Here is a 55,489-nt window from a genome sequence, read left to right as displayed (position 1 = left end):
TCTCGCGTGAACTCTTGATCGGCCGCATCCATGCGATGTCGAACGTGGTGACGCTGCTCAGCGAAAGCCAGTGGCAGGGCGTCAAGCTCCGCGGCCTGTTCGAATCGCGTGCCATCCCGCATGCCGACCGCATCGTGGTGAACGGCCCCGATATCGCGGTGAGCGCCCGCGCGGCACAATCGCTGTCGCTGCTGTTTTTCGAGCTGGCCTCGCATTCCGACGAGGGCCTGTCGCTGGTTGGCAAACACCCGCACATCGTCGCGAACTGGGAAGTCACCGGCGAGGAGCCGGACACGATCTTTCATTTCCGCTGGGAAGAGTTCAACACCAGCTCGGCGACGCGGCGGGAGGACAGTGATTTCGGCCTCATCTTGCTCGATCGCGTCGCACCGGAAGCGCTCGGCGGCACCGCCAAGCGCTACTTCACCGACGTCAGCTACGTCTACGAGCTCACCGCGCCGATGGTCACTGTCGTCGACATGACCGAGCGCGACCGCACCGAGCAGATTTCCGCGCCGGTGCGGCCGCTACGGTGACGCTTTTTCAACCTCTCCCCTCCTGCGCGGGGTGAGGTCGCCGCGCCCTTGCGCTGCGGGTGAGGGGGGGTACAGGTCTAATTTCGTTCGGAACTCCTGGAGAGAGCCCCTCAACCCGACCCTCACCCCGTAAAGAACGGGGAGAGGGAGAGGACTCGCCGGAACGCGCCACCTCTCCATGCATTAACGCCCCATTAATGGACGATGGAGGAAATCATGGGACGTTATCTCTTGTTGTGGTTGATCGGTGTGCCGATTCCGATTTTGATTCTGATCTCTGCTTTCGGCGGCTTGCACTGACGAGCTATACATCAAAACGAAAAAGGGCGGCCGTACTGGCCGCCCTTTCGTTTCACTTTGATGACGTCATCAGCCGCCATTGCCGCCGATCACGGCGCGCACGGTCTCGTCGGGCCCGAAATCCTCGGCGCCTTCGACATAGAGCAGCGCTGACAATTTCGAGCGCGCGCGGTTGACGCGGCTCTTGATGGTGCCGACCGCGCAGCCGCAGATGGCGGCGGCGTCCTCATAGGAGAAGCCGGAGGCGCCGACCAGGATAAGCGCTTCGCGCTGGTCCTGCGGCAGCTTGTCGAGGGCGGCGCGAAACTCCTCGAACTCCAGATGCGCGCCTTGCGACGGCTGGGTCTTCAGGGTCTTCGCATAATTGCCCTCGGCGTCCTCCACCTCGCGCCGCCGCTTCCGATAGTCGGAGCGAAACAGGTTGCGCAAAATGGTGAACAGCCACGCCGGCAGGTTCGAACCAGGCTGGAACGAGTCGATGTTGGCAATGGCGCGCAGCAAGGTCTCCTGAACGAGGTCGTCTGCACGATCACCATTGCCCGAGAGCGAGATCGCGAACGCGCGCAGGCTAGGCACCGACGCCAAAATGTCGTCGCGAAGAGAGTCTGTGAGAGGCATTAGTCCCTCCCGTCAGTTTTTGCTGTTTCGTCGATCTGGGCCGCCGCCGCTTCCGGCCCGTCGAGCTTTCGGATCAGTTCTGCAAAGCGGTCCGGCACGCCCTGTCGGACCACATCGTCGTACATGGCGCGGAGCTGGTGGCCGATCCTGGACTGAATCTCGGCGTTGAGCCCGCCCTGCTTCTTTACTTCCTTCATGGTCTGATCCACGCTTCCCCGAGAGTTAATTCTCTGTGGTTTCAAGAGGTTACCTCGAAATTGGGCCTTGGCCGCCGAGTTGTTAGGTCAAGGCTAATGCGAATAGTTGCGGAAGGTTCCGAATTCCTGGAACTATTTTGGAACTTTTTTGACCCCCGGGAGTAGTCGGGGGCACAGGGGAACCAGGGTCCCCCCAGCGCAACTGAAATTGACGCCCGATGCGGGCGTATCTGGTTACGTCCGCCCGGCTGAGACCCTAAGTATGGCCAAGGATACGGCCTAAGATAAGGATGGTATGGGGATGTCCCGATCACAGCTCGTTGCTGAACATCTGCCGCTGTTGCGGCGCTATGCCCGTGCGCTGACCGGAAACCAAGCCTCGGGCGACGCTTATGTGGCCGCCATGCTGGAGGCCCTGCTGCAGGATGCCTCGCTGCTGGATGAACGGCACGGCCCGCGCGCCGGGCTGTTCAAGCTGTTCACCCAGATCTGGAATTCGGTCTCGCTCAACGATAATCCCGACGTGGCAACGCTGGCGCTGCCGCCGGAGCGGAGATTGTCGAACATCACGCCGCTGCCGCGTCAGGCCTTCCTGCTGCTCTCGCTCGAAGGCTTCTCCGAGGAGGAGGTGGCGTTCATTCTCAATACCGATATCGCCGAGACGCGCCGCCTGACCGATCTGGCGGGCCGCGAAATGGCGGCGGAAATCGCGACCGACGTCCTGATCATCGAGGACGAGACCTTCATCGCGATGGACCTCGAAAGCCTCGTGAAGAATCTCGGCCACAACGTGATCGGCGTCGCGCGCACCCATGCCGATGCGGTGGCGCTGGCCAAGAACAAGAAGCCGGGCCTGATCCTCGCCGACATCCAGCTTGCCGACGGCTCGTCGGGCCTCGACGCCGTCAACGAGTTGCTGCGCGTGTTCGAGGTGCCGGTGGTGTTCATCACCGCTTACCCCGAGCGCTTCCTGACCGGCGAGCGGCCGGAGCCGGCGTTCCTGATCTCAAAACCGTTCCAGCCCGCAATGGTCTCGGCGGTGGCGAGCCAGGCGCTGTTCTTCCAGCGCAACTCGCGCAACCGCGCACCGCGCGCGGCCACCGGCTAACGAGGTCCGTAGCGTAGCCTAGCAAAATCCGGCGCGCCCCACTGCGCGCCGGATTTTTCTTGGACTTCTTCCTCGAAATTTTTCTCGAAATTTTTTTGGAATTTTGTTGGGATGAGCATCGGGCTGATCGGCCTTCTCGATGATATCGCGGCTATCGCCAAAGTCGCCGCAGCCTCCCTCGATGACGTGGCAAGCCAGGCGGCCAAGGCTGGCGCGAAGGCGGCAGGCGTCGTCATCGACGATACCGCCGTTACGCCCGGCTATGTGATTGGGCTCGAGCCGAAGCGCGAGCTTCCCATCGTAGGAAAAATTGCGGCGGGGTCGCTGCGCAACAAGCTGATGATCCTGCTGCCGGCCGCGCTGGTGCTGAGCTACTTCCTGCCAGGTGCAATTACACCGCTATTGATGCTGGGCGGCGCCTATCTCTGTTATGAAGGCGTGGAGAAAGTCTTCCACGCGTTAATGCCGCATAGCGCCCAGCAGCACGAAGCCCAGCTCGGCACTGTGGCGTTGAGCGCGCAGTCGGTCGAAGACGAGAAGGTCGCGAGCGCGATCAAGACCGATTTTATCCTGTCCGCCGAAATCATGGCGATCACCCTGGCTGCGCTACCCGCAGGGAGCCTCTGGAAGCAGGCCCTGGTGCTGGCGCTCGTCGGGATCGGGATCACGGTGGCAGTTTACGGCGTGGTGGCCCTGATCGTGAAAGCTGACGATGCCGGCGTGGCGCTGGCGCGCGGCAGCGCCACGCGCGTGAGCCGCGCGGTTGGGCGCGGCATGGTTCGCGGCATGCCCGTGCTGTTGAAAATTCTCAGCGTGATCGGCACGGCCGCGATGATCTGGGTCGGCGGAGGCATCATCCTGCACGGGTTAGAGGTCTACGGGCCGCCCGCGATCCACCACGCCATCCACGCCGTTGCCGAAGCGGTTGCTCATGCAGTTCCGTCGCTGGCCGCGGTCCTCGAATGGGCGGTTGAGGCGGCGATATCCGGCGTCGTCGGCCTTGTGGTCGGCGCCGCGTCGATTCCGGTCGTCGGATTTATCTTCGCACCTTTGTGGAAATTGCTGAAGCGCCTGCTGTAACGCCGTCGCTATGGCCTGGCGTAAACCTTCGTATAGCCCAGCCGATCCGTTTCGATACCGGCGATTTACTTCCGTACAATTGAGCACGACGCCCAGGGATCGTAGGGTCGGCCTGTCGCGGCAGGCGGCGTATTGCCCAATTGCTCGGCGCATCGTCGGTTCCTACTCCCGGTAGCCGGCGCCGCCTGCCGCGGCACTTCGGTTATTTTGGCATTACACCTGTCTATGGGCAAAAATCTGTAGGCGGCCTGCATATTCTTCATGAGAGGACAGTCTCGGATGTTGCCCTCTGCCAGAATTGCGCTCTTCATTGATGGTGCCAATTTGTACTCGACCGCCAGAGCGCTCGGTTTCGATGTCGACTACAAGCGTCTGCTCAGAGAATTCCAGGAGCGGGGCGTGCTATTGCGGGCCTTCTACTACACGACCCTCATCGAGGATCAGGAATTTGTATCGCTTCGTCCTCTGATCGACTGGCTCGACTATAACGGGTATACGGCCGTCACCAAGCTCAGCAAGGAGTTCGTCGAAGCCGGCGGCCGCCGCAGGGTGAAGGGCAGCATGAATATCGAGCTTGCCGTCCATGCGATGGAACTCGCCGATCATGTGGATGCGATCTTTCTGTTCTCGGGCGACGGCGATTTCCGGCCGCTGCTGGAGGCCGTGCAGCGCCGCGGCGTGCACGTCACCGTCGTCTCCACTTTGGCCAGTCAGCCCCCGATGGTGGCCGACGAATTGCGGCGTCAAGCCGACGCTTTCCTCGATCTTGCCGAACTGAAGCCGAAGATCGGGCGCGATCCGTCGGAGCGGCCTGCCTCACGCGACATCCGCCAGCAGTCGCCGCAATTCCTGCGCGCAACGGCCAATGCAAACGGCATTGCGAAATGACGCAGACCGATCCGTCGTCGCGCGGATGTGCGCATTGTGTGATCCAGTTCACGTCGTGTTCACGGAGACCGCGGTATTATCGTCGTGACCCTAGACGTCGCCTCGGGACGGGCGATCTGAGTTCGCGGCCAGGACCTCCCCCTGGCTCGGGCCACCAGCCTTGATTTGAAAGCTGGTTGGACTTATCCGGCGCGTCCCACCTAGCGCGCCGGATTTTTTTGTGAAAAAGGCCCGACACTGGCTGCGCTCGCCGGCCGCATCAACTCCAAACTCGTTGTGGGGATAAGCCCGCCTGAGATGCGTCGCAGTGCCGGTTGAACTGCGCTTCCCGCCCGCATAGGCTCGTGGGAACAATAACAGCCGGAAACGCCCGTTACCCGATGCAGCCCGCCGAGCGGCCTTTCCCCTACCGCCGGGGCCTGATCATCGTTGCGACCATGGCGACCGCCTATGTCGCGAGCCACTTCTTCCGTGCCTCCAACGTCACCATCGGCCTCGACGTGATGCGCGATCTTTCGATCGGGCCGGAGGCGCTGGGGGCGTTAACGGGGGCCTTCTTTTTCGGCTTTGCCGCGATGCAGATTCCCTGCGGCTTCTTCTTCGACCGGTTTGGGCCGCGCTACACCGTAACAGGCATGCTGATCGTCGCCAGCCTCGGCGGCGCGCTGTTCACGCTGGCGCCGGGCTGGGCGGTGCTGCTGACGGGACGGATGCTGATGGGCGCCGGCTGCGGCGTGATGCTGATCGGCAGCATGGTGGTGATCTCGCGATGGTTTCCGCCGGACCGCTTCTCGACGCTGACCGCCATCGTGCTGTCGATCGGCCTGCTCGGCAATCTCGCCGCCACCACGCCGTTGGCCTGGGCCGCGCAGGCGGTCGGCTGGCGACCGGTATTCGGCGCCGTCGTCCTTTTCACGGCGCTGGCGACGGTCGCGATCTTCCTCGTGGTGCGTGACGCGCCGGCCGGCCATCCTTTCCTGTCCCGCAAGGCCGAGCCGGCCGGCGAAATGTTCCGCGGCCTGATCGAGGTGCTGCGCAACCCGCTTCTCAAGCCGATCCTGGCGCTGAACTTCTGCAACTATGCCTGCACCTTCACCGTGCAAGGCCTGTGGGGCGGCCCGTTCCTGCGCGAGGTGCTTGGGCTCAGTCCGTTCGCGGCGGGCAATGTGCTGTTCTTCGCGGTGATCGCCTATCAATGCGGCATGCTCGCCTTCGGCCCGCTCGACCGCCGGCTCGACACCCGCAAGGGCATCGCGATCGGCGGCACGCTGGTGATAACGGTTTTGCTGGCGATCCTCGCGCTGTTCTCCCATCCGCCGGCGTGGCTGCCGATATCGGTCATCATCGCGATGGGTTTCTTCTCGGCCTCCAGCACCATGGTGATGACGCATGGCCGCGGCATCTTCCCCGACCGCTTGATCGGCCGCGGCATCTCACAATGAACACGTCAGTGATGCTCGGCGTCGCCTGCATGCAGACGCTCTCCGGCATCATCGTCGGCGCGTTCGAACCGCTTGCCAGCGGCGCGCGCAGCGAAGAGGCCTACCGCGCGCTGTTCGGCACGCTGACGCTGGTGCTGCTGGTGGCGGTCGCGATCTACAGCCGCTCGCAGGATGTCAGGCCGAGCGAGGAGATGAAGGCGCGGCAAATGACGTAGCGGTGCCGAGAACTGGAACACCACAACGGATGGTGCGTTGCCCGACATGTCCGCATTGAACATTGCAAAGCCGCTTGCGCGCGCGATCAACATCTATCGTTCCATGACCAGGCATGACCTGGACAGGCAGACGCAGCGCGACCTCGCGCGGCATATCAAGAAGATTGCCGAGCAGGGAACGCAGGATCCCGGCCGCCTGACCGTGCACGGCCTCAGCTATCTGCGGGCGCGCGAGCGGAACGCAAAAGAGCGGAAAGAGTAAAGGCTCAAACGCCACATTGATTACCTCTTCACCCTGGCGGCCGTGGCGCCATTTAAACGTGCTCGCAACGAGAACTGTCTGGCGCGATCGATAAAAAAGCCCCGGCCGAGCCGGGGCTTGAAGTGCGCTGGAGATTAGCTTCGCCCCGTCAGTAGCGTGCCGCCACCGGCGGCGAATAGCCGCCAAAGCGGTAGTTGATGCGCAACGTCACCATGTCGACATCCTGCGAGATGCGGTTGAGCGCAGCGGCGACGACCGGATTGACCACCGAGAACGAATTGTTCGCATCGCCCATGAACAGATGATCGTATTCGATGCCGATCGACCAGTTCGGTGTGAAGCCGTACTCGAATCCGACGCCTACCGCAGCGCCCCAACGCGTTGCGCTGGCTGATGCCAGGTTGACGCCGCCGACCGTGGTGAGGATATCGAAGTTGTTGTTCGTCACCGCAGCGCCGCCCTTGACGTAAAACAGCGCGGCGTTCCAGGCGTAGCCGATCTGGCCGGTGAAGAGGCCGATCGCGTCGGTGCGCACCCGGGTCGAGAATGTCGGATCGAACACGCTGACGCGCGTGCTGCTGAGATCGGCCCAATCGCCTCGCGCTTCGAGACCAAATACCCAACCGCCGGTTTGCCAGCGATAGCCGAGTTGACCACCAACCAGACCTCCGGAGCGGTCCGCGCAGCCGTCGGCGATGACCGCTCCTGCAGCCGTGACAAAATCCCAACAATTGCGGCTCGATCCCCAGCCGCCGTTGATGCCGAGGTAGAAGCCGCTCCAGTTGTAGATCACCGGCAACGGAGCTGGAGGCGGTGCCTTGACGGCCATGTCGGCGGCAGATGCAGGAGCGGCGGCCAAGGCAATTGCTGCGAAACCGATAGCGGCGGCTAAAAACTTTCTCATCCTTCGGGTCCCCTTTTTTAGTTCACGCGCGCAACGATGTGTGAGCGCGCTTGCGTGCAAATCACTTGCATTACCGGTGCTGAGCGTAGGTTCGCTTCGCGCGAGACCCCGTAACAGAAAGCGGATTAGAGTTATGCGGATGCTGCTTGTCGCGGCCGCTGGCCTGCGGATTCGGCTCATTTGAATGGTCGCAGGACCGCGTTCTTGCCCTATCCGTTCAAAGCGCCGAGGCGAGGGTGGGGCGGCCGGCAACACCGGCCAGCGTTGCTGGCGTCGCGCGGCGCACGACCCGGCGGGCGGTCGTCGGCGGCGCGGCGGTGGGGGCGGCGGCTGCCGGAACGGCATGCGTCCGCGTGCTGGTGAACGGCTCATACGTCTGTCGTTGAGGCACTCCTCGGCAGGATGATGAGGTCGCGGTCGTGAGGCGGCTGGTGCTGCCTGGCGCAGCCGCTCACGGGCGCTGAAAGGCGGAACAGCAATGGCGTGCCTGTTCCGTAGCTTGAAGCTCTCGTTGATTCAGATCAACGCGCGTCGTCGGCCAAATGCTTTCATAACAAAACGTGCGCAGGTGAGGCCTGCGCCAATCGACGTGAGGTCGGGTTCGAGACGCGGCCATGGGGATCAACGGCCGCGGCTACGGTTCACCGGTCTCGCCCATGCTCCTGGTTGCGCGAAGGCTTGCGGGAGAGGCCATTGCATACACGGGCGAGGGGGCGGAGCGTTTTGAATGCCCCTGGCGCGCTACTTCCTCCTTGTGGGCGGAGCATTGCTTCTGGTGTTGCTCATTGCCGGCGCGTGGCTGCCGTCGCCGCCCATCATTGAGCGAGTCGAAGCGCAACGCACGGCTATCCGCATTCAATCCGAGCTGAAGCTGCCGGAGCGCGTGGTCTTCGATACCAGCGCCTCTCCGGCTACTCATTCCGGGGCGCCTGTGCTTGCCGAGATCGGCACGGCAATCCCATCATCTGCTGATAATTCGAGCAACGCGCGCAAGGCATTCGCGCAGATGCAGCCGAGCGAGGTGAGCAGGACGAGAGTGGCCGAACTGAAGCGGCCGGAGCCTAAACCTTCGCTGTCGCGAAAGAGTGAAACAAGGAAGCGCGCGGCCGCACCGCGCAAGGTCCGGCTTGCGCGCCAACCTCAGTTCGATTGGTTTGGCGGCAGGATGTGGTGGTGAATTTACTTGGACGACCAATCGACAAATTGATTTTTCAGGGCTTGCCGATTGGAGGATTACTCCGGACGGAATTTCCTTAAATGCGCGCCCGGTACGATGACGATGCTGGACGATGGCCGGTTGTATTGCTGTCACTAGACGATGCAAGAATTTTCCGGAAGGCGGCTCATGGACTGCCTTCCATGACAGTCGCGGTCGTGGCGGACAACCTCACCGATCCGCGCGGGGTCAGCCTGCAAGCCGCGACAAGCCTTCCCAATCGAACGCAATGCCATGTCCGGGCCGCGGCGGCGCAAGCGCCATGCCCTGATCGAGCACCAGCGGATGGGCGATATAGCGATCGAGCCCAAAGCCGTGCGCTTCCAGATAGGAGCGGTTTGGGCACGCCGCGAGCAGATGCACCGTCACGTCATGCGCGCCGTGGCTGGTCACCGGCAGATTGAACGCTTCGGCCAGCCGCGCGATCTTCATGAAAACCGTCACACCGCCGCAATTGGTGACGTCGGGCTCCGGATAGGACACCGCGCCGGCGGCGATGTAGTTCTTGAATTCCCACAGCGAGCGCAGGTTTTCGCCCGCCGCGATCGGCACGCCGCCGGCGGCCATGATGCGGGCGTGGCCGGTGACATCGTCGGGGATGATGGGCTCTTCGAGCCAGGTGAGATCATAGGGCTGGAAAGCGCGGGCGGCGCGGATGGCTTCCTCCACCGTCCATTTCATGTTGGCGTCGACCATCAGCGGAAAGCCGTCGCCGAGGTGTTTTCGCATCGCCTGCACCCGCGCGACGTCGGAGGCGAGGTCGGGCCGGCCGGCCTTCATCTTGATCGCGCGAAAACCCTTGGCGAGATTGCCGTCCGTCTGCTTCAGCAGATCGGCGATGGATAGATCGAGGTCGATGCCGCCGGCATAACAGGGCACGCGCGCATCGTACCCGCCGAGCAGGCGGTAGAGCGGCAATTTGGCGCGTTGCGCCTTCAGGTCCCACAGCGCGATGTCGAGCGCCGATTGCGCCAGCACCGGCGGCCCACCGCGCCCACCGTAATGCAGCCCCCACCAGACGTGATGCCAGATCGCTTCGGTATCGTCAGCCTCGCGGCCCTCGATCATGTCAGGAATTTCCCGTCGCAGAATGTCGGCTACCGCGCCGCCGTTGCGGCCGACCGTATAGGTGTAGCCGACACCCTCGGCGCCGTCGGCATCGTGGATGCGGACGGTGATCAGTTCGAACGCGGTGATCTCGCCATGCGTGCTGTCGGAGAGGGTGACGGTGAGGGGGATCCGGTACAGTCCGGTCTCGATTTTCTTAATAAGGGACATTGTGCTTCCACCCGGTGTTTTGCCGGGAGGTTAGGTCGATCTTGCCGGCAGGGCAAATCGCGGCGCGGCCTTATTTGGGCGGAACCAGACTCCCCTGCATGGCGGTGGCCGGGTCGACCGCAGCATAGTCAGCCGCACGATGCTGGTCGAGGGCGAGGTAGGCGATGAAGCCGGCGAGCAGACATCCATAACGCCGATCGAGATCCAGCCATCGGCTAATGGAGCGGCGATCTTCGCCGCTGAGAAAAACCGGGGCGCTCTTGCATGTGCAACTCTTCATCGCTCGCATTGCACGAGCGGAGTTTGGATGGTCGCACAAGGGTGCCGCATCGCTCGAACGAATGAGACCACGAGGATGTGAGGCGACCGGATTGCCGCTTTTCCAAGCGTTTTCTATTTCGTGGCCGCGCCGGACGGGGCTGGCTGGCACCGGGATTTTGGACTAAAACTGTGCCCTGAAGTCATTTTCCGATTTTCGAGACACTTCGAAGCAAGTATCAGATCGACAATTGATCCGCTGCAGTTCGCTGTCTGGAGGCGGTCGTGCTGTTTGAGCCGTTTCAAATTAAAGGCGTCACTTTCTCAAATCGTATATTGCGTTCGTCGATGGGTGGAAGAACCGCGTATTACGACGGCACGGTTTCCCCGGCCTGGGTTCATTTCGAGAAGCGATTTGCCGCCGGCGGCGTTGCCGGTCTGATTTCTCCGACCATCAGCGTCAATGAAGCGCGGCAGTCGCCGCTGGAATATCCGTCGCTGCATGACAATCGCTTCATCGGCCCGCTGCGCGATGCGGTACGGGAAATCAAGGCCGCCGGCCGCGGCAAGCATGGGTGCCGGTATATCGTTCAGATCGGCGACACCGGCGGGCACACCCATACCAGCTTGAAGCCGCAGGACAAGGATCGCGTTTCGGCCTCGCCATTCTTTGATGCGCAGTACGGTTACCCGAACACCGCCCGCGCCATGAGCCTCGATGAAATCGGGGAGACGATCGACGATTTTTCGAATGCCGCGCGCCGCGTCGTCGCGGCCGAATGCGACGGCATCGAAATCACCGCCTCCAAGGGATATCTGATCCACCAGTTCTTGAACCCGCTCACCAATCGTCGAACCGATGATTACGGTGGATCGCTCGACAAGCGGTTCAAGCTGCTGGAAGACATCGTCAAGGCGGTGCGCAAGGCGGTCGGCGCCGATTTCCTGTTCGGCGTCAGGCTCTCGGCCAAGGATTTCAAATCGTCCCGCTTTGCGCGCTTTCCGCTGACCTGGCCGCCGCCCCCCAAGCAAGTCTGGATCGGCAATGATCTGGCGGAGACCACGCTCTACGCAAAAAAGCTCGAGGCGCTTGGGGTCGACTACCTGCATATCGACAGCGGCTTCGGTTTTCCCAATCCGCATGGAAGCCCGGGCGGCTTTCCCTTTGAGGCCGTTCTCAACACGTTCAACGCCTACCGCTTTCTCAGCCGCAAGGCGCGGCTGCGCGCAACCCTTTTCAACATCGCCAAACTCGTGCCGATGGGGCTTGGCAAGAAATTCCTCGGCAGAGGCTGGCGGTTCACGCCGGCGGCGAACCTCGATTTCGCAGCGGCCATTCGCGAGGTCGTCAGCATTCCCGTGATCGCCAACGGTGGCTTCCAGGATCGCGACATCATCGACGGCGCCTTGACCTCGAACAAGTGCGACATGATCGCGATCGCGCGCCCGCTGCTCGCCAATCCGGATCTTCTGGATCAGTTCGACAAGGGGGCGAACAGGCCGAGCAACCCGTGTTCGTTCTGCTCGCTCTGCTGCGCATCGACCGCGATCTTCCCGCTTGGATGCTACGATCAGAACCGGTTTGAAACGCCGGAAGCCATGACGAACCAGATTCTGGCCTGGTGTTCGCCGAATGCGCCGTTCAACGTCAAAGACGGCAAGATCGACAAAAGCGTGCAGCGGCAGGAATTGTCGCAATGAGCACCATTCCCTTCCGCTCGGCAACGGCGCTTGCGGCTCTCATCAGGCAGAAGAAGATCGGGGCGCAGGAGCTGCTCGATCTCTATCTGGCGCGGATCGACAAATATAATCCGCGCGTCAACGCCATCGTTGCGATGGATATCGCGGGCGCGCGGCAGCGCGCCAGGGCGGCCGATGCGGCGCTTGCCAAGGGTCAGGTGTGGGGCCCGCTGCACGGCGTGCCCGTAACCATCAAGGACAGCTTCGACGTTGCCGGGCTGCCTTCGACCTGGGGGGTGCCCGAGCTGAAGGACCGGCGGCCGGTCAGCAATGCGCAGGCGGTGCAACGCTATATCGACGCCGGCGCCGTCGTGTTCGGCAAAACCAATGTCGCGGCCTATTTGATCGGCTGGGCCACCGTCAATGACGTCTACGGCACGACCAGCAATCCCTTCGATCTCGAAAGGTCTCCCGGCGGATCGTCGGGCGGTGCAGCGGCCGCATTGGCTGCGGGGTTGACCGGGCTGGAGCTGGGCGTCGACTTCGGCGGCGGCGTGCGGTGCGTCGCGCATTATTGCGGAATTTACGGCCACAAGCCGACCTACGGCATCACCAATTCCGACGGCCATGTGATGCCCGGCCTCGCCAACAAGCCGGACCTCGCCGTCACCGGCCCGCTCGCCCGTTCATCTGACGACCTCGAACTGGCGCTGTCCTTGATCAGCGGTCCCGAGCCGGAGGATGCCCCGGCATGGCATCTGAGGCTGCCGCCCCCGCGCACGACCAAGACCGGCGATTTGCGCGTCGCCGTAATGCGGGAAGACGCCAGCTTTCCCGTCGATACCGAGGTCCAGGATCGCATCCAGGCGGCGGCGGACTTCTTCGCCAGGAAGGGCGCCAGGGTGTCGGACAAGGCAAGGCCCGCATTCGACAACGCAGCGGCTTTCCGGATTTTTGGCGGCCTGCTGATGGCGGGCCTGACCCGGCGAAAGAACGACGAGGCGTTCTGGAGCAGGCTGAGCCATCTGCGCGCGCGCTTCATGACCACCGATGATCATGGCAAGGCCGTTGAAAGGGTGTTCACCCATGCCGACTGGCTCGAGATGGACGCGGCGCGCGAAGCCCTGCGACGGGCATGGAAGGCGTTCTTCGCGGATTGGGACATTCTGCTGTGTCCCGCAGCTCCCACGGTCGCCGTCCCGCACGACCCCAAGCACGCCTGGCATGAGCGGAAGGTCGTGGTGAAGGGACGCCCGACCTCGCCGGCCGATCCCACCTTCTGGGGCGCCTTCACCACGGTCGCCTACCTGCCGTCGACTGTTGCGCCGGCCGGCCTTACGAAGTCGGGTCTGCCGGTCGGGGTTCAGATCGTCGGCCCGCATTATGGTGACTTGACCTGCATCGAGGTTGCGCGCCAGCTCGAGCGTGATTTCGGCGGCTTCGTGCCGCCGAGAGGCTGGGGTTGACGATGCGGCCCGAGAGATTGTCCGACATCATCGGATCGGTTTACGACTGCGTGCTCGAGCCGCAGGAGTGGTCACGCACACTGCCGCTGATCTCCGCCTTTGGCGAAAGCGCGGCGAGCTCGATCGTGGTGCAGGGCCGGCTCAACAATAGCGGCGCCCGGATCTTCGAGGATGGCGATCGCCAATCATTCCTTCGGCTCTACTTCGAAAAGCTCGCAGCCTCGCGAATGCCTGCGATGAAGCAGGTCGCGTTCGACCATCTTGGCGAAGTCGCGACCATGACGATGCTGGCCGGCGAACGCGAGCCGCTCAACAGCGATTTCTACCTCAAATGGGTGAGGCCGCTCGGTTTTCGCGACGTGATCGGCGTGCTGGTGCTGAAGTCGGGCAAGCGGGTCGCCTGGTTTTCGGTGGCGAGGTCCGACGTCCAGTCCCGCTTCACGGAGAGCGATCTGCGGCAGATGGAGCTGTTATCGCCGCATATTTGTCGCGCGCTGCTGATCTCGGATGCCCTTGACCTGCAATCGATCGTGGCGACGCGGCTGGCCGAAACGGTGGATCATCTCTCCACCGGCGTCCTGTTGACCGAGGAGAAGGGGCGCATCGCCTACATGAACGGCTCGGCGGAAGCCATCCTGAAGGATAGCGGCGCATTGAAATCGAAAGACGGCCATCTCGTCGCCACGAGGCCACATGCCCGCGATGCGCTGTCGCGGGCCCTGGAAGAGAGCAGCGCCGGAAGGGCGCCGTCGACCAGCGGCCAACATGCCATTCCGCTGCCCGACGAAGAAGGATCGGGCCTGATCGCCAATGTCCTGCCGCTGCAGTGGCGCGACGGCCGCAATCCGCTGGCAGCATTGCCCGGCGCCGCGGCCGTGATCATTCAAAATCCCGCCGAAGGTGCACCGGCGCCGATCGAAGCCATCGGGCTGCTCTACGGCCTGACCGCGGCGGAACGCAACGTGCTGGAGCACGTGGCCGCCAGCCACTCGCCGCAGGAAACCGCCGACCGTCTCGGTGTCAGCGTGAACACGGTCAAGACGCACCTGCAAAAGATATTTGCGAAGACCAACACCGCCCGGCAGGCCGATCTCGTCAGCCTGGTCGCCCGTTCGACCGCGCCGTTGAAGTCAAAGCGCTAGCAACAGCGGCCGACAGTCATCTCGCAGGCGCAGGCGCCGGCGCCAAAAAAAACCTCTTCCGATCACCCGGATGAATGATGTCCGCCCGGCGCGGCGGCCCATACTGGGCACCGTTTCATCACCTGTCCTGTTGGCAAGCGACGGAGACGCCCAAGGAGACGCTCATGGCAATCCTGGCACCCGAACTATCGATCGGCGGCCTGACGGCCCTGTTGTGCGCGATCAGCGCGATGCTGGTCCCGCTGACGATCTGGGTCTTTTACAGCCTTGAACGTCAGAAATCCGACCGCTGGCTCAGGCGTGCGCAGAAGCCGTCAGGAAGGTGCTCCACCCGAGCATGATCCGGAGAAGCGGGAACCGATTGTCCGAGAAGATCATGCTGAACCGGTCCAGGGAGTTGGTCACATGCGAACGCCGTTTGCTTCCCGGCCAGCCTGCAAAACGCCGTTGAATCCGAATTTGTATGGCGGGCGTCTTTCCATCGCCAGGGTCGTCGTTTCGATCGCGCTGGTTCTGCTCACGTTGGTGATTGCACTCGCGCAAAACGGCAGTTCGCTTGGGCGGAAATCAGCCGCGCCAACGATCTGCGCCTTGCGCATGCTCCAGCCATAGCGGCCTCGCGTCTGAAATTCCGGATGGTTTCACCAGCTGTCTGCGTATCGCGGGAGTGACGTGGATGAGCAACATTATCCTGCTGTTCGTCTGCATGCTGATCGGAATGGCGCTCAGGCGCTACGGCCGCGTTCCTGAAAATGCGCACACGGCCATTCAACGGCTTCATCGTCAACGTCTCGCTGTCTGCGCTCACATTGTGCTGCAGATCCACGCATCGAGCTTCATGCGGCACTTGCCTATGCGGTGGCGATGCCGTGGCTGCTGTTCATTAGGTGGCTCAGGCGAAGGTGCAGCTGCGCGTCGCTCTCGCCGGCCAGATCGAGCAGGCCGAGATAAGGATCGCCTGATATTCCGAGGACGGTCGCAAATGCCGGCTCCGTCTTGATCCCCTGCGATCTTTGCCGGGCGACGGCATTCCTCAGGCGTCCGTCGTCGAGCGCCAGCAGTCGCCTTTCGATCTCGAAATGCAGCCAGCCCCGCTGTTGATCGACCGGCCGCCGGTCCCCGAACACTTCGAAAGGCCAGCCGCCCCATTGGAAGCGCGCGACCAGCGGTCGTTCCAGGGCGCGCCATTGGTAGAGCACGAAGCCATCGCAGGATCGGTAGTGCGCCCAGATTGCCTCCGCCAAAATGGTCGGCTCGGAGGCGTGGCAAACGATGTCGACGTCGCTTCCGGGCACGGCAAGCCCGAGCGGCAGCGTTCCGACCACCCGCGGATCGAACGCGCGCAGGATGTCCAGCACAGCAGAGCTGATGATCGCCGCTTGGTAATCCATGAAGGTGTGACGATGCTGCCGGGGCAAAAGAACGTCGGGCGAGATCTGCCGATTGGAGATCTTCGATGACCTCGCACAAAAAAAGCAGGGCGCGACCGGCATCACCACGGTCGCGCCCTACGTCGCCGGTCAATGGGGCAGGGGGAATAACCGGCTGCCGGGATGACTCCGAGGCCCCCGATTTCGTTCCGGTGGTTTCGAAATATTTTTCGTACACGGTTAAGTGATCGCGAAGTCCCGGACCCCCTGTGGCTCGGATCGGGTTGTGTTCTCGTCGCCATTGGGGCGCGGGACAGAAGGTCATGTCACAGATTTTCAAAGTGTTTTTTGCTTTTCTCGCCGGTTCCGCAACGTTTGGCGCCGTCCAACTCGCCTCAGGTCATGATCTCGCCGGCCTTCGGCAACTCGCCGCACCCGCGCCCGGATCGGACGTCAACCGCTCGGGCAAGGCCGATCGTGGGACGCTGAAGGCTGCGGAAAGCGACACCCAAACCATCACCGTTCGGGCGGTGGGTCTTGAGGATACGTCGGTGGTCGTCCGTGTTCCCGTGATCAAGGAAGAGGCGCGGAACCGTGCCGCGCCGCCGGCCAAGCCCGAGGGATCGAAGCCCGGTCCATCGAAGACGACGATCGCCTGCGAGCCCCCGGTCAGCGTACTCACGGAAGTCGCCAAGCTGCTTCAGCCCGGCCGCTGTGTGACATGATCTGGGCCACCGTAGTGACTGGGCGCTGTTAGTGACATGCCCGCCATCTCTGACACCAATACAAGCCATCCGTCATTGCGAGGAGCGTAGCGACGAAGCGATCCATATACCCCCGTGTAGAGGTGTGGATTGCTTTCGCTCCGCCCTGCGCCCTCTGATTGGCGAGGGCAAACGAGATGCAAGCCTCGGACAATTCATGCCGCGAGAATGCGGCGTCATATTCAGTTGTCATTCCCGCGCAGGCGGGGATCCAGTATTCCAGAGACGTCAATGCAATGATTGAACCGATAAGCCGCGGCGTACTGCATCCCCGCCGGAGCCTCTTATCGGGCGCGCATTCGCGCGACCCGGTGGCGGGGATGACAGTAGTGTGCATCGCTATTTCCAGCTACTCCGCCGGGGCTTGGTTGCTACTCGCATTGGTGCGGCTGGCGAGAAAGCCGAGCGCGATGCCACCGACGGCGAGGATCGGGATCAGCCGTTTGACGCCGACGGCGCGGATCACCTGGAGGCCGACTGCAACCATCGCCGGGTCGGACAGCAGCGTCTGCGCGGTGGATTTCGCGGCCTTTGCCGCTTGTTCGGCGCGGGCCTCGATTTGCCGCTTGCGCATCATGTAACAGCCGGCGGCGATCATCGCGACGATGAAGAAGATCGCAGCGCCAGTAAGACAGGCCTGAACGGGACCGTAATTCTGCAGCACGAAGACAAACGCCGCCGCGCAGAGAAACGCGATCGTGACCAGCAACGCCATCGCCGCCGCGGCGGCCAGCGAGGTCAGCCGCAGCGCGCTGCCTGCCGAATCCTTGAAATCATCAATGAATCGCTGAAGCATGGCCAAGCCTCAATCCGTACGCCTCGATCCGAAAATGACATCGAAACAAGATTGCGCGCGCGCCGCGACCTTGCCGGCGCGCGTCACGAAAGATTCTCAGCGCCAAGCTTACCTGCGCCAAGCCACGCCGATCAGAAAGCCGAGGCCGAGCGCAAGGCCGACAGTCGCCAGCGGACGCTGCGTGATGACATCCTCCAGGGTCTCCTCGATCGAGGAGGCCGCATTTTGCGCCGCATCCATCATCGCGCTGCCGCGCTCCGACATGTCCTCGACCGCCGCTTCCGCATTGGCTCGGGCCTCGTTGTAGCCGCGCCGTGCCTGCTTGCCGGCGGTGCCGGCAAAGCTGTTCAGCGCATCGGTGATCTGTTCGGTCAGGGCTGCAATATCGTTTTTCACGGCGGTGACTTCCTTTTGCAGACGCTCAGAGGTCGCTTTGTCCGTCAGATTCTTGAAGGCGGCGTCAGACATCGAAAGCTCCCGGGTATTGAATTTGGCTCTGGAACCAACGCCTCGCGGAACGGGAAGTTCCCCGAACTAGCCCTCCGGCAGTTGCGGCGCATCGGGAGGCATCAGGTGCTCCTTCACGATCAGCGCGACGATCAGAAGCGGCGAAGACAGGAACGCGCCCATCGGCCCCCACAGCCAGGTCCAGAACGCCAGCGCCAGGAACACGGCGAGCGCGTTCAAGGCGAGCCGGCGTCCGACAATCGTCGGCGTCAGGAAATGGCCTTCCATGAAGGTCATGAACGCAAAGATGGCCGATGCCAGAAGGCCGCCGCTCAGGGTCGGGAACGAGACGAGGCCGACCACCACCAGCACCGCGAACATCGCGACGGGCCCGATGATCGGAATGAAGTTGAGGATCGCGGCCAGTGCCCCGAGGCCTGCTGGATTGGGCATGCCGGTGACGGCGCAGATCAGGCCCGTGACGATACCGACGCCGACATTGATCATGGTCACGATCAGGAGATAGTTGCCGAGATGGTCCTCGATCTCGTTGAGGATACGCAGTGTCCGCAGCCGCCACTCGCGCTCGCCGAAATTCATGATCATCGCCCGCCGCAGGTCGCGCCAGCTGGCGATGAACAGGATCAGGGTCGCGACAAACAGCAGGAATTCGGCGAAGGTCGGCGACAGGAATTCCAGCGTCGGCTGCACCCAGTCGATCTTCGGCAGATGCAGCGTCGTCAGCGTGTCGGGGCCGCCGATCATGCTCTGAAATTCCTGCCACAGCGCCAGTGGCCGGTCGAACACATGCAGCTTGTCCTTCAGCATGGCGGCGAGCTCGGGGAGCTTGCCGCTCCATTCCACGGCCGGCGAGGCGATCAGGCCGACCATGAAGGCGGCGCCGGCGCCGGCGGCAGCGACGATCAAGACAGCCGCGAGCGCCCGCGGGATGCCCAAGCGCTCCAGAAAGCCAGCCGCCGGCGACAGCATGGTCCCGACTATGAACGCCATCGTGATCGGCAGGAAGAACGCCTTGGCCAGATAGAGACTGATGACAATGCAGATAAGCAGAAGGCCGACGAGGCAGATTGCCACCACTTCCTGGCGGCGGATCACCGGCGGCAGCTCGAGCTTGCTCTCGGTGACCGGCGTGCCTTCGCCTTCATGGGCAAGCTGGCGGTCGTTTGGCAGATGTTTGGGCGGCGGGGATTTGGCGGCCGAAGGTTTGAGCGGCGAAGGCTTGGTGGGAGTGACGCTCACAATAGTTTTCCCTCGCCCGAAGCGGCGATGACACGAAAGCGACGTCGCGAAGCGGACTGCGATCATAACGTCGCGCATCGGCGCAGGTTCCATCGCGCGGGCGCAGCACCGCATCCGTCGCGTGCGGTGTGATGTCGGATGCGCGGAACTGCCGACGTCCAGTCGCGTTTGTTGGGGCAGAGCATCGCACGATGCACACATCCCACGGGGCAATCCCATGACACAGTCCTTTGTTCGCCGGCATTCGTCGCGCGTCGCACGCGCGCTCGTCCTTGTCAGCGCCGCGCTGCTGACGCCGGTAATGATCTCCGGCGCTGCGACCGCACAGACGCTCGGCTATGCTTCCACCCAGCAGAGTGCATATCCCGCCGATGAGGTGATCGGCGCCGACGAGAACGCAACGCCGGAGCGGTTGCGCCGCGCCGTCGTTGCCTTCGGGACCACGGAGGCGCCGGGCACGATCATCATCGATACCGGCAACACCACGCTCTACTACGTGCTCGGCCAGGGCCGGGCCATCCGTTACGGTGTCGGCGTCGGCCGCGAGGGCTTTACCTGGTCCGGCGTGCAGACCGTCAGCCGCAAGGCGGAATGGCCGGACTGGCATCCACCCGCCGAGATGATCGCGCGCCAGCCCTATCTGCCGCGCTTCATGGCCGGCGGTCCCGGCAATCCGCTGGGCGCCCGGGCGATGTATCTCGGTACCAGCCAATACCGCATCCACGGCACCAACGATCCCTCGACGATCGGAAAATTCGTCTCGTCCGGCTGCATCCGCCTGACCAATGAGGACGTCATAGATCTGTTCAACCGGGTCGAGGTCGGCACCAAGGTGGTGGTGCTGCCGAAGAACGCGCCGGTAATGGCGCGCGGCGGGGACGGCAGGCCGGTTCGTCCGGTCGGCATGGCGCCGCGCCCGGCGGTGACCGCCCCCTCCGGCCGCCAGGCGATGAACCTACTGGTGCCGCAAGAGAACTGAACGAGTGAACTGAATGAAAGCGCTCTGTTGCGCGACGGGAGAAGCCTGATGCGATCTGGAAAACTGGCCGCCTGCGGGATCGCCGCGCTGCTCTGCGCATCCGCGCTGGCGCCTGCCGCACAGGCGCAGGACTTCTTCTCGCAACTGTTCGGCGGCTTCAATCGCCCGCGCCAGCAGCCGTATATCCCGATGCCGTTCGCTGACGACGGCCAGGCCGCCGCGCCGCGCGAAGGGCGGGGACGCAGCTACGGCGGCGGAGGCCAGGCCTATTGCGTGCGGACCTGCGATGGCCGCTACTTCCCGGTCACCGCCGCCGACAATGCCAGCCGGGCCGCCTCGTGCAGCAAGCTCTGCCCAGCGAGCGAGACCAAGGTGTACTACGGCGGCAATATCGACGACGCGACCGCCGAGAACGGCAAGGCCTATTCGGAGCTGCCGAACGCGTTCAAATACCGCAATGAACTCGTCAGCGGCTGCACCTGCAACGGCAAGGACCCGGTCGGGCTCGCGCAGGTCAAGGTCGAGGATGATCCGACGCTGAAGAAGGGCGACATCGTCGCCGGCGAGAAGGGCTTGTTGGTGGCCGGCCGCAGCGCCGACAGACGCGGCGCCGAGCTGAATTTCTCACCCGCCTCGGAAAAGATCCGCGCCAAATACGGCCGCGCGCCGGTGGTGGCGCGGGAGTGAACTGCTGTCATGGCTGGGCTTGACCTGGCTTGACCTGCCCATGACGAACCTTATGCCGCGCGGATCTTGCCGAGGAACGTGGTGACCTGATTGCCGAGTTGCTGGCTCTGCGTCTCCAGCGTCTGCGAGGCCTGTTTCACATTCTCGGCGGCGGCCGCGGCGGCGTCCGCATCGGCCTTCACGCCGTTGATGTTTTCGGACACGTTTTTGGTGCCCTGCGCCGCAAACTGCGTCGAGCGCGTGATTTCCTGGGTGGCGGCGCCCTGCTGCTGCACGGCGGCGGCAATCGCGGTCGCGACCTCGTTGACCTCGCCGATGATGCTGCCGATGCCCTTGATGGCGTCGATCGCCTCGCCGGCGACGCGTTGGATGTCGGAGATCTGCTCGGAGATTTCCTCGGTCGCCTTCGCGGTCTGGCTCGCCAGCGATTTGACTTCGGAGGCGACCACCGCAAAGCCGCGGCCGGCCTCGCCGGCGCGCGCGGCCTCGATGGTGGCGTTGAGCGCGAGCAGATTGGTCTGCGCGGCAATGGTGTTGATCAGGCCGACCACTTCGCCGATCCGGCCCGCCGACTGGGCGAGGCCCTGGACAGTGCCGTCGGTGTTGCGGGCCTGGCCGACCGCGCGGCTCGCAATATCGGCTGCGTGCGCCGCCTGCTGGCTGATGTCGTTGATCGAGGCACTGAGCTCCTCGGACGCCGCGGCTACCGTCTCGACGCTCATCGAGGCCTCGCCGGAGGCCTTCTCGGCGATCTGGACGCGCTCGTTGGTCTGGCGCGAGATCGTCGACAGACCGGACGAGGTGGTCCGCATCTGGCCGGACGCATTGCCGAGCTGGCTCAGCGTGTCGCGCACGGTGCCCTCGAACTCGCCGACATAGCTTTCGATCGCCTGCTGGCGCGCCATCGCGGCGGCGTTGCGCTCGCGCTCCTGGGACTCGATTCGGGCCTTGTCGGCGGCCTGCTGCTTGAAGGTCTCGAGCGCACCGGCCAGCGCGCCGATTTCGTCGTGGCGCGCGGCATAGCCGGTATCGACCTGGAGATCGCCGGCGGCGACCCTGAGCATGGCGTCGCGCATGGCGAGCAGCGGCTTGATCGCCCGGCGGGTGACGATCGTCATGGCGCCGAAGGCGAGCGCCAGCGCGCCGGTCAGCAACACGAGCTGCATCATCAGCGAACGCTGGGCGGCGCTGTAGAGATGCGCGGCATGGTCCTTGGCGGCATCAAGCGCGGCTTCGGCCACGTTGACGGCGGCGGACAACCGCCCGACGGTGACCGGGGTCCACTGGTTGGCGGTCAGTTCCGGCTTTTCGCCGTCCGCAATCTGCGTCAGCAGGCGGTCGCGCAGGCTGAGATAGGACGGCTCGAAATAGGCGGTCTTGGTCGCCGTGATCGCGCTCGAAATCGGCGCCGGCAGCTGCATGCCCGACGCGGTGAGCCCGAGTGCGCCCCAGGCAGCGTCGATGCCGCCGACATATTTGGTGTAGGCGAGACGGGCCTCCGGCGTGACCTTGCCGGCGCTGAGCCCGGTCGAGACGATCAGCGAGGCCTCGCCGGCGGTGTTGCGCAACAGCCAGGCGATCTGCTTGATCGCCAGCAACTGGTCGATGGTTGCATCCTGGTGATTGACGGCGGCGGCGAGCGCGCCCGAAAGCTTTTCGAGCAGCTCCAGCATCCCGTTCGCCACGTCCATGTAGTCCTTCGCGAGCGTCGGACGGCGGGAAGCCTTCGGCTTGGCCACGGCCTCCCAGAACTCCTTCTGCAGCGTGATCATCGTCTTGTAGATGCGGTCGAATTCCGGCACCAGCGTCTGCGCTTGCGCGAAGTCAAGGCCATCGAGCAGGCGGAGCGCATTACCCATCGCCGGCATTTCGGTATCGCGGATGTTGCGCAGGTATTTCTCGATATCGGCGTCCATCGGCGCATCGGAGTTCAACAGGCGGTTGGTCGTCGAGCGATCGGTGCGCAGATTGTGCATCGCCTTGAAGATGTTGGCGGAGGCATCGGCGATCACGGCAATGCGGCTTGCCGTCTGCAAGCGGCCCCAGGCATCCCAGGCGTTGAGTGAAAATCCGACTACCACGCAAAAGGACGTGGCGAGAATGACGGTTTTCAGCAGCGCAGATACGGTCAGACGGTTCAACATGATGCTCTCCCCCAAGACGCCCGGCCATTTGGAGGAAAAACCGTAAAAACTTAACGAGTGCGCCTTGGTAGAACTACGAGGGTTTTGAAATGATTGAAATTTTTTCGATCGTGTCGCGTTCCGCGAGATGGAACTGGCGATACACGTTCACGTTAACAAGCTGCCAACGAAACATTTCCCGTTAATGCAGGGGCCTTCCGCATGCTTGTCAGCATACTCATCACGTTTTTGGTCGTTATCCTCGTCCTCTATCTCATCAATCTCCTGCCGCTCGACGGCCGCGCCAAGCAGATCGCGCGGGTCGTGGTGATCATTCTGGGCGTGATCTCGCTGCTGAAATACATCTCGGTATAGAGGCCTGTGGGTGCGGCATCGTCACGCGCAACGGCGAGGTTGAACGACAACGAAAAAGCCCCGGCATCGGGCCGGGGCTTTCGCTTGCTTGTCATTTCAAGGTACTGAACCAGTCGTCCACGTCCTTGCGGATCTGGTCCTTGGCGAAGCCGTAGCGCTGCTGCAGCTTGCCTTCGAGCTGGTCGCGGCGGCCCTCGATGACGTTGAGATCGTCATCGGTGAGCTTGCCCCACTTCTCCTTCGCCGAGCCCTTGAACTGCTTCCAGTTACCTTCAACCCTGTTCCAGTCCATCGTCACCTCCTCAATGTTGGGATGACGATCAACGGACAAAAAGCTCAGGTGTTCCCCGATGAGCGATGCGGCATCGTGACGTTATTGTCTGACGCGTTTTCCTGCGCGAACCGGTACCCACTTCGCTTGAAAACGCTATGTGATCAGCCCGCCGCCTTCGCCTCGCGGCGCCGCGCGGTGAGGATGTATTCGGTGTAACCGTTCGGCTGCTCGCGGCCCTTGAAAACAAGGTCGCAGGCGGCCTGGAACGCAACGCCATTAAACGCGGGCGCCATCGGCTTGTAGAGCGGATCCCCGGCATTCTGCTTGTCGACCACGACCGCCATGCGCTTTAAGGATTCCATCACCTGGTCCCTGCTGACGACGCCGTGCGCCAGCCAGTTCGCCAGATGCTGGCTGGAGATGCGCAAGGTGGCGCGGTCTTCCATCAGGCCGACATCGTGAATATCGGGCACCTTGGAACAGCCGACGCCCTGGTCGATCCAGCGCACGACATAGCCAAGGATGCCCTGACAGTTGTTGTCGATCTCCTGCTTCACATCGTCAGGCGCCCAGTTCGATTGCGACACCGGAATGGTGAGGATATCGGAGAGCTTTGCGCGCTGGCCGCCCTTGGCAAGCTCCTGCTGGCGCGCGATCACGTTGACCTGGTGATAGTGCAGCGCGTGCAGCGTGGCCGCGGTCGGCGACGGTACCCACGCCGTGGTCGCGCCGGCCTGCGGATGGCCGAGCTTCTGGGTCAGCATGTCGACCATTTTGTCCGGCGCGGCCCACATGCCCTTGCCGATCTGGGCATGGCCGGGCAGGCCATCGATCAGGCCCATGTCGACGTTCCAGTCTTCATAGGCCTTGATCCAGGGCTGCGCCTTCATGTCGTTCTTGCGGATCATCGGCCCGGCTTCCATCGAGGTATGGATCTCGTCGCCGGTGCGGTCGAGGAAGCCGGTGTTGATGAAGCAGATGCGCTTCGATGCATTCTGGATGCAGGCCTTGAGGTTCACCGTGGTACGGCGCTCCTCGTCCATGATGCCGATCTTCATGGTGTTCTCGGGCAGGCCGAGCAGATTTTCCACCTCGCCGAACAGTTCGCAGGTCAGCGCGACTTCATCGGGGCCGTGCATCTTCGGCTTGACGATGTAGACCGAGCCGGTGCGGCTGTTCTTCGTCTTCGAATTGCCCTTGAGATCGTGGATCGCGAGCAGGCCGGCGACGGCAGCATCGAGCAGGCCTTCCGGGATCTCTTGGCCCTTGTCGTCGAGCACGGCGTCGGTGAACATGTGATGGCCGACATTGCGCATCAAGAGCAGGCTGCGGCCGTGCAGCGTCAGGTCCTTGCCGTCAGGCGTCGTGTAGACGCGGTCGGCGTTGAGCGAGCGCTTGACGGTCTTGCCGCCCTTCTCGAAATCGGCCGAGAGCGTGCCGTTCATCAGGCCGAGCGTGTTACGATAAACCAGCACCTTGTCCTCGGCATCGACGGCGGCGACCGAGTCTTCCATGTCGAGAATGGTCGAGACCGCAGCTTCGAGGATCATGTCGGCGACGCCCGCTGGATCGTCCTTGCCGATCATGTTGCTGCGGTCGATCTTCACTTCGATGTGCATGCCGTTATTGACCAGCAGGATCGCGCTTGGCGAAGCCTCATCGCCCTGGAAGCCGGCGAACTGCGAAGCCGTCTTCAGCGCAGTGGCGTTGCCGCTCTTCAGCTTCACCGCGAGCTGGCCGGCGATCACGCTGTAGGACGTCACGTCGGTGTGGCTGCCGGTCGCGAGCGGCACGGCGGCGTCGAGGAAGGCCTTGGCCTTCGCGATCACCTTGTCGCCGCGCGCCTTGTTGTAGCCCTTGCCGATCTCGCTCGGATCGTGCGGGATCGCATCCGTGCCGTAGAACGCATCATAGAGCGAGCCCCAGCGCGCATTCGCCGCGTTCAGGGCATAGCGGGCGTTGGTCAGGGGAACGACGAGCTGCGGCCCGCAGATCTTGCCGATTTCCTCATCGACATTGGCCGTCTCGACTTTCTGCGTGGCAGGCTCGGGCAAGAGGTAGCCGATCTCCTTCAGGAACGCGGTATAGGCGTTGACATCGAACGCCTTGCCCTTGTTGGCGCGATGCCAGTCGTCGATCTTGGCCTGCAGCGCGTCGCGGAAGGCGAGCAACTCGCGATTCTTCGGTCCCAGCTTCTTGATGATGGCGCCGACACCGGCCCAGAACGCATCGGGCGCAATCCCGGTTTTGGGGGTCGCCTCCTTGGCGATGAAATCGAACAGGACAGGGGCGATCTTCAATCCGTGGGCATCGACACGCTTCATGATGGGCTTTCTCAAAAGAAATGGCGTTTACAGGCTGCTTTCAGGCCAAAACAGCAAAAAACGCGCCAAAGGGGCGGCGTTGGCCGCCCTTTTAGCCCTAAAGCCGGGTCGATGAGAAGTGCCTAAAAGGCCTAGATATTGGCCGCCAGGTCCACGAGTTCGTCGAACAAAATACCGCTCTCCGCCAGCATCCGCTCGATCTCGTCAGTCGCATCGGAAACCGTGCGGGTCGAAGTGTCGATGCTCAGCTCTGCCTGGGCCGGCGGCTGGTAGTCATTGCCGATCCCGGTGAATGCCTGCAGCGTGCCCGCGCGCGCCTTGGCGTAGTGTCCCTTGGGATCGCGTCTCTCGCAGACCTCGGCCGGCGTTGCGACGTAGATCTCGCGGAACGTGGTATCGGCGATGCGTCGCGCGGCGGCGCGATCATCCGCCGAGGGCGACACCGCGGCAACGACGGCGATGTGTCCGTTGCGCGCCAGATGGGTCGCGACCTCCGCAAGCCTGCGGATATTTTCCGTGCGGTCCTGCGCCGAGAAACCAAGATCGCCATTGAGCCCGGCGCGCAGCGTATCGCCGTCGAGCAAGATCGGCGAGCCGCCGCGCGAGAACAGGCGACGCTCGAGCGCGCGCGCGAGCGTGGATTTTCCGGCTCCCGGCAGACCGGTCAGCCAGACAACCGCGCCATTGTGGCGGTAGCGCGCCGAGCGCTCCTCGGGACGCAACGCGGATTCGACAGGCACGATATCGATCGGAACGGCGCGTGCCCCGGCATCGACCGACAGCACGAGACCACCGCCGGCGATCCGGCCATTGACCTCGATCACCACACGTCCGGTGCGCGGGTTGTCAGAGTAAGGATCGGCCGCGATCGGCTGTGCCAGCGAGATGTCGATTTCGCCGACATGGTTGCGGGCGATCGCCTTGGTCTCCTCGTTGGAGAGCTCGCCGGGATCGACCGCCTTTTCGATCGCGACCACGCTGGCGCGGGTTTCCCGCGTGCCGAGGCGGATCAGGATCTGGTCGCCCTTCGACAGCGGTTTGTCGTGCAGCCAGAAAATCCGGGCGCGCATCCGCCGCGTGTCGCGCGGCGTGGCGCCGGCGTGCGCGATGACATCGCCGCGCTCGATGAACAATTCGCGGTCGAGCGTGATGCCGACCGAACGGCCGGCGCCGTGACCGCCCTTGAGCGGCGTTACCGGCCAGCTCTCCACCGTCTTGATCTTTGCGATCTTGCCGGCCGGCATGATGACGATTTCATCGCCGGCGGCGAGATGGCCGGACTCGATCCGGCCGGCCACGATGCGGCGGTCGTCGAATTTGTAGATCGCCTGCACCGGCAGCCGCAGCGCAAGCTGCTCCAGCGGCCGCGCCGGTTCGAGCGCATCCAGCGCCTCGACCACGGTCGGCCCCTTGTGCCAGCCAATGCGTGCGGTGTGCTCGGCAACGCCATCGCCATCGCGTGCGGAAATCGGAATAACAGCCGACGGCTTGACGCCGAGGCCGATCAGGTGCGCCGAAATCTCGTCGCTGATTTCCTTGAAGCGGTCGGCGCTGAAATCGACCCGGTCCATCTTATTGACGACGATCGCGACCTGCTTGATGCCGAGCAGATGCAAGAGATAGCCATGGCGCCGGGTCTGGTCGCGCACGCCTTCCAGTGCGTCGATGATCAGCACCGCACCGTCGGCCTGCGAGGCGCCAGTGATCATGTTGCGGAGGAACTCGGCGTGACCGGGCGCGTCGATCAAGACGACGTCGCGCGAGCGGGTGCGGAAGCGGATCTGCGTGGTGTCGATGGTGATGCCCTGGTCGCGCTCAGTCTGCAGTGCGTCGAGCAGAAACGACCATTCGAACGGCATGCCGCGCCGTGCGCTGACCGCCTTCAGCATTTCCAGCTTGCCTTCGGGCAGGCTGCCGGTCTCGTGCAAGAGGCGGCCCACCAAAGTGGATTTACCGTGATCAACATGGCCGACGATGACAATGCGGACTTGGGGGCGGGTAGTGCCGTTCGGCGTGGCCGACACGCTGGCGGGAAGGATCATGTTCATGGCGACGCTCACACCCAATGTCCGTCAGAGGTAACCTGCGACACGCAGCCGCTCGAAGGCGTCTTCGGTCTCGTGATCCAGCGCGCGGCCGGCGCGCTCCGGCACCTTGGTGCCGTCGAGTTCGGTCAGGATTTCATCGATGTTGGAGGCGGTCGAAGCCACCGGGAATGTGATGTCGGCATCGCCAAGCGAGCGGTAGCGCTTGCCGTTGTTCGAGAGATACAGCGGGATGATCGGAATGTTCTCGCGCTTGGTGTAGGCCCAGATGTCGGCCTCGGTCCAATGCAGGATCGGGTGAACGCGCAAATGCGCGCCTGGCGGCACCGAGGCGTTGAACTGGTCCCAGAACTCCGGGGGCTGATCGCGCACGTCCCAGCCGCCTTCGAGGCCGCGCGGTGAGAACACGCGCTCCTTGGCGCGGGTCGCTTCCTCATCGCGGCGGATGCCGGCGATCAGCCCGTCAAAACCGTATTTGTTGAGCGCCCATTTGAGCCCTTCGGTCTTGCGCGCAGCCGAACGCGCGGCCGGCGGCAGCGTCGGATCGACCGCGTCGATCGGCGGGCAGGGCTCGACCTTGAGGTCGAGGTCCCATTCCTTGCCGTAGTGATCGCGGAAGGCGTACATCTCCGGAAATTTCTTGCCGGTGTCGACGTGCAGCGCCGGGAACGGCACGCGGCCGAAGAAGGCCTTGCGCGCCAGCCAGATCATCACGTTGGAATCCTTGCCCAGCGACCACAGCATCGCGAGCTTCTTCAGCCGCGCGAACGCCTCCCGCAGGATGTAGATGCTCTGCGCCTCGAGCTCATCGAGGTGGTCCATCGAGGGCGGCGGCAGGGTTCGGCCGTTAAAAATTGTCGGCACAGATGATGCTTCGTGACGGGCTGCAGGCCGCAACCCCTGTCCGTTGGATTCATGGTCGAGAAGATGCATCTCTGAGCCTTGGACTTGGGAGTGGAAAAATTCTAAAGTTGTGCCGCAATAGAGAAGAAATAATTTTCTCTTTGTGGCTCTTGATCGAGACATAAATAGAAAATAATTTCAGTCAACCCCCTACTTGGGGAAAGCGAGTGTCGGATGCGCTATCTGCCTGTCTTCCTGGATTTGCAACGCGGCAAGGTGCTGCTCGTCGGAGCGGGTGACCTCGCTCGCGCGAAGTTGCGCCTGCTCGCCGCGGCCGGCGCCGAGGTGCGTTGGTATGCGACCGACGGCAACCATGAGCTTGCGGGCCTTGCCGCAGCCGACGTTGCGCGGATCGAACCCGTCACGGGCGATCCACTGTCGGCCGATCTCTCCGGCATCATTGCCATCCTCTGCGCCGGCGCCGGCGATATCGGCGTTGCGATGTCGGCGCGTGCGAAGGCGGTCGGACTGCCCGTCAACGTGATGGACGATCTCGCGCATTCCACCTTCATCTTTCCGGCGATCGTGGATCGCGGCGACGTCGTCGTTGCCGTCGGCACCGGCGGCACCTCGCCGGTGGTGGCGCGCCGCATCCGCGAGCGCATCGAGGCGGTGCTGCCCGCACGGATCGGTGATCTCGCCACTTTCATCGGTAGCTGCCGCAAGGCGATCCATGCGCGCATTCCCGAATTCGCGTTGCGCCGCCGCTTCTGGGAGCGTGTGATCGACGGCCCGATCGGCGCGCTGGTGCTGGCCGGACGCAAGGACGACGCCGAAAAGGCACTGAACGAAATCGCCGATCCCTCCGCCTTTGCCGGCGCGACAGAGGACGGCAAGGCCGAGGGTAGGGTGACGCTGGTCGGTGCCGGCCCGGGCGATCCGGATCTGCTCACCATCAAGGCGCTGCGCGCGCTGCAGGATGCCGACATCGTTTTCTACGACGAGCTGGTCTCGCCGGAAATTCTCGATCGCGTGCGCCGCGATGCCTCGCGCATTCCGGTCGGCCGCCGCGTCGGCAAGCCCGGTATCGGCCAGGACGCGATCCACAAACTCCTGATCGACGCGGCGAAGTCCGGACAGCGAGCGGTGCGGCTGAAGGGCGGTGACCCCTTCATCTTCGGCCGCGGCGGCGAGGAGATCGAAGTTTTGCGTGCCGCAGGCGTTGCCTATTCGGTGGTGCCTGGCATCACCGCAGGACTCGGCGCTGCGGCGCATTTCGAGGCACCGCTGACCTATCGACACGAGGCGCTGCGCATCACCTTCCTGACCGCGCACAAGGCCAAGGATGCCGAAGCCGTCGACTGGTCGGTGCTGACAGACAAGAAGATGACCATCGTGGTCTATATGGGCATGACCGCCGCGCCTTCGGTGCGCGCCGGGCTGCTCGCGGCGGGGCGATCGCCGCGCACGCCCGTCGGCATTTTCGCGCGCGTAACGCGGCCGGACGCGCAGGCGGCTGTCGGCACGCTGGAGAATCTTCCGGCGCTGGTCGAAAAAATCGATGGCGGTCCCGCCATCCTGATCATCGGCGACGTCGTGGCGCATTCCGCGCCTTGGCGTCAGTCAAACCTCAATCAAGTCGTCTCCAAACTGCTGGATGCTGCCGAATGACCTCTCCGCTCGAACAGAAGAAAATCAGAATCACCGGTCCGTCGGTGGTGACCGCCAACCGCACCTGGGACGGCGCCGTGGTCTGGCGGACCGCAGAACGGGGCTGGACGACCGCGCTGGCGGACGCCGCGATCGTCAGCACCTCGGATGACGCGCGTGCGTTGCTCGCCGAGAGCGTCGCCGACGACGTCGGTGCGGTCGGCGCCTATATCGCGCCCGTCGAACTCAAGGCCGGCGTGATCAGGCCCGGCAATCTTCGCGAACACATCCGGTCGAAGGGTGTCACCATCGACCTTCTTCCGGCCTGAAGGCTAGTCCATCATGTATGCATATGACGAACTCGACCGCACGCTCATCAACGAGCGTGTTTCGGAATTCCGCGATCAGGTGAAGCGCCGCCTGGCCGGCGAGCTCACCGAGGACGAATTCAAGATCCTGCGGCTGCAGAACGGCGTGTACCTGCAACTGCACGCCTATATGTTCCGCGTCGCGATCCCCTATGGCACGCTGTCGTCGAAGCAGCTGAGGGCGCTGGCCCGTGTCGCGCGGCGCTATGACCGCGGCTACGGCCATTTCACCACGCGGCAGAACATCCAGTACAACTGGATCAAGCTCGCCGAGCTGCCCGATGCGCTGGCCGAGCTCGCTGAAGTGGGCATCCACGCGATGCAGACCTCCGGCAACAACATGCGCAACGTCACCTCGGACCAGTGGGCCGGCGTTGCGCCCGGCGAGGTCGAGGACCCCCGCATCTGGTCGGAGATTCTGCGCCAGCACACCACACTGCATCCGGAATTCTCGTTCCTGCCGCGCAAGTTCAAGATCGCGATCACCGCATCCGAGCACGATCGCGCCGCGATCAAGATCCACGATATCGGCCTGCGGCTGCACAAGAATGCGGACGGCGAGACCGGCTTCGAGGTGTTGGTCGGCGGCGGCCTCGGCCGCACGCCGTTCATCGCCAAGACCATCAAGCCATTTGTGCACGGCCGCGATATCCTGAGCTATGTCGAGGCGATCCTTCGCGTCTACAACCAGTACGGCCGCCGCGACAACATCTACAAGGCCCGCATCAAGATCCTGGTCCATGAGCTCGGCATCGAAAAGTTCGCGCGCGAGGTCGAGGAGGAATGGAAGCAGATGGGCCACAGCGCCCTGACGCTCGATCATTCCGCCATCGAGGAGGTGCGCTCGCGCTTTTCCTATCCGGCTTACGAAAAGCTGCCGCACATGCCGGACGAACTGAAGCAGGCTGCGGCCGATCCGCTGTTCGAGCGCTGGCGCAAGAACTCGGTCGCCCCGCACAAGGTGCAGGGCTATTCGATCGTGACGCTGTCGCTGAAGCCGGTCGGCGGCCCGCCCGGCGATGCCACCGCCGACCAGATGGACGCGGTCGCCGATCTCGCCGACAAATATTCATTCGGCGAAATCCGCGTCGGCCACGAGCAGAACCTGGCGCTGCCGCATGTCGCCAAGCGCGACCTGCCGCAGCTCTGGAGGGCGCTCGACCGTCTCGGGCTCGCGACGCCGAACGTCAATCTGGTCACCGACATCATCGCCTGCCCGGGGCTGGACTATTGCTCGCTCGCCAATGCGCGCTCTATCCCGATCGCGCAGGAATTGACGCGGCGGTTCGCCAACCACGACACATCAGACATGATCGGCCGTCTCCATATCAACATCTCCGGCTGCATCAATGCCTGCGGCCATCACCATGTCGGCCATATCGGCATTCTCGGTGTCGAGAAGAACGGCGAGGAATTTTATCAGATCACGATCGGCGGCCGCGCCGACGAAAACGCCCAGATGGGCGTGCTGATCGGTCCGGCCGTTCCCTATGCCGAAGTTGCCGACGTGATCGAAGACATTGTCGAAGCTTATCTGGCGCTGCGCGACCGTCCCGAGGAATTGTTCGTCGACACGGTGAAGCGTCTGGGCGTCGAGCCTTTCAAGGAGCGGGTCTATGCCACTCGTTAAGAACGGAAGAATTGCCACCGATCTGTTCGTCCACGTCGCCGACGGCGCCGAACTGCCGGGCGACGGCGCGGTCCTCATTACCGGGGCGCGCTTCCTCGACAATCCGGAAGCCATTCTCAAGCGCGGCAAGACCGGCGTGATCTGGCCGAACAGTCGCGCGATCGACGACCTCGTGCCCTATCTCGACCGCCTGGCCGCCGTCGCGCTGGTGTTTCCGACCTTCCGCGACGGCCGCGCCTACAGCCAGGCGCGGCTGCTGCGCGAGCGGCACGGTTATGACGGCGAGCTGCGCGCTACCGGCCAGGTGCTGCGCGACCAGTTCGTATTCATGTCGCGCGCCGGCTTCGATGCCTTCGAGGTGAAGAAGGACACCGATGCCGATGCGTTCGCCGAGACCATGAAGCGTTATTCGGTGTTCTACCAGCCGACCGGCGATGGCCGCATTACCGCCCTCAACCGGCGTATGCAACTGCGCCACTCGGAGAGTGCCGGCCAGTGAGCACGATTTCACAAGCTGCGCATGCGGCTGAAGCTGCGATCCTTCATTCGGCGCAGACGCTCGATCGTACGTTGCGCGACGCCTCGCCCGAGCACATCATCGAGACCGCGCTGAAAACCGTCGGCCGCGAGCAGATCGCGCTGGTGTCGTCGTTCGGCACGGAATCGGCCGCGCTGCTCAAGGTGATGGCGGACGTCGATCCCGCGATCCCCGTGATCTTTCTCGATACCGGTTGGCTATTCGAGGAGACGCTGGCCTATCGCGATACGCTGATCTCCGTGCTCGGCCTTCGCGACGTTCGCTCCGTCACGCCGCTGGAAGAGACGCTTTCGCGCCAGGACCCCGAACGCGAATTGTGGTTCTCCGATCCGGATGCGTGCTGCCGCATTCGCAAGGTGGAGCCGCTGGCGCGGGCACTCAAACCGTTCTCCGCCTGGATCAACGGACGCAAGCGCTTTCAGGGTGGCGCGCGTGCCGAGATCCCCGTCGTCGAAGAGGATGGCGAGCGGCTGAAGTTCAATCCATTCGCCAACGTTTCGCGCGAAGAGATCCAAGCGATCTATAAGCTGGCTAAATTGCCTGCGCATCCGCTGGTCGCCTCAGGATACTTGTCGGTCGGATGCATGCCGTGCTCGAGCCGCACTTTGCCCGACGAAGACGCCCGCGCGGGGCGTTGGCGCGGCAGAGCCAAGACCGAATGCGGCATCCACACGATGAAGGCGTCGTAGGACGCCAGATTGATAGGACAATGAAGCTGCGGAACCGAAAACTATGAAACGCGGTTTCATTGACTAAGCGACCTTTCGTCGCGACTTATGCGATCCCGCTTTGATGATATGTTTCGTCAAGCCGAATGGAGATCAACGATGATCCGTCGCATTCTGCCGCTGGTCGCTGGATTGCTCTGGGCGAGTTCGGCCATCGCCGCTGACTTTAGCCTGCTCAATGTGTCCTACGATCCGACGCGTGAGCTCTACGCCGATTTCAACAAGGCTTTCGCCGCGGCCTATCAGAAGGAAACCGGCAAGAGCGTCGAGATCAAGCAGTCGCATGGCGGCTCGGGCTCGCAGGCGCGCTCGGTGATCGACGGGCTGCAGGCTGATATCGTCACGCTCGCGCTCGCGTATGACATCGACGCCATCGCCGCGAAAGGCCTTGTGGCGGCGGATTGGCAGAAGCGCTTGTCGCTCAATGCCGCGCCCTACACCTCGACGATCGTGTTCCTGGTGCGCAAGGGCAATCCCAAAGCGATCAAGGACTGGGACGATCTGATCAAATCAGGTGTGCAGGTGATTACGCCGAACCCGAAGACGTCGGGTGGCGCACGCTGGAATTACCTCGCAGCGTGGGGCTTTGCCGAGAAGAAGTACGGCTCGGCCGACAAGGCCAGGAAGTTCGTCGCTGATCTCTTCAAGAACGTGCCGGTGCTGGATACCGGCGCACGCGGCTCGACGGTAACTTTCGTCGAGCGCGGCGTCGGCGACGTGCTGCTGGCCTGGGAGAACGAGGCGTTCCTGGCGCAGCGCGAATTCGGCAAGGACAAGTTCGAGATTGTATCGCCGCCGCTCTCGATTCTCGCTGAGCCGCCGCTGGCCATCGTCGACAAGGTTGCCGATAAAAAAGGCACCCGAGCGGTGGCCGAGGCCTATCTGAAATATTGGTATACCAAGGAAGGTCAGGAAATCGCCGCACGCAATTCGTATCGTCCGCGCGATTCGGAGATTGCGAAGGAGTACGAAAAATCCTTCGCCAAGGTCGAACTTTTCACCATCGACGACGTTTTTGGTGGTTGGACCAAGGCGCAGAAGGATCACTTCGGCGAAGGCGGCATTTTCGACCAGATTTACAAGAATTGATCTGGTGAGCGGTCAGCCGGAGCGGAAGCAGGGGGATATGTGAGCACAGCGGTCGCACGGCGAAGCAGCCTGCCCGGGTTTGGTCTTACCATGGGACTGACCCTGACCTGGCTTTCCGTCATTATTCTCATTCCGCTCGCCGGCCTGTTTCTAAGGACGTTCGACCTCTCGCTGGTTCAGTTCTGGGAAATCCTCACCAGCCGCCGCACCTTGAACGCGCTGAAGATTTCGTTCGGCCTTTCTTTCGCGGCGGCCTGCGTCAATCTGGTCATGGGCACCATCATTGTGTGGGCGCTGGTGCGCTATCGCTTTCCAGGGCGGCGGCTGTTCGACGCCATCGTCGATATTCCTTTTGCACTGCCGACCGCGGTGGCGGGCGTCGCGCTGACGCAATTGTTCGCGCAGAAGGGCTGGCTCGGCGCACCCCTGGCCGAGCTCGGCATCAAGGTGGCGTTCACGCCGATCGGTATTTTCATTGCGATGGTCTTCATCGGTATTCCCTTCGTGGTGCGCACGGTGCAGCCCGTGCTGATTGATCTCGATCCGGAGATCGAGGAGGCCGCCGCAAGCCTCGGTGCCAACCGCTGGCACACGGTGTTTCGGGTCATCATGCCGAGCCTGATTCCGGCGCTGCTGACCGGCTTTGCGCTGGCGTTCGCGCGCGCGGTTGGCGAATACGGCTCGGTGATCTTCATCGCCGGCAATCTGCCCAACGTCTCCGAGATCGCGCCGCTGCTGATCGTGATCCGGTTATCCGAATTCCGCTATGCCGATGCGACGGCGATTGCCGTCGTCATGCTGCTGGCTGCCTTCGTGATCATCTTCGCCGTCAATCGCCTGCAACGCTGGGCGCAAACCCGCATTCCCGCGCATTGAGGGCCGGTCGATGTCGACGCAAACGAGCTTTGTGACCCCGGCGACCTCGCTGCGAGCCTATGCCTCCGCCGCCGACCTCGCGATTTCCCAGCCGGCCCCGCGCAAGGCAAGCGACCGTGCCCGCCATGCGGCGGCCTCCAAGGATCTGCGAAGCGAGCCCGGACCGATCCGATTCATCATCATCGCTCTCGCGCTTTCCTTTCTCACGGTCTTCGTCGTGCTGCCGTTGGTCGTCGTGTTCGCATCGGCCTTTTCCAAGGGCGTCAGCACCTATCTTGCCGCGCTGGCCGAGCCGGAGGCGCTTTCGGCGATCAAGCTGACGCTGCTGGTGGCGGCGATCTCCGTCACGCTCAATTTGGTGTTCGGCGTGATTGCCGCCTGGGCGATCGCAAAGTTCGATTTTCCCGGCAAGACGTTCCTGATCACGCTGATCGATCTGCCGTTCTCCGTCAGCCCTGTCATATCGGGCCTCGTCTTCGTGCTGCTGTTCGGCGCGCAGGGCTATTGGGGCGCATGGCTGCAGGCGAACAACATCCACATCCTGTTCGCGGTGCCGGGCATCGCGCTAGCGACGATCTTCGTCACCTTTCCGTTCGTCGCCCGTTCGCTGATTCCCTTGATGCAGGAGCAGGGCACGCAGGAGGAAGAGGCCGCGATCTCGCTCGGTGCCTCGGGCCTGCAGACCTTCTTCCGCGTCACGCTGCCCAATATCAAATGGGGCCTGCTCTACGGCGTATTGCTGTGCAATGCGCGCGCGATGGGCGAGTTCGGCGCGGTGTCGGTGGTCTCGGGCCATATCCGCGGCGAGACCAACACTATGCCGCTGCTGGTCGAAATCCTCTACAATGAGTATCAATTCGTGGCCTCGTTCGCGATTGCTTCGCTGCTGGCGATGCTGGCGCTGATCACGCTGGTCGTGAAGACTGTTCTCGAGCAGCGCCTGGATGAAGGGCAAACCCCAAAGGACGATTTAAGGTGACCATCGAAGTCAAGAACATCGTCAAGAAATTCGGCTCGTTCGCCGCGCTCGACAATGTCGATCTGAAGGTCGGCAAGGGCGAGTTGTTGGCGCTGCTCGGTCCGTCAGGCTCGGGAAAGACGACGCTGCTGCGCATCATCGCCGGTCTCGACTGGCCGGATGCCGGCGAGGTCACGATCGACGGCGAGGACGCGCTCGGACACGGCGCGAGCGAGCGCCATGTCGGCTTCGTATTTCAGCACTACGCGCTGTTCCGCCACATGACGGTGTTCGAGAACGTCGCCTTCGGCCTGCGCGTACAGCCGCGCGCCGTGCGCAAGGACGAGTCCACGATCCGCGCCCGCGTCAAGGAATTGCTCGATCTGGTGCAACTCGACTGGCTCGCCAATCGCTATCCGAGCCAGCTTTCCGGCGGGCAGCGGCAGCGCATCGCGCTGGCGCGCGCGCTGGCGATCGAGCCGCGCATCCTCTTGCTCGACGAGCCCTTTGGCGCGCTCGATGCCAAGGTGCGCAAGGAGCTGCGGCAATGGTTGCGCTCGCTGCACAATGAGATCCACGTCACCTCGATCTTCGTCACCCATGACCAGGAAGAGGCGCTGGAAGTCGCCAATCGGGTGGTTGTCATGGACAAGGGCCGCATCGAACAGATCGGCTCACCCGGCGAGGTCTATGACAATCCGGCCACCGCCTTCGTCCATGGCTTCATCGGCGAATCCATCGTGCTGCCGGTGGAGGTCGCCGGCGGCTCGGTGCATCTCGGCGGCCGGCCGCTCAATATCGCCGCCGAGGGGGTCGCTGCCGGCGCCTCGAAACTGTTCGTCCGCCGCCATGACATGCAGATCGGCCCAGCAGGAACCGGCTCGCTGGAGGGCGCGGTGCGCCATGTCCGCTCGTTCGGCCCGATCCAGCGGGCCGAGGTCGCCTTGACCGATGGCGAGGGCAAGACCGTGATCGAGATCGATGCCCCCCGGGACCGGGAACTCCAGGCCGGTGAGATCATCGGCTTGCAGCCCCGCCGCTACCGGATTTTTGCGGCCCAGGATTAGCCCGAGATGCCGCCAAAAGCGGTTGTCATACCCGCGAAGGCGGGTATCCAGTAATCACCGCTGCCTATAATTGCGAGGACCCTGAGTACTGGATCGTCCGCCCCAGTGCGCAATTGCGCACTGGGGCGGACGATGACAGCGGTGAGTGCCTTAATGGCCAGCATCCGTCCCCTCGTTCACCATTCAGCCACGGTTGGTATGCAACAACGGCCGTCCAGCCTTAGGGGATTCGGGGGATTTTATCGGTGAAACGGGCGACAACCGCCATTATCGGGCTCTTGCTGCTTGCCGGCTGTGCCGGCGACGTCAAATTGCCGGAGCAGCCGTCGATGTATGTCGACATGTCCAAGCCCGGTGCCGCCCTCGATACGGCGGCCGCCGCGATCATGATCTCGCAATACCGCCAGAACAACGGGCTTGGCACCGTGGTGGTCGATCCGGAGCTGACCCGGCTTGCCGAGCAGCAATCCCAGGCGATGGCCGCCCGCAACAAGATGGACCACGACGTGAAGGGCCCGCTGGACAAGCGGCTGAAAGCCTCAGGCTATCCGGCGACGCTAGCGGTCGAAAACGTCTCGGCCGGATACCACACGCTGGCGGAGGCCTTCTCCGGCTGGCGCGACTCGCCGCCGCACAAGGCCAATATGCTGAAGCACGGTGTCACAAAATTGGGCATCGCGGCCACTTATGCTCCAAACACCAAATACAAGGTGTTCTGGACGCTTATCCTGGCATCGACCTGAAGCAGGGACCGGGTAGGGCTCCAGAATTTCACAATGCGATAAACTCGGCGTGATCCTTGCTTCGATCTCGCTGATTGACGCCGTCGCGAACTGCCGCCACGGTGCCGCTGTCATTGTCCACTAGCCGGCGGTCACGATGGATTCTCCCCATACGGTCACAATGAGTTCTTCGGATTCTGCACCGGCCACCACGCCCGCAATGGCCCAGCGCGTCCTGGTGCTGCAAGGCGGCGGCGCGCTAGGCTCCTACCAGGCGGGCGCCTTTCAGGCGCTGTGTCGCTCGGGCTTCGAGCCGGAATGGATTGCCGGCATTTCGATCGGCGCCATCAACGCCGCGATCATTGCCGGCAACGATAACTCAACGCGCGTCGATCGGCTCAAGGAATTCTGGGAGATGGTGTCGTCGCCGGTGTCGTGGAGCCCGGTGACCCCAGGCGATCGCGCGCGCTCGTTGTTTAATGAAACCAGCGCGGCGCTGATCGCGACCTTCGGCGTGCCCGGCTTCTTCACGCCGCGCGTTCCGCCGGCACCGCTGTGGCCGCCGGGCAGCCGGCAATCGCAGAGCTATTACGACACCGCGCCTTTGAGGAAGACGCTGGAGCGGCTGGTCGACTTCGATCGCATCAACGATCTGAAGACGCGGCTCAGCGTCGGCGCCGTCGGCGTGGCTTCAGGCAACCTGAAGTATTTCGACAATTTCGAATTCAGGAAGCTCGGCAAAAAGATCGGGCCGGAGCATATCATGGCGTCCGGTGCGCTGCCGCCGGGCTTTCCCTCCGTCGAGATCGAAGGCGAGCATTACTGGGATGGCGGCATTGCCTCCAATACGCCGCTCGATTTCGTGCTGGGGGAGGAAACCAACCGCGATCTCCTGATCTTCCAGGTCGACCTGTTCAGCGCGACCGGCGATCTGCCGACGTCGCTGCTGGAAGCCGCCGAGCGCGAAAAGGACATCCGCTATTCCAGCCGCACCCGCATGGCAACCGACAAGAACAAGCAACTGCACAACGCGCGCAAGGCGCTGCGCGAGCTGCTCGGAAAATTGCCCGATGAACTCAAAAGCGATCCGTCAGTGGAAGTGCTTTGCAACGCGGCAAAGGAAAACACCGTCACCGTGGTGCACCTGATCTACAAGAGCAAGAACTACGAAACCTCGTCCAAGGATTACGACTTTTCACACGTCGCCATGGTCGAGCACTGGAACGCGGGCGTCCGCGACGTTCATCAGTCGATGCGTCACAAGGACGTGCTGGAGCGTCCGCAATCCGGCGAGACCATGATGGCTTACGACATGTCGGGGGATGCTCCCAAAACCCCCGGCGCCAAGCAGGAGTGAATGCAATGACAACGTTAAAAGGCAAAACCGCCGTCGTGACCGGATCGACCAGTGGCATCGGATTGGCCTATGCGCGCGCTTTCGCCGCCGCCGGCGCCAATGTCGTGCTCAACGGCATGGGCGTGCCGGCCGATATCGAGCGCGAGCGCTCCGGCATCGAGACCGACTTCAAGGTGCGCGCCGTGCATTCGCCCGCCGACATGACCAAGCCCGCCGAGATCGCCGAAATGATTGCGCTCGGCGAGAAGACCTTCGGTTCGGTCGATATCCTCGTCAACAATGCCGGCATCCAGTTCGTGTCGCCGATCGAGGAGTTTCCGATCGAAAAATGGAACGCGATCATTGCGATCAATCTATCATCGGCATTTCATGCCATCCGCGCTGCCGTGCCCGGCATGAAGAAGCGCGGCTGGGGCCGCATCATCAACACGGCATCAGCGCATTCGCTGGTGGCTTCGCCTTTCAAGTCGGCCTATGTCTCGGCGAAGCACGGCATCGCCGGCCTCACCAAGACGGTGGCGCTCGAGCTTGCGACCTTCAAGATCACCTGCAACTGCATCAGCCCGGGTTATGTCTGGACGCCGCTCGTTGAGCACCAGATCCCCGAAACCATGAAAGCGCGTAACATGACCAAGGAGCAGGTCATCAAGGACGTGCTCCTTGATGCACAGCCGACCAAGGAATTCGTGACCTCGGAACAGGTCGCGGCGCTGGCGCTGTTCCTATGCGGCGACGAAGCTGCGCAGATTACCGGCGCCAATTTGTCGATCGACGGCGGCTGGACCGCGGAGTAGCGAACGGCTGCGGCGCAGGAGCGCGCACACTAATGCGTGATGCCCCTCGCCGCGGCTGCGACACTCTCGGTTGATATCTGCAGTTCGTTGAAGCCGAGCTTGCTGGCCACCAGAATCAGTACGGTTGCCAGCAGCAGTCTGAGCACGCTCTCCGGCACACGAACCGCGCAGTAGCTGCCGACGATGATGCCCGGCAGCGAGCCGATCAGCAGCACGCCCATCAGCGCCCAATCGACCGCACCCAGCGCCCAGTGGCCAACGCCGGCGACCAGCGTCAGCGGCACGGCGTGCGCGATGTCGGAGCCTACGATGCGCGCCATCGGCAGGCGCGGATAGAGCAGCAGGAGTGCGGTGACGCCGACCGCGCCGGCGCCGACGGATGAAATCGAGACCAGGACGCCGAGCGCCACGCCGACCAATATCGTTGCCCGGTCGGTCATCGATGGGGCGAGCTGCTCCATGTGCCTGCGGTAGCGCTCCATGATGGCCTTGCGGAAGATCAGCGAGGTCGCGGTCAGGATCAGAGCAAAGCACAGCACCAGATTGACCAGGCTGCGCGCGGCCTCGCTGTTGAGTTCGAGCTGCCACAACACCAGCAGGGTAACGATGCTTGCCGGGATGCTGCCGCTGGCAAGGCGGATCACCGCCGGCCAGTGAATGCTCTGCGCCAGGCCATGCACCAGGCTGCCGCCGGTCTTGGTCGCCGCGGCGTAAAGCAGGTCGGTGCCAACAGCGGTCGACGGGTGAATGCCGAACAACAGGATCAGCAGCGGCGTCATCAGCGAACCGCCGCCGACGCCGGTCATCCCGACCAGCAGGCCGACGCCGAATCCTGATGCAACGTAGAGAGGATCGATCATTTCAAGTGTCAGATATTTGATTCCATAGAGTATATAGCAACGCAGGTGGCGACGTCCCGATCGGGCAAAATAAGAACGCTTTGTGCAGGCTCCGCAGCGCGCTGGATATTTTCTCCATTATGGCGCTGCGACGACGGCAATGTTCCCGAAGCCTCAGATGTCGCCCCGCGAAATCGTTACGGATGTGAGGCTGGAACACGCCAGCCGTTTGTTCCTGCTCCTCAAGAGCGGGGGAAATGTGGCGCGATTGCTGTCCTATTGCTTCAGGACGAGCGCTTGCCGAACGCCAGCACGTGGAGTCCCAGCCGCCGGCGCACGATCCAGAACAGCAACACGGTCTCGAACGCCAGCGAGATCGAGGTCGCCGCTGCCGCGCCGTGGCCGCCGAAACGGGGCACCAGGATGACGCAAAGCACGACGTTCATGACGAAGGCGAGCGCATAGGCCAGCGCGCAGATGTGCTGGTGGCCGAGCATGTTGAGCAGACGCTCGACCGGGCCGATCGCAGCACGTACCAGAAGGCCGATCGCCGCAATGAACATGATGTCGTAGCCGGCCACGAATTGCGGCCCGAACAGCCACAGCAATGGCTTGCCGAGCGCCAGCAGCACGATGGTCGCCGCGAGCGACGGCCAGAACGTCCACTGGATCGCGTGCGCCACATAGGCCGACAGCCGCGGCTTGTCGCCCTGGGCATGATATTCAGCAAAGCGGTGTGCCGTGGTCGCTGCCATCGCGTAGTGAATGAAGGACACCAGCGCCAGCGTCTTCACCACGGCGAAATAGATGCCGACTTCTTCCGACGAACGGAATTGCTGCAGCACCAGCACGTCGGTGTAGGACAGCAGCAGGTAAAATCCTTCGACCATCAGGATCGGCAGCGAGACCGCGAGCCAGCCGCGGAAATCATAGGCCTTGGGGCCGGGCTCGACATGGCCGCCGAGCCGGCGATTGAGTACGATCATCTGGCCGAGCATCGCGATCCACACCGCCGCAGCGCTCGCCAGCATCGCGGCGGTGGCGCCGAGATTGAAGCCGAGCGCGAAGGCGCCTGCGGTAAAGCCGACGATCAGCGATTGCCGCACGATGAATTGCGGCATCAGGCCGAGCTGCATCCAGTCATGCGAGCGGGCGATGCCATCCTGGGTATTGGCGACGACAAAGGCCGGCAGCGTCAGGCAACCGATATAGAGCGGAATGGTCGCGTTGCCGTCGATCCAAGTCGACAGTCCCTTCACCACGCCCGCCAGCAGCAGCGAGACAAGAGAGGAGACCGCGAAGGTGATCCAGCGGCTGCCGGAGAGGAAGCCGCGCAGCAATGCATGTTCGCCGCGCGTTCGATATTCCGGAATGATCTTCTGCGCGGATGCCGAGATGCCGAAATCCATCATGCTGCCGAGCAGCAGCACCCAAGTCCAGACATAGACATAGACGCCGTAATCCGAGCCGCCCATCCAGCGCGCCAGCAGGATCTGCGAAAAATAGGCCAGCGCCGCGCTGAAAACGCGGATGACAAAGATCATGCCGGCGAGGCGCCGCGTGACGGAAGCTTCATGGGAGCCGCCGAGCAGGGCGCGCAGGCGGCCGATCACGCCGGAAGGCGAGGCGGCTGCGGATTGTGTCTCCATCACGGCCACAAGGATGCATCCCCGAAACGCGCCGCGAGGCGGCGGCGATGGCCTGACGTATCAACCATTCGTTAAGATTCGGTTGGGTCGGGGACCTGTTCCATCAAGCCTGCAGGTGGGATTCGGAGAGCTTGGCCAGACGGATAAGGCGCTGGCGCTGGTCATAGCAAGTTTTGGCGGTTGCAACAGGCGTAGACAATGCTCGATTACCCGACGCTCGCTTTCGACAGGAACGATCGGACGCTCGACGGCAATTGCCGGAGTATGGCTGCTTCGGCCAGATGCTGGAGCTGGATCGACCGGTGGGACATAAGCGGATGATGCGTTTGCGAGCCCGGTGCGATCTGCGATGTCAGCGCAATCGCATCGGGCAGATCGGCTCAATTCGCGGACAGTTGCTGCACGCTCTGCATCTGCCGCGTTGGCCCGATTCCCCACTGCTGTGTCGGGGACAACAGGAGGTCGGTCTTGAACGCGTTGGTGTTCGCGTCCCACTTCATCCAGGGTATCGATTCAATATAGGGGACCGGCGGCAACGTAATGGGAGTAGCTGCGCCATTGACAGGCTGCCGGACATGTGGGCTGTCCATTCCCCAAGCCGCCAGCGCCAGCATGGTCAGTGCCGCGCCAATGACAACTGCCATCAATCGTCGCTTGAAGGGGCGATCCGCGTAAGTGTCCTTGCTCATCTCCGTCCGAGCGGAGATGATGGTGTGATCAGCGATCATCTCATCCTCCTATCGTTCGAAAACTGATCCACGCGATTGTTGCGAAGCTCATTGCAACCATGAGCCAATCCAGAACGAGCGCTACGCGTTTGCGCGGCCTTCCCTGAACAGACGTGCTCATCTCAAGCTCCCGTACCCGTGCATCCTTTCTTGCTTGCCTAGTAGCGGGCCTGGCCTGCTGGCCGGACCGTATTCCGAATTGCGCCGAGCGACGCCGAAGCGCCTCCGGCGCGGAAAACGATCTGGTGGGGTCCAAGTCCGCATTCAAGAGGTCGGCTAAAAAATTTTTGCAGGGGACGGGCCTTCGTTAACAACTGGCCGGACGGGCGATGCGATGCAGGGGCGCAGGAACTAAATGGTCTTGCCATTGTTTGTTGCCCGGAGCCATCGCCCGCCGTTCACAACGGCGCCTGTCGCGGATAGCCAAAGGTCTTCAGGACCCGCCGTTATTCACACGAGCGCTCGCGCGGATAGCCAAAGGCGATGGCTGCCAGCTGTTTGAGTACTATTCCTGTCCCGGCCATGAAATGGATGATCCAACGGACTTGGTGCTGGCGATGATGGGGGTAGTCATAGCTGCCGTCATGCTGATCGCAGGCGGGCTCTACCTCGTCCTGTCCCCCGATCCTCTTCCTGTCCACATGCCACCGCCAGCCGTTGTGGCGCCAACCCCCACTTCGTAGTTCTTCATTCGGGGCGGCAACGGCGATGTTGCAAAGAACGGGCGGTGGGAGGTCAGTTCAAATTGACGTTGAATTCATAGGCCTTGTCGCCGCCGACGAGAGTCAGCTTGAGCGCGGCGCCATCGGGACTGGCGCCGGGTGGCAGGCCGTCGAGCTCGAAGGCAAAGCGCTTGACGCCGGGCGGGCTCTGCTCGACCAGTTTCGGCACCGGCAGCGCCCAATCCGGCGTCGGACCCTCGACGAACAGGTTGACCTCTTTGGCGTCGGGCGCCGTGACGTCGACCAGCACGCCGGTCTTTCCGTTGCGCTTGACGTCGCGGATGGTCAAGGGCGTGGGGTCGCCGATATTGGCGGGTTTCGGCACCGCATTCAGCGCGTCGGACAGCGTGCCGTCCTCGGTACTTGCCACACTGGCGAAGGCGAGTTCGGCATGGGCTTCGACCGGAATGCAGATCTTCTCGCAAACCGCGTAGCCGATATTGGCCCGCAGCGTCACTGGCTTGTCGGCACTCTTGGCGACGATGCGGAGCGGCAGCACGACCTGATGCTTGTATCCCAGCGCGGTGCCGCCGGCACCATCATCGAACTTGGTCGGCGCCGGCCACAGCACCGTTACGGCCTCGACATTGTCGGATTTGGAGAAATCGAAGCGGGGCGGGACGCCGGAATCGCCAGGCGTCCGCCAGTAGGTCTTCCACCCCGGCTGCAGCTGGATGGCGACACCACCGAGCAATACCGTACCGCTGCGCGAGCCCGCCAGCAGCCGCAGCGCGGAATGCGCGTCGCGTTGCCACGGCGAGGTATCCTCGGCCCGAACCTCCGACGCCGCGTAGGCGACACATAGGGCGGCGACGCCGATTGCGGCGCGCAGTGGAACCATAGGGATCATGGCACGTCTTTACAGGCAAGTTTCGGCGTAAACCATTGAATTGCGTGTGATCGTTGGGCGAATGATGTCGCAAGCTTGATTGACAGAAACCGCCCCCGATATCAGGATATGAGACCTGTAAGAGAGGCTTTTGCGGATGAGCCCTGAAGGCAAGACACCCAAATCCGTCCGCCGCAAAGCCGCCGGCATTGGCGATAGCTCGTCCGGTGAAGGCTATCTGGACGGCCGGCTGCTGATTGCGATGCCCGTGATGGGCGATCCGCGCTTCGAGCGCTCCGTGATCTACATGTGCGCCCATTCGTCGGAAGGAGCGATGGGCATCATCGTCAACCGGCCGGCCGGCAGCATCGATTTTCCGGGGCTTTTGGTTCAGCTCGACATCATCCAGAAGGCCGACCAGATCAAGCTGCCGGAAAATGCGGAAACATTGCAGGTGCTCAAGGGCGGCCCGGTCGATACCGGCCGCGGTTTCGTGCTGCATTCGAGCGATTTCTTCATCAAGGACGCGACGCTGAACATCGATAGCGGCATCTGTTTGACGGCGACGGTGGACATCCTCAAGGCGATCGCAGAGGGTACCGGGCCGAAGCACGCGATCCTGGCGCTGGGCTATGCCGGTTGGGCGCCGGGCCAGCTCGAGAACGAGATCCAGCACAATGGCTGGCTGCATTGCGACGCCGATCCGGATCTGATCTTCGGCGACGATGTCGAGGAGAAGTACCAGCGTGCGCTGCGCAAGATCGGCATCGATCCCGGCATGCTGTCGAACGAAGCCGGGCACGCGTGACTCTGCTCGTCATGCCCCGCGCAGGCGGGGCATCCAGTAGCCACCATCGTTCGCAATTGTCGAAGACTGCGTTTACTGGATCGGCCGCCTTCGCGGGCGATGACAGTGAAGGGCTCTCTACTCCGCCGCCTGCTGCTGCACCGTCGGCTCGGTGCCGGCAATGGTGGCGCGGCGCATGTCGCGGGGCTGCGACTGGTCATAGCGCCGCACGCGGTGCATGGTCTGGCGGTTGTCCCACATTACGAGGTCATGCAGTGTCCATTTGTGGACGTAGACAAATTCCGGCTGCGTGGCGTGCTCGTTGAGGTCGCGTAGCAGCAGCCGACCCTCCGGCATGCTCATGCCCTGGATGGCGCCGGCATGCGAGGACAGATACAGCGACTTGCGGCGGTGCACCGGGTGCGTTCGCACCAGGCGCTGCAGCACCGGTTTGAACATCTCCTTCTCCTCGTCGGTGTAATCGAGGAAGCCGAGCGAGCCGCGCGAATACATCAGCGAATGCTCGCAGATCATGTCCTCGATCTCGGCCTTGGTCTCGTCGTCGAGCGCGTCATAGGCCGCGCGCATGTCGGCGAATTCGGTGTTGCCGCCCTTCGGGTTCACCACCCGCGCCGACAACAGCGAGAATTTTGCCGGGATCGGGCGGAACGAACTGTCGGAATGCCAGAGGCAGTTGCCGAGATTGAACAGATGGGCGCGGCTGTCGCGGGCGAGCGGCTTGCCGTCCTTGCCGAGATTGGAGACGTCGTTCAGTCCGGTGGTGAGCCGGTACTCGTCCTTCTTCACGATCGTGCCGCCGCGCGCCTTCTCGCGCTCGCCGAAATTCAGTGCAAATGCCAGCTGCTGCTCGTCGGTGATATCCTGGCCGTGAAACACCAGCACGGCATATTTGTCCATCGCCGCTTCGACCTCGGTCGCCTGCTCCCTGGTGAGCGGCACACGCAAATCGAGGCCGGACACCTCGCCGACAAAATGCTTGTGCAACTGACGGATGGCCAAGGCCATGGTGCCTCTCCCTGCTGCGTTGCTTTTTCGGAAAGGCTACTCCCGGGCCGCGCGATGTCAACGTTACTGGCTCTGTCAGCGGCGCATGGCCTCGTGTCCCGAACGCGACGCCTCACGCATTGCGGGCCATCAGCCCGCCGTCGACCGGGATCACCGCGCCGGTCAGGAACGAGGCGGCCGGCAGGCACAGGCTCAACGTCATGTGTGCCACCTCTTCCGCGTCGCCATAGCGGCCGAGGGCGGTGCGGCGCTTGGCGTAGATCGTCTTGTGCTCTTCGGAAATCCGCTCGGTGATGGCGGTGCGGATCGGGCCGGGGCAGATGCAGTTCACGGTGATGCCTTCGCGGCCGAGCTCGACGGCGAGCGAGCGGGTCAGGCTGGTCACGCCTCCCTTCGCGGCGGAGTAGGGGCTGTGCAGCGCGGTGGCGCCGAGCGCTTCGGTCGAGGCGATGTTGACGATGCGGGGCGATTTCGATCGGCGCAGGTGGGGAAGGGCGGCGCGGATAATGCGGGGATGCGCCGTCAGCATCACCGCCAGCGCCCTGTCCCAGGCGGCGTCATATCCATCGTCGTCGATCGCGACGCGCACGGAAATGCCGGCATTGTTGACGACGATATCAAGCGAGCCGAAATGGGCGGCGACGTCGTTGACGACGCTGACGATGTCGCCGGGATTGGCGACATCGAGCGTCCACGCCTTCGCAGCGCCGCCGCGCGAAGCGATCTGGCCGGCGACCGCCTGGGTTGCCTCAGCATCCAGATCGGTGACGGCAACGCTCGCGCCTTCGTCCGCGAAAACGAGCGCGGTGGCGCGGCCCATGCCGCTGGCAGCGCCGGTAACGAGAACCGTCAGACCTTTGACGGAGCGGCTGAGCTGTTTGAAATCCGACATGTGGGACCTGGACAGGGATGCGCGTTGCGAGATTGACAAGGCTGGCACCGATCCTCAGACAGGTCAAACGAAGCGAGGTGCAAACGTGACCGACATTGGCGCAGCGCAGATACGTCGCCTGGAGGGTGCCGATGCCGCGCTCTACCGGGAGATCCGGCTGGAGGCGCTGCAGAAAAACCCCGAGGCATTCGGCAGCACGCTCGAGTGGGAAAGTGCACAGCCGCTATCGTGGTTCGAAGCAGCTATTGGCCGCGCTTCCATCTTCGGTGCATTCCTCAACGGAAGGCTCATCGGAATAGCCGGATTTTCCGTGCGGGAAGGTTCGAAGCAGGCGCACAAGGGCTTGCTCTGGGCCATGTATGTTCGAGACCTTGCGCGAGGTTCCGGCGTCGGAAAGATGCTTGTCACGGCGGTTCTCGACCACGCGCGCGGGCGCGTGGAGATGGTTCAGTTGACCGTGGTCAGCGAGAACGAAGCGGCGCACCGGCTCTATAGCGCCATGGGCTTCGTCGAATATGGCTATGAAAAGCACGGCCTCAAGCATGACGGGCGTTATTACGACGAGTTTCTGATGGTCAAATTCCTCGACGAAGGCTCAAACTAGAAAACAACAAGAAGGGATCTCAGGGATGAACGAACTGGATTTCAGCGGCAGGCAGGTGCTGGTGGTGGGCGGCTCCAGCGGCATCGGCAACGGCATCGCGCAGGCGTTTCGCGCCAAGGGCGCGAAGGTCGCGGTCTGCGGCAGGCGCAACAGCGCCGCCGATTATTCGCCCGACGAAGGATCGCATCTCGACGGGCTCGACTATTTCCAGCTCGACGTCAGTGATGCGCAAGCCATTCAATCGTTCAAGCCATCCTTTGAGACGCTCGACGTGCTGGTGCTGGCGCAAGGCGCGGTAATCTATCGCCGCGGCGAGTTCGAGATGGACGGCTTTCGAAAAGTGCTGGAAGTGAATCTGATAAGCCTGATGGCGTGCGCAACCAAATTTCAGTCGATGCTGAGCGTGGCAAAGGGTTCGCTGATCATCGTCAGTTCGACCGCCGCCTATCACTCCACCATGGGCAATCCCGCCTACAATGCCTCCAAGACCGGTGCGGTGGGCCTGACGCGCACGCTAGGCGAGGCGTGGGCCGAAAACGGCATTCGCGTCAACGGCATCGCGCCCGGCCTCGTCGACACCAAGATGACCAAGGCGACGACGGCAAATCCAAAACGGCTGGAAGGCGCGCTGGAACGGATTCCGCTGAAGCGGCTCGGCACGCCCGCCGATATGGCAGGTGCCGCCTTGTTCCTCGCCTCGCCGCTGGCGTCCTACATCATCGGCCAGACCATCGTGGTCGATGGCGGGCTGATCCTGTAAGCCCGGCACCAAGCGTACCGGCGGTTTGGGTGGTCGGAACCCGGACGGGGGCTCGTCGGTTACTCCTCTTGAAAACAGGAGTGACCGCGATGGACAAGGATCGGATTGTCGGCTCGGCGAAAGATTTTGCCGGTAAGGTCGAAGGCACGGTCGGTGATATGGCCGGCGATGCCAAGACGCAGGCCGAGGGCCGCGCGCGCGAAGCCGCCGGCACGGTGCAAAATCTCTACGGCCAAGCCAAGGACGCCGCCCGCGACGCCACCGACACCGCCGTCAACTACGCCAAGGATGCTTACGAGAACAGCGGCGAGACGGTTCGCAGCGGCCAGAAGGCAGTGGCGAAAACCGTGCAGGAAAACCCGCTGGGTGCGCTGCTTGTCGCCGGCGGAATTGGCTTTGCGTTGGCGCTGTTGATGACGCGCCCGCCACGCCGCCCGCCGCCGCGCTGGCGCTATTACGGTTAGGCATGCCGTCCCCACAGGTTCATCGGGCGATGCGATGCATCGTCCGATGATGCGTGAACATGGTCCTCGGCGTGAGGCGTCAGAAATTATCGTGTGAAGTTGCCGGGCGGGACCTCGGCCGCGCGCCCGACGTTACCTGGCGGACGCGGCACGCCGGGGGCAAACGGCCCGCGCGGCGGTGCCGCCGCAGGTGGAGCAGGCGGCCGCGGTGCTGCGCCGAAGCCGCCGAAGAAGTCACGCAGCGACGGCCCGTTGTTTTGCGCCGGCCGAAGCTGCATCGGCGGCGGAGGTGGCGGCGGTAGTCTCCTTTGCTGCTGCTGCACTTGCTGTGGTGGCGGCAACAAAAGCTGCTTTTGCGCGGGCGCTGCCGCCACCGCGCCACCGGACGGGGCGGCCGCAACCGGCGCATCACCTCTCGCGGGCTCACGGCCGATTTCCCGGCGGGGCCACATGTAGTCGTCGGCGCGGCCGGCAGGCGGTGCCAGCGCTTCACCCTTCACCAGTGTGCGAGCAGCGAGCGCATCGACGGCGGCGGGACGCGAGCCGGGACCACCGAGCAGCTGGTCGGTGCCGACGGAGGAAGCCACCAGCGGCATGACCGGTCCGGCCAAGGGCCGCGGCGCCGGCTGGCCGGGCGTGACGTTGGCTTCGGGCGCGGTCGGCTCGATCGGCACCGCGATTGGCCCCGAGCGTGCCGCGAGCAGGCGCGTCACCTCGCGCTCGACATAATGCGCGAGCTTGCGCGCGCCGGGCCGGGTGAAGAAGACGCCATCGGCGGTGCGGAGCTGGCGGATCTGCCCTTCGAAGTCGGGGCCCTTCTGCAGGAAACGGCCGGCCTCGTCGACAAAGCCGTCCCAGATATCGACATAGGTGATGCCCGCCTTGCCTGCGCCATCGCGGTAGAGCGCATCGAGGAACAGCATGTCGGCCGTTCCCTTTTGTCCGCGGATCGCCGGCAGGCCGACCCACAACACCGGCACGCCCTTGGCTTTCAGGATGCCGATCAGCTCTTCGATCTTCTTGGCGTAGAGCTCGACCCAGCGCTCGTCGCGGAATTCATAGAGCCCGCCGCCCGAGCGCGCGCTCTTTTCGGGGGCGGCGGTTTGCGGCGTGTCGTTGTCGGCATCGTCAGGCGACAATTCGGCATCGACCGGCTTTTCGTCGCGCTTTGCGGTGTCGGTCGCGCCTTCCGGCTTCTTGCCATCCGCAGGCTTGGCGTCCGGCTTGCCGCGGGCGTCCTTCTTCTCATCCTTCTTGTCGGTCTTCTTCTCGGTGACCGCCTCGCGGATCGCGACGCGGTCGTTGAGGCCGAGCATGACGACGATGGCATCAGGCTTTTCGGTCGCGAGGATGGCCTTGGCGGCCGCGGCCCAATCGGCAGGCTCGCCGCGCGGCTGATACTTGATCAGGCCGGAGACGGTCTTGTGCTTGCGGATCACGCCCATATCGGGCTGTTCGGAATAGGCGTCTTCCAGGCCATAGGCGAGCCAGTCCGCCATGGCGTCGCCGAGCACCAGCACGTTACGTTCCGGTACGGTGTCGCGCTTGGCGGGGCCGGGCGCGCGGGAGAAATCCTGGCGCGGTGCCTGGGGTTGCTGCTGCTGCTGGAAGGGCGCAAAGAAATCGCCGCCAAACCAGCCGCCGCCACGCTGCGGCGCCTGTCGCTGCGGCGGTCCGCCAAAGCCGCCGAAGTTGAAGAACTGCGCGGAAGCCGGGCCCACGATCCCGACCAGAAGCGCGATGACAACTGCCAGCACGGCCAGCGGGCCGGTGTCGGTGAACACGCGCAAGAAGGACTTTGGCTTTCGCATCCGGCTCGGTCGCAAAATGGATCGTGAAGCGTCAAATATAGTAGCGGAATCGGGCCGCAAGCGGGCAGATTTTCCCCATAAACCGGTGTTCCGGCCCGAGCGTCAAGGCTTCTGCCGAATCGTGGTTTTCAGGACGCCTTTTAACTCCGGAAAGGGGTAATTCAACGCCCTCTCAGCCGTTCCAGCACGTCCGCCGAGGCAAATCCGTCCGCCGGCGCCCCGATCGAGGCTTGGAAGCTGCGCAGCGCCTCCCGGGTCTGGCCGCCGAACTGGCCGTCCGGGGTGCCCTTGTAGAAGCCGCGCTGGGCCAGGAGCTGCTGCAATTCCAGCCGCTCGGCACGCGACAGCACCCGTTCCTGGCGCGGCCAGGCTTGCACGAAAGGCGGTGCGCCACGCAACCGGTCGGCAAAATGGCCGATCGCCAGCGCATAGGCCTCGGCCGGGTTGTATTTCATGATCACCCGGAAATTCTGCAGCATCAGGAAGCCCGGCCCCTGCATGCCGGCCGGCGCTAGCAGGTAGGCCTTTTCGGTCGCATCCGGGAACGGCTTGCCGTCGGCCCGGGTCAGGCCTTGCGCCTGCCATTGCGCGACCGTCATCGCCTTGGACTTGTCCGCCAGCATGAAATTGAAGCCCTGCGGCAACACCACCTCGTAGCCCCAGCTCCGCCCGGTCTGCCAACCGTCCTTCTTCAGGTTGTTGGCGGTGGAGGCGATCAGGTCAGCGGGATTGTCAACGACATCGCGGCGGCCATCGCCGTCGCCATCGACGGCATAGCGCTTGAAGGCGGTCGGCATGAACTGGGTCGGTCCGAACGCGCCGGCCCAGGAACCGCGCATCTGCTCGATACTGAGATCGCCGCGGTTGAGGATTTCCAGCGCGGTGAGGAATTCATCTTTGAAATAGGCCTGGCGGCGGCCGATGCAGGCCAGCGTCGCCGTCGAATTCACCACGCTGCGGTCGCCGATCTGCGTCGAGTAGTTGGACTCGATGCCCCAGATCGAGGCGATGATGTAGCGGTCGACGCCATAGGCTTTCTCCACGGCATCGAACTGCGGTTTGTATTTCGCGAGGATTTCGCGCCCCTTGGCGAGGCGGTTGTCGTTCACGAGAATGTCGAGATAGTCCCAGATCGCCTTGGTGAATTCGGGCTGCGAATCCATCAGGTCCATGATGCGCAGATCAGGCTCCAGCCCTGCAGTGAAGCGCTGGAAGTTTTCCTGGCTGATGTTGCGCCGTGCGGCATCAGGCCACATCGAGGCGACGCAGTTCTGAAAATTCGCCGCCGCCTGGCGGATCGCGTCGGCGGTCATCAGGGGATGGCCGGAGGCGCCGTCCTCGCCGCTCCAGGGCGGCGGCGCGCCGTTTGGGCCGGGCGCGGCCTGCGGCGTCGGGCTGGCGTTTGGACCCGAGAAGATGTTGTCCAAAAAGTTCGAAATCCCGTCCTTGCCCGAGGATTGGGCATGGGACGGGGCAACCAAGGCTGCCGGACAGGAACACAACAGCGCGGCCGCGATTAGGATCGTGCCGGCCCGTTTGCTCATCGCTCGTTCAGCTAAGCCCATGCAGTGTCCGTCCGTCGTTTTTCACCCCGGTTCTAAAGGCCCGGTCACGGTTTCCAATAGCTTAACAAAGGGCATTTTGTTGTCGCGCGCCCCGCGCGCAAGGGGACCATACATCCGCCTTTGTTCAGGGCTGCAAACCGGCTATCAACGTGCTTTCAAAGCACTTTCCTCATTTCTAAGGCTACCGACATCCCATGAAGATCCGTAAAGCCGTTTTCCCGGTCGCCGGTCTCGGCACCCGTGTCCTGCCCGCCACCAAGGCGATGCCGAAGGAGATGCTGACCATCGTCGACAAGCCGTTGATCCAATATGTGGTCGACGAGGCCAAGGAGGCCGGGATCGAACATTTCGTCTTCGTCACCGGCCGCAACAAGGGCGTGATCGAAGACCATTTCGACCGCATGTTCGAGCTCGACACCACGCTGGCGCAGCGCGGCAAGAAGGCCGAGCAGGACATTCTGGCGCGCGACCAGCCCGAAGCGGGCGCCATGAGCTTTACGCGCCAGCAGGCGCCGCTCGGTCTCGGACATGCCGTGTGGTGCGCGCGCGACATCGTCGGCGACGAGCCGTTCGCGGTGGTGCTGCCGGATGAGCTGGTGCTGAACAATCCGGGTTGCCTGAAGCAGATGATCGAGGCGGCGAGCCAGCTCGGCGAAAAATCCAACCTGCTCGCGGTGGAAGCCGTGCCTGACGATCTCACCCATCAATACGGCATCTGCGGTGTCGGCGAGCGCCTTGCAAGCAACATGTTCGAAGTCGACGGCATGGTGGAGAAGCCGCCGAAGGGCTCGGCGCCGTCAAATCTTTCGATCACCGGTCGTTACATCCTGCAGCCGGAAATCTTCAATATCCTGGAGAAGCAGGAGCGCGGCGCGGGCAACGAGATCCAACTCACCGATGCGATGAAGACGCTTGCCAAGACTCAGAAATTCTACGGCGTCGAGTTCGAGGGCGAGCGGCACGATTGCGGCTCGAAATCCGGCTTCCTGCGCGCCAACATCGCCTACGGCATGGCCCGCGATGAGCTGCGCGACGGCCTGCGCGCGGAGATGAAGAAGTATCTCGATAAATGACGTGAGGCGCGAAGCGTATTTTGCGTTCCTCTGCTGTCATCATCCCCGAAAGCGGATGATCCAGTACTCCGCGGCGTTGGTGGTCGATCCGAAGCGGCGCGGCGTACTGGATGCCCGCCGGAGCCTGTCATCTGGCCGGCCAGAGGCCGGACCGGGTGGCGGGCATGACGACACCGTGCCCTAAGCCACCAGCGCGAGCTGCGGGATTGCGGCGACCACGGACTGGTTGCGGCCGTTGGCCTTGGCGGCGTAGAGCGCCTTGTCGGCAGCTTCGATGAGGTCGGGCCAGCCGAACGATCCCGCCGGCGTCATGCTCGCCACGCCGGCGCTGACGGTCGTCACGCCCGGATATTCCGACCATTGCTCGACCTTCAGTCGGATGGCCTCTGCAACAGCGAACGCTTCGATGGCCGACAGACCCGGCAGGAGCACGGCGAATTCCTCGCCGCCGTAGCGCGCCGGACAATCGCCGGCGCGTCGCACCGCGTCCGAAATGCAGATCGCGATGCCGACCAGCACCTGATCGCCGGCCTGATGTCCGTAGGTGTCGTTGTAGGCCTTGAAGTGGTCCGCGTCGATCATCAGGACCGCGACCGGCGTCTTGTTGCGCGCCGCCCGCCGCCACTCGGCGTCGATCTCGATATCGAACTTGCGCCGGTTCTTCAGTCCGGTGAGCGAGTCCGTCGTTGCAAGCTCCTCGAGCTTCTCCTCCGCCTTGGCGCGGCGGCCGATCTCGCGGGCGAGGAACAGCGTGGTGCCGACCACGAACAAGGTCAGCACCAGCATGATCGCGCCGATCCGCAGCGCTTCGCGGTGCCAAAGTTTTAAGATGCTCGCCAGCGGCTTGCCGACCACGACGAAAAACAGGCTCGTCGTACCGGCGCGAACGAACAGCCGTGGGGTCGGATCGACCGGGCCGACCCCGGCAAAAGATCCGCCGTCCTTCAGGTTCGCCGGATTCCACCGGGGACGCTCGGCCAGATTCTTGCCGATGATCTCAAGGCCGAACGGTTTGCGCATGATGATGGTTCGATCCTGACGCAGCACCGTGATCGTATCGCCGGGATCGAGCGTGAGCCGGCCGAA

At 63.3% G+C, this 55,489-nt stretch carries 58 protein-coding genes (2 of these 58 cut by a window edge); 35 read left to right on the top strand and 23 right to left on the bottom strand.

Annotated features, from left to right (window positions below):
* On the top strand, positions 1-536 hold the final stretch of the coding sequence (locus RX331_RS35110; protein WP_317254139.1) for an HWE histidine kinase domain-containing protein. Its footprint begins 1,123 nt before the window's first position; the window shows 536 of its 1,659 coding nt (coding positions 1,124-1,659); its start codon lies beyond the left edge, outside the window; its stop codon occupies positions 534-536.
* Between the two features lie 369 nt (positions 537-905).
* On the opposite strand, the gene RX331_RS35105 is transcribed toward RX331_RS35110, so the two are convergent.
* Both RX331_RS35105 and RX331_RS35100 read right to left on the bottom strand, forming a co-directional pair.
* Positions 906-1,454 carry a sigma-70 family RNA polymerase sigma factor gene (locus tag RX331_RS35105; protein WP_225675277.1) on the bottom strand — a complete coding sequence of 183 codons (549 nt, stop codon included), beginning with the start codon at positions 1,452-1,454 and terminating at the stop codon, positions 906-908.
* Entirely contained in the window at positions 1,454-1,651 is a 198-nt protein-coding gene (locus RX331_RS35100) for a NepR family anti-sigma factor (protein WP_025588264.1), read from the bottom strand. Before RX331_RS35100 ends, RX331_RS35105 begins: the two co-directional genes overlap by 1 nt.
* 301 nt (positions 1,652-1,952) lie before the next feature.
* On the opposite strand from RX331_RS35100, the gene RX331_RS35095 reads away from it, so the two are divergent.
* The 6 genes from RX331_RS35095 to RX331_RS35070 all read left to right on the top strand — a co-directional run bounded on the left by RX331_RS35095 (position 1,953) and on the right by RX331_RS35070 (position 6,646).
* Positions 1,953-2,759 carry a response regulator gene (locus RX331_RS35095; protein WP_317254138.1) on the top strand — a complete coding sequence of 269 codons (807 nt, stop codon included), beginning with the start codon at positions 1,953-1,955 and terminating at the stop codon, positions 2,757-2,759.
* A gap of 111 nt (positions 2,760-2,870) precedes the next feature.
* Entirely contained in the window at positions 2,871-3,839 is a 969-nt protein-coding gene (locus RX331_RS35090) for a DUF808 domain-containing protein (protein WP_317254137.1), read from the top strand.
* Positions 3,840-4,118: 279 nt separating this feature from the next.
* The gene (locus tag RX331_RS35085; RefSeq protein WP_317254136.1) at positions 4,119-4,727 is read left to right on the top strand and encodes an NYN domain-containing protein; all 609 of its coding nucleotides are present in this window, start codon (positions 4,119-4,121) and stop codon (positions 4,725-4,727) included.
* Positions 4,728-5,071: 344 nt separating this feature from the next.
* On the top strand, positions 5,072-6,169 hold the full coding sequence (locus tag RX331_RS35080; RefSeq protein ID WP_317254135.1) for an MFS transporter: 1,098 nt from the start codon (positions 5,072-5,074) through the stop codon (positions 6,167-6,169).
* A complete protein-coding gene (locus tag RX331_RS35075) occupies positions 6,166-6,384 on the top strand; it encodes a hypothetical protein (protein WP_317254134.1) in 219 nt (72 codons plus the stop codon). Before RX331_RS35080 ends, RX331_RS35075 begins: the two co-directional genes overlap by 4 nt.
* A gap of 46 nt (positions 6,385-6,430) precedes the next feature.
* Positions 6,431-6,646, top strand: coding sequence for a hypothetical protein (locus tag RX331_RS35070; RefSeq protein ID WP_317254133.1), 216 nt, complete (start codon positions 6,431-6,433; stop codon positions 6,644-6,646).
* 148 nt (positions 6,647-6,794) lie between these two features.
* Here RX331_RS35070 and RX331_RS35065 read toward each other — a convergent pair whose 3' ends face one another.
* Positions 6,795-7,550 carry an outer membrane protein gene (locus tag RX331_RS35065; protein ID WP_317254132.1) on the bottom strand — a complete coding sequence of 252 codons (756 nt, stop codon included), beginning with the start codon at positions 7,548-7,550 and terminating at the stop codon, positions 6,795-6,797.
* Positions 7,551-7,708: 158 nt separating this feature from the next.
* Between RX331_RS35065 and RX331_RS35060 the strand changes: the two genes are divergently transcribed.
* Together RX331_RS35060 and RX331_RS35055 are read left to right on the top strand one after the other, a co-directional pair.
* Positions 7,709-7,936, top strand: coding sequence for a hypothetical protein (locus RX331_RS35060; RefSeq protein WP_317258314.1), 228 nt, complete (start codon positions 7,709-7,711; stop codon positions 7,934-7,936).
* Positions 7,937-8,277: 341 nt separating this feature from the next.
* Entirely contained in the window at positions 8,278-8,727 is a 450-nt protein-coding gene (locus tag RX331_RS35055) for a hypothetical protein (protein WP_317254131.1), read from the top strand.
* Positions 8,728-8,955: 228 nt separating this feature from the next.
* On the opposite strand, the gene RX331_RS35050 is transcribed toward RX331_RS35055, so the two are convergent.
* Complete coding sequence (locus tag RX331_RS35050; RefSeq protein ID WP_317254130.1) at positions 8,956-10,044, bottom strand: mandelate racemase/muconate lactonizing enzyme family protein; 1,089 nt, start codon at positions 10,042-10,044, stop codon at positions 8,956-8,958.
* A gap of 606 nt (positions 10,045-10,650) precedes the next feature.
* Between RX331_RS35050 and RX331_RS35045 the strand changes: the two genes are divergently transcribed.
* From RX331_RS35045 to RX331_RS35030, 4 genes are all read left to right on the top strand, one after another.
* Complete coding sequence (locus tag RX331_RS35045; protein ID WP_317254129.1) at positions 10,651-12,003, top strand: NADH:flavin oxidoreductase; 1,353 nt, start codon at positions 10,651-10,653, stop codon at positions 12,001-12,003.
* Entirely contained in the window at positions 12,000-13,448 is a 1,449-nt protein-coding gene (locus RX331_RS35040) for an amidase (RefSeq protein ID WP_317254128.1), read from the top strand. The genes RX331_RS35045 and RX331_RS35040 overlap by 4 nt, the downstream gene beginning before the upstream one ends.
* A gap of 2 nt (positions 13,449-13,450) precedes the next feature.
* Positions 13,451-14,590 carry a helix-turn-helix transcriptional regulator gene (locus RX331_RS35035; protein ID WP_317254127.1) on the top strand — a complete coding sequence of 380 codons (1,140 nt, stop codon included), beginning with the start codon at positions 13,451-13,453 and terminating at the stop codon, positions 14,588-14,590.
* A gap of 164 nt (positions 14,591-14,754) precedes the next feature.
* On the top strand, positions 14,755-14,931 hold the full coding sequence (locus tag RX331_RS35030; protein ID WP_317254126.1) for a hypothetical protein: 177 nt from the start codon (positions 14,755-14,757) through the stop codon (positions 14,929-14,931).
* A 60-nt stretch (positions 14,932-14,991) separates the two neighbouring features.
* Here the strand turns inward: RX331_RS35030 and RX331_RS35025 are convergent, their stop codons facing one another.
* Positions 14,992-15,189 carry a hypothetical protein gene (locus RX331_RS35025; RefSeq protein ID WP_317254125.1) on the bottom strand — a complete coding sequence of 66 codons (198 nt, stop codon included), beginning with the start codon at positions 15,187-15,189 and terminating at the stop codon, positions 14,992-14,994.
* A gap of 252 nt (positions 15,190-15,441) precedes the next feature.
* Positions 15,442-15,981 carry a DUF4269 domain-containing protein gene (locus RX331_RS35020; RefSeq protein ID WP_317254124.1) on the bottom strand — a complete coding sequence of 180 codons (540 nt, stop codon included), beginning with the start codon at positions 15,979-15,981 and terminating at the stop codon, positions 15,442-15,444.
* Positions 15,982-16,283: 302 nt separating this feature from the next.
* Between RX331_RS35020 and RX331_RS35015 the strand changes: the two genes are divergently transcribed.
* Complete coding sequence (locus RX331_RS35015; RefSeq protein WP_317254122.1) at positions 16,284-16,685, top strand: hypothetical protein; 402 nt, start codon at positions 16,284-16,286, stop codon at positions 16,683-16,685.
* A gap of 388 nt (positions 16,686-17,073) precedes the next feature.
* Here the strand turns inward: RX331_RS35015 and RX331_RS35010 are convergent, their stop codons facing one another.
* The 3 genes from RX331_RS35010 to RX331_RS35000 form a co-directional block, all read right to left on the bottom strand.
* A complete protein-coding gene (locus RX331_RS35010) occupies positions 17,074-17,520 on the bottom strand; it encodes a hypothetical protein (RefSeq protein ID WP_317254121.1) in 447 nt (148 codons plus the stop codon).
* A gap of 108 nt (positions 17,521-17,628) precedes the next feature.
* Positions 17,629-17,988, bottom strand: coding sequence for a YqjD family protein (locus tag RX331_RS35005; protein WP_317254120.1), 360 nt, complete (start codon positions 17,986-17,988; stop codon positions 17,629-17,631).
* A gap of 66 nt (positions 17,989-18,054) precedes the next feature.
* Entirely contained in the window at positions 18,055-19,158 is a 1,104-nt protein-coding gene (locus RX331_RS35000; RefSeq protein WP_317258313.1) for an AI-2E family transporter, read from the bottom strand.
* 286 nt (positions 19,159-19,444) lie between these two features.
* Here RX331_RS35000 and RX331_RS34995 point away from each other — a divergent pair, with 286 nt between their 5' ends.
* Together RX331_RS34995 and RX331_RS34990 are read left to right on the top strand one after the other, a co-directional pair.
* A complete protein-coding gene (locus RX331_RS34995) occupies positions 19,445-20,206 on the top strand; it encodes a L,D-transpeptidase (RefSeq protein ID WP_317254119.1) in 762 nt (253 codons plus the stop codon).
* Positions 20,207-20,254: 48 nt separating this feature from the next.
* Complete coding sequence (locus tag RX331_RS34990; protein WP_317254118.1) at positions 20,255-20,893, top strand: DUF2865 domain-containing protein; 639 nt, start codon at positions 20,255-20,257, stop codon at positions 20,891-20,893.
* 50 nt (positions 20,894-20,943) lie between these two features.
* Here RX331_RS34990 and RX331_RS34985 read toward each other — a convergent pair whose 3' ends face one another.
* On the bottom strand, positions 20,944-23,037 hold the full coding sequence (locus RX331_RS34985) for a HAMP domain-containing methyl-accepting chemotaxis protein (protein ID WP_317254117.1): 2,094 nt from the start codon (positions 23,035-23,037) through the stop codon (positions 20,944-20,946).
* Positions 23,038-23,238: 201 nt separating this feature from the next.
* Here RX331_RS34985 and RX331_RS34980 point away from each other — a divergent pair, with 201 nt between their 5' ends.
* Entirely contained in the window at positions 23,239-23,391 is a 153-nt protein-coding gene (locus RX331_RS34980) for a Thivi_2564 family membrane protein (protein ID WP_317254116.1), read from the top strand.
* 91 nt (positions 23,392-23,482) lie between these two features.
* Here RX331_RS34980 and RX331_RS34975 read toward each other — a convergent pair whose 3' ends face one another.
* From RX331_RS34975 to cysD, 4 genes are all read right to left on the bottom strand, one after another.
* Positions 23,483-23,683, bottom strand: a complete 201-nt coding sequence (locus RX331_RS34975) for a CsbD family protein (RefSeq protein WP_317254115.1) — start codon at positions 23,681-23,683, stop codon at positions 23,483-23,485.
* Positions 23,684-23,826: 143 nt separating this feature from the next.
* Positions 23,827-25,989, bottom strand: a complete 2,163-nt coding sequence (locus RX331_RS34970) for a malate synthase G (RefSeq protein ID WP_317254114.1) — start codon at positions 25,987-25,989, stop codon at positions 23,827-23,829.
* 131 nt (positions 25,990-26,120) lie between these two features.
* Positions 26,121-28,037: an adenylyl-sulfate kinase gene (cysC, locus tag RX331_RS34965; RefSeq protein WP_317254113.1), complete on the bottom strand. Its 1,917-nt coding sequence runs from the start codon at positions 28,035-28,037 to the stop codon at positions 26,121-26,123.
* A 24-nt stretch (positions 28,038-28,061) separates the two neighbouring features.
* Positions 28,062-28,856: a sulfate adenylyltransferase subunit CysD gene (gene cysD / locus RX331_RS34960; RefSeq protein ID WP_317258312.1), complete on the bottom strand. Its 795-nt coding sequence runs from the start codon at positions 28,854-28,856 to the stop codon at positions 28,062-28,064.
* A gap of 255 nt (positions 28,857-29,111) precedes the next feature.
* On the opposite strand from cysD, the gene cysG reads away from it, so the two are divergent.
* The 12 genes from cysG to RX331_RS34900 all read left to right on the top strand — a co-directional run bounded on the left by cysG (position 29,112) and on the right by RX331_RS34900 (position 40,654).
* Positions 29,112-30,548: a siroheme synthase CysG gene (cysG, locus tag RX331_RS34955; protein WP_317254112.1), complete on the top strand. Its 1,437-nt coding sequence runs from the start codon at positions 29,112-29,114 to the stop codon at positions 30,546-30,548.
* A complete protein-coding gene (locus RX331_RS34950) occupies positions 30,545-30,856 on the top strand; it encodes a DUF2849 domain-containing protein (protein ID WP_317254111.1) in 312 nt (103 codons plus the stop codon). Before cysG ends, RX331_RS34950 begins: the two co-directional genes overlap by 4 nt.
* Positions 30,857-30,869: 13 nt before the next feature.
* Positions 30,870-32,525, top strand: a complete 1,656-nt coding sequence (locus RX331_RS34945; RefSeq protein WP_283030311.1) for a nitrite/sulfite reductase — start codon at positions 30,870-30,872, stop codon at positions 32,523-32,525.
* Positions 32,512-33,024 carry a DUF934 domain-containing protein gene (locus RX331_RS34940; RefSeq protein ID WP_317254110.1) on the top strand — a complete coding sequence of 171 codons (513 nt, stop codon included), beginning with the start codon at positions 32,512-32,514 and terminating at the stop codon, positions 33,022-33,024. Before RX331_RS34945 ends, RX331_RS34940 begins: the two co-directional genes overlap by 14 nt.
* Positions 33,021-33,752, top strand: a complete 732-nt coding sequence (locus RX331_RS34935) for a phosphoadenylyl-sulfate reductase (RefSeq protein ID WP_410708044.1) — start codon at positions 33,021-33,023, stop codon at positions 33,750-33,752. The genes RX331_RS34940 and RX331_RS34935 overlap by 4 nt, the downstream gene beginning before the upstream one ends.
* 138 nt (positions 33,753-33,890) lie before the next feature.
* Positions 33,891-34,880, top strand: coding sequence for a sulfate ABC transporter substrate-binding protein (locus RX331_RS34930; RefSeq protein ID WP_317254109.1), 990 nt, complete (start codon positions 33,891-33,893; stop codon positions 34,878-34,880).
* Positions 34,881-34,970: 90 nt separating this feature from the next.
* On the top strand, positions 34,971-35,756 hold the full coding sequence (cysT, locus tag RX331_RS34925; protein WP_317254108.1) for a sulfate ABC transporter permease subunit CysT: 786 nt from the start codon (positions 34,971-34,973) through the stop codon (positions 35,754-35,756).
* Between the two features lie 10 nt (positions 35,757-35,766).
* Positions 35,767-36,735, top strand: a complete 969-nt coding sequence (gene cysW / locus RX331_RS34920) for a sulfate ABC transporter permease subunit CysW (RefSeq protein WP_317254107.1) — start codon at positions 35,767-35,769, stop codon at positions 36,733-36,735.
* Positions 36,732-37,781 (top strand): sulfate ABC transporter ATP-binding protein, encoded by a 1,050-nt coding sequence (locus tag RX331_RS34915; RefSeq protein WP_317254106.1) that lies wholly within the window; start codon positions 36,732-36,734, stop codon positions 37,779-37,781. The genes cysW and RX331_RS34915 overlap by 4 nt, the downstream gene beginning before the upstream one ends.
* 245 nt (positions 37,782-38,026) lie before the next feature.
* Entirely contained in the window at positions 38,027-38,524 is a 498-nt protein-coding gene (locus RX331_RS34910; RefSeq protein WP_317254105.1) for a CAP domain-containing protein, read from the top strand.
* A gap of 160 nt (positions 38,525-38,684) precedes the next feature.
* Positions 38,685-39,860 carry a DUF3734 domain-containing protein gene (locus tag RX331_RS34905; protein ID WP_317254104.1) on the top strand — a complete coding sequence of 392 codons (1,176 nt, stop codon included), beginning with the start codon at positions 38,685-38,687 and terminating at the stop codon, positions 39,858-39,860.
* A 5-nt stretch (positions 39,861-39,865) separates the two neighbouring features.
* Entirely contained in the window at positions 39,866-40,654 is a 789-nt protein-coding gene (locus RX331_RS34900; RefSeq protein WP_317254103.1) for a 3-hydroxybutyrate dehydrogenase, read from the top strand.
* A gap of 29 nt (positions 40,655-40,683) precedes the next feature.
* Here RX331_RS34900 and RX331_RS34895 read toward each other — a convergent pair whose 3' ends face one another.
* From RX331_RS34895 to RX331_RS34880, 4 genes are all read right to left on the bottom strand, one after another.
* Entirely contained in the window at positions 40,684-41,514 is an 831-nt protein-coding gene (locus tag RX331_RS34895; RefSeq protein ID WP_317254102.1) for a sulfite exporter TauE/SafE family protein, read from the bottom strand.
* A 263-nt stretch (positions 41,515-41,777) separates the two neighbouring features.
* Complete coding sequence (locus RX331_RS34890; RefSeq protein ID WP_317254101.1) at positions 41,778-43,142, bottom strand: flippase; 1,365 nt, start codon at positions 43,140-43,142, stop codon at positions 41,778-41,780.
* Positions 43,143-43,522: 380 nt separating this feature from the next.
* Positions 43,523-43,870: a hypothetical protein gene (locus tag RX331_RS34885; protein ID WP_317254100.1), complete on the bottom strand. Its 348-nt coding sequence runs from the start codon at positions 43,868-43,870 to the stop codon at positions 43,523-43,525.
* 735 nt (positions 43,871-44,605) lie between these two features.
* Positions 44,606-45,442, bottom strand: a complete 837-nt coding sequence (locus RX331_RS34880; RefSeq protein WP_317254099.1) for a protein-disulfide reductase DsbD domain-containing protein — start codon at positions 45,440-45,442, stop codon at positions 44,606-44,608.
* A gap of 136 nt (positions 45,443-45,578) precedes the next feature.
* On the opposite strand from RX331_RS34880, the gene RX331_RS34875 reads away from it, so the two are divergent.
* Positions 45,579-46,229, top strand: a complete 651-nt coding sequence (locus RX331_RS34875) for a YqgE/AlgH family protein (RefSeq protein ID WP_317254098.1) — start codon at positions 45,579-45,581, stop codon at positions 46,227-46,229.
* Between the two features lie 117 nt (positions 46,230-46,346).
* Here RX331_RS34875 and RX331_RS34870 read toward each other — a convergent pair whose 3' ends face one another.
* Entirely contained in the window at positions 46,347-47,234 is an 888-nt protein-coding gene (locus tag RX331_RS34870) for a TauD/TfdA family dioxygenase (RefSeq protein ID WP_317254097.1), read from the bottom strand.
* A gap of 112 nt (positions 47,235-47,346) precedes the next feature.
* On the bottom strand, positions 47,347-48,126 hold the full coding sequence (locus RX331_RS34865) for an SDR family NAD(P)-dependent oxidoreductase (protein WP_317254096.1): 780 nt from the start codon (positions 48,124-48,126) through the stop codon (positions 47,347-47,349).
* Between RX331_RS34865 and RX331_RS34860 the strand changes: the two genes are divergently transcribed.
* The 3 genes from RX331_RS34860 to RX331_RS34850 all read left to right on the top strand — a co-directional run bounded on the left by RX331_RS34860 (position 48,125) and on the right by RX331_RS34850 (position 49,954).
* On the top strand, positions 48,125-48,730 hold the full coding sequence (locus RX331_RS34860; RefSeq protein ID WP_317254095.1) for a GNAT family N-acetyltransferase: 606 nt from the start codon (positions 48,125-48,127) through the stop codon (positions 48,728-48,730). The two genes, RX331_RS34865 and RX331_RS34860, sit on opposite strands and share 2 nt — an antisense overlap.
* A gap of 25 nt (positions 48,731-48,755) precedes the next feature.
* The gene (locus RX331_RS34855) at positions 48,756-49,490 is read left to right on the top strand and encodes an SDR family oxidoreductase (protein WP_317254094.1); all 735 of its coding nucleotides are present in this window, start codon (positions 48,756-48,758) and stop codon (positions 49,488-49,490) included.
* Between the two features lie 89 nt (positions 49,491-49,579).
* Positions 49,580-49,954, top strand: a complete 375-nt coding sequence (locus RX331_RS34850) for a CsbD family protein (protein WP_317254093.1) — start codon at positions 49,580-49,582, stop codon at positions 49,952-49,954.
* A gap of 86 nt (positions 49,955-50,040) precedes the next feature.
* Here the strand turns inward: RX331_RS34850 and RX331_RS34845 are convergent, their stop codons facing one another.
* Positions 50,041-51,765, bottom strand: a complete 1,725-nt coding sequence (locus RX331_RS34845; RefSeq protein ID WP_317254092.1) for a DUF459 domain-containing protein — start codon at positions 51,763-51,765, stop codon at positions 50,041-50,043.
* Between the two features lie 161 nt (positions 51,766-51,926).
* Positions 51,927-53,309, bottom strand: coding sequence for a lytic murein transglycosylase (locus tag RX331_RS34840; protein ID WP_317254091.1), 1,383 nt, complete (start codon positions 53,307-53,309; stop codon positions 51,927-51,929).
* A gap of 215 nt (positions 53,310-53,524) precedes the next feature.
* On the opposite strand from RX331_RS34840, the gene galU reads away from it, so the two are divergent.
* Together galU and RX331_RS34830 are read left to right on the top strand one after the other, a co-directional pair.
* Positions 53,525-54,403 carry a UTP--glucose-1-phosphate uridylyltransferase GalU gene (gene galU / locus RX331_RS34835; protein WP_317254090.1) on the top strand — a complete coding sequence of 293 codons (879 nt, stop codon included), beginning with the start codon at positions 53,525-53,527 and terminating at the stop codon, positions 54,401-54,403.
* Positions 54,404-54,458: 55 nt separating this feature from the next.
* Positions 54,459-54,587, top strand: a complete 129-nt coding sequence (locus RX331_RS34830; protein ID WP_317254089.1) for a hypothetical protein — start codon at positions 54,459-54,461, stop codon at positions 54,585-54,587.
* On the opposite strand, the gene RX331_RS34825 is transcribed toward RX331_RS34830, so the two are convergent.
* A protein-coding gene (locus tag RX331_RS34825) for a diguanylate cyclase (protein ID WP_317254088.1) crosses the window boundary here: on the bottom strand, positions 54,584-55,489 show its 3' portion. Its footprint extends 621 nt past the window's final position; the window shows 906 of its 1,527 coding nt (coding positions 622-1,527); its start codon lies off the right edge, out of view; it ends in the stop codon at positions 54,584-54,586. The genes RX331_RS34830 and RX331_RS34825 overlap by 4 nt on opposite strands.

The sequence above is a fragment of the Bradyrhizobium sp. BWA-3-5 genome (assembly GCF_032917985.1).
Taxonomy (GTDB): Bacteria; Pseudomonadota; Alphaproteobacteria; order Rhizobiales; family Xanthobacteraceae; genus Bradyrhizobium.
This window is presented reverse-complemented; position numbering and strand designations above follow the sequence as displayed.

Coding starts and splice junctions, on each gene's coding strand:
- RX331_RS35105 (WP_225675277.1), bottom strand. CDS start 1,454: ATGCCTCTCACAGACTCTCTTCGCGACGACATTTTGGCGTCGGTGCCT.
- RX331_RS35100 (WP_025588264.1), bottom strand. CDS start 1,651: ATGAAGGAAGTAAAGAAGCAGGGCGGGCTCAACGCCGAGATTCAGTCC.
- RX331_RS35095 (WP_317254138.1), top strand. CDS start 1,953: ATGTCCCGATCACAGCTCGTTGCTGAACATCTGCCGCTGTTGCGGCGC.
- RX331_RS35090 (WP_317254137.1), top strand. CDS start 2,871: ATGAGCATCGGGCTGATCGGCCTTCTCGATGATATCGCGGCTATCGCC.
- RX331_RS35085 (WP_317254136.1), top strand. CDS start 4,119: ATGTTGCCCTCTGCCAGAATTGCGCTCTTCATTGATGGTGCCAATTTG.
- RX331_RS35075 (WP_317254134.1), top strand. CDS start 6,166: ATGAACACGTCAGTGATGCTCGGCGTCGCCTGCATGCAGACGCTCTCC.
- RX331_RS35070 (WP_317254133.1), top strand. CDS start 6,431: ATGTCCGCATTGAACATTGCAAAGCCGCTTGCGCGCGCGATCAACATC.
- RX331_RS35065 (WP_317254132.1), bottom strand. CDS start 7,550: ATGAGAAAGTTTTTAGCCGCCGCTATCGGTTTCGCAGCAATTGCCTTG.
- RX331_RS35055 (WP_317254131.1), top strand. CDS start 8,278: ATGCCCCTGGCGCGCTACTTCCTCCTTGTGGGCGGAGCATTGCTTCTG.
- RX331_RS35050 (WP_317254130.1), bottom strand. CDS start 10,044: ATGTCCCTTATTAAGAAAATCGAGACCGGACTGTACCGGATCCCCCTC.
- RX331_RS35045 (WP_317254129.1), top strand. CDS start 10,651: ATGGGTGGAAGAACCGCGTATTACGACGGCACGGTTTCCCCGGCCTGG.
- RX331_RS35040 (WP_317254128.1), top strand. CDS start 12,000: ATGAGCACCATTCCCTTCCGCTCGGCAACGGCGCTTGCGGCTCTCATC.
- RX331_RS35035 (WP_317254127.1), top strand. CDS start 13,451: ATGCGGCCCGAGAGATTGTCCGACATCATCGGATCGGTTTACGACTGC.
- RX331_RS35030 (WP_317254126.1), top strand. CDS start 14,755: ATGGCAATCCTGGCACCCGAACTATCGATCGGCGGCCTGACGGCCCTG.
- RX331_RS35025 (WP_317254125.1), bottom strand. CDS start 15,189: ATGCGCAAGGCGCAGATCGTTGGCGCGGCTGATTTCCGCCCAAGCGAA.
- RX331_RS35020 (WP_317254124.1), bottom strand. CDS start 15,981: ATGGATTACCAAGCGGCGATCATCAGCTCTGCTGTGCTGGACATCCTG.
- RX331_RS35015 (WP_317254122.1), top strand. CDS start 16,284: ATGTCACAGATTTTCAAAGTGTTTTTTGCTTTTCTCGCCGGTTCCGCA.
- RX331_RS35010 (WP_317254121.1), bottom strand. CDS start 17,520: ATGCTTCAGCGATTCATTGATGATTTCAAGGATTCGGCAGGCAGCGCG.
- RX331_RS35005 (WP_317254120.1), bottom strand. CDS start 17,988: ATGTCTGACGCCGCCTTCAAGAATCTGACGGACAAAGCGACCTCTGAG.
- RX331_RS34995 (WP_317254119.1), top strand. CDS start 19,445: ATGACACAGTCCTTTGTTCGCCGGCATTCGTCGCGCGTCGCACGCGCG.
- RX331_RS34990 (WP_317254118.1), top strand. CDS start 20,255: ATGCGATCTGGAAAACTGGCCGCCTGCGGGATCGCCGCGCTGCTCTGC.
- RX331_RS34985 (WP_317254117.1), bottom strand. CDS start 23,037: ATGTTGAACCGTCTGACCGTATCTGCGCTGCTGAAAACCGTCATTCTC.
- RX331_RS34980 (WP_317254116.1), top strand. CDS start 23,239: ATGCTTGTCAGCATACTCATCACGTTTTTGGTCGTTATCCTCGTCCTC.
- RX331_RS34975 (WP_317254115.1), bottom strand. CDS start 23,683: ATGGACTGGAACAGGGTTGAAGGTAACTGGAAGCAGTTCAAGGGCTCG.
- RX331_RS34970 (WP_317254114.1), bottom strand. CDS start 25,989: ATGAAGCGTGTCGATGCCCACGGATTGAAGATCGCCCCTGTCCTGTTC.
- cysC (WP_317254113.1), bottom strand. CDS start 28,037: ATGAACATGATCCTTCCCGCCAGCGTGTCGGCCACGCCGAACGGCACT.
- cysD (WP_317258312.1), bottom strand. CDS start 28,856: ATGGACCACCTCGATGAGCTCGAGGCGCAGAGCATCTACATCCTGCGG.
- cysG (WP_317254112.1), top strand. CDS start 29,112: ATGCGCTATCTGCCTGTCTTCCTGGATTTGCAACGCGGCAAGGTGCTG.
- RX331_RS34950 (WP_317254111.1), top strand. CDS start 30,545: ATGACCTCTCCGCTCGAACAGAAGAAAATCAGAATCACCGGTCCGTCG.
- RX331_RS34945 (WP_283030311.1), top strand. CDS start 30,870: ATGTATGCATATGACGAACTCGACCGCACGCTCATCAACGAGCGTGTT.
- RX331_RS34940 (WP_317254110.1), top strand. CDS start 32,512: ATGCCACTCGTTAAGAACGGAAGAATTGCCACCGATCTGTTCGTCCAC.
- RX331_RS34930 (WP_317254109.1), top strand. CDS start 33,891: ATGATCCGTCGCATTCTGCCGCTGGTCGCTGGATTGCTCTGGGCGAGT.
- cysT (WP_317254108.1), top strand. CDS start 34,971: ATGGGACTGACCCTGACCTGGCTTTCCGTCATTATTCTCATTCCGCTC.
- cysW (WP_317254107.1), top strand. CDS start 35,767: ATGTCGACGCAAACGAGCTTTGTGACCCCGGCGACCTCGCTGCGAGCC.
- RX331_RS34905 (WP_317254104.1), top strand. CDS start 38,685: ATGAGTTCTTCGGATTCTGCACCGGCCACCACGCCCGCAATGGCCCAG.
- RX331_RS34900 (WP_317254103.1), top strand. CDS start 39,866: ATGACAACGTTAAAAGGCAAAACCGCCGTCGTGACCGGATCGACCAGT.
- RX331_RS34895 (WP_317254102.1), bottom strand. CDS start 41,514: ATGATCGATCCTCTCTACGTTGCATCAGGATTCGGCGTCGGCCTGCTG.
- RX331_RS34890 (WP_317254101.1), bottom strand. CDS start 43,142: ATGGAGACACAATCCGCAGCCGCCTCGCCTTCCGGCGTGATCGGCCGC.
- RX331_RS34885 (WP_317254100.1), bottom strand. CDS start 43,870: ATGATCGCTGATCACACCATCATCTCCGCTCGGACGGAGATGAGCAAG.
- RX331_RS34880 (WP_317254099.1), bottom strand. CDS start 45,442: ATGATCCCTATGGTTCCACTGCGCGCCGCAATCGGCGTCGCCGCCCTA.
- RX331_RS34875 (WP_317254098.1), top strand. CDS start 45,579: ATGAGCCCTGAAGGCAAGACACCCAAATCCGTCCGCCGCAAAGCCGCC.
- RX331_RS34870 (WP_317254097.1), bottom strand. CDS start 47,234: ATGGCCTTGGCCATCCGTCAGTTGCACAAGCATTTTGTCGGCGAGGTG.
- RX331_RS34860 (WP_317254095.1), top strand. CDS start 48,125: ATGTGGGACCTGGACAGGGATGCGCGTTGCGAGATTGACAAGGCTGGC.
- RX331_RS34865 (WP_317254096.1), bottom strand. CDS start 48,126: ATGTCGGATTTCAAACAGCTCAGCCGCTCCGTCAAAGGTCTGACGGTT.
- RX331_RS34855 (WP_317254094.1), top strand. CDS start 48,756: ATGAACGAACTGGATTTCAGCGGCAGGCAGGTGCTGGTGGTGGGCGGC.
- RX331_RS34850 (WP_317254093.1), top strand. CDS start 49,580: ATGGACAAGGATCGGATTGTCGGCTCGGCGAAAGATTTTGCCGGTAAG.
- RX331_RS34845 (WP_317254092.1), bottom strand. CDS start 51,765: ATGCGAAAGCCAAAGTCCTTCTTGCGCGTGTTCACCGACACCGGCCCG.
- RX331_RS34840 (WP_317254091.1), bottom strand. CDS start 53,309: ATGAGCAAACGGGCCGGCACGATCCTAATCGCGGCCGCGCTGTTGTGT.
- galU (WP_317254090.1), top strand. CDS start 53,525: ATGAAGATCCGTAAAGCCGTTTTCCCGGTCGCCGGTCTCGGCACCCGT.
- RX331_RS34830 (WP_317254089.1), top strand. CDS start 54,459: ATGATCCAGTACTCCGCGGCGTTGGTGGTCGATCCGAAGCGGCGCGGC.